We start from the raw sequence: 54426 nt of genomic DNA, 5'->3' as shown, positions 1-54426 counted from the left end.
AGGCTGTCTATCTCCTTGATGAATTCGCAGCTTTGGGACACCTAGCGCCGATCGAACGGGCCATGGGTTGATGGCGGGCTACGGCGTCCGGCTCTAGCCAATCCTGCAGGATGTCCATCATCTGCGAGCGACCTACGGTTCAACGGGCCGGCACCTTCCTGTCCAATGCCGGCGTCCTGCAGGTCTTCGGTGTCAACGACCACAACAGCGCCCGCCTCGTCTCTGATCTACTTGGCCAGGAGACCGTCGTCTTCCAGACGATGGCTCGGGCGTTAGATTCAGAAAAGTCTGGCATCTCCTATAGCCAGCAGGATACTGGCCGTCCTCTCTTCACACCGGACGAAGTCAGAAACATGCCGCAGCAGGCCGAACTGCTTTTCCTGGCGGGGCAACGGCCGATCGTTACGGGCAAGCTGGCTTATTTTGCCGATGCGGAGTTCAGAGACACATTCGATCCGGATGAGGACTTGATGGCGAAACCCCGATGCGCTGGACGCACGCACTTGGACAGTGCCCATTAGTCCGCCTGGGAAGAAACGGGCTTTACAAAGCGGACACCGACCCCTCCCCCATTTTCCCCGATGAACTCTATCCCCGCGGCTTCAAACGTCGCTTGAATCGCTTCTAGAGTTCCCGGATACGCCGGCCGCCCGGCCTCAATTCGGGTCACTGTCGCAGCTGTGATACCTGCTCGCTCAGCGAGGCCTCGAACTCCCCACTTTAGCGCAGCACGTGCCATTCTGATCTGTTCGGCGGTCAGCACATTATAACCTTGACATAATCTGAACACAGGAAGAGAGTCTTTCTGTCTGAAACTGAACGGCCATTGAAGTGCGACAACACTCCAACGGCCTAACCGCAACCAAGCTGGATTGGAGCTCGGATCATGGCTGATTCCGACAATAGCAGAACTTTGACCGCGATTACCCGAAGAAAACTTCTGAGCGCTGCAGGATTTACACTGCTTTCGCCCATCACACCGTCTGCAGAGACAACGTCGACGCCACGCATGCCCGGGATCAATCAGGATGATGCGGTCATCGCATGGCGGCGATGGGAAATAGCCCATGGACGCCGCGTTGAACTCGGCCGATATCAGCAGCGGCTTGAGGTCGAACTGATGCAGAGCCTGCGTCATCGTCCGGGAGCGCAACGCGATGCGATCGATCAGGAAGTCGGCTACAGCCGCGCTTATGAAGCCGAAAGCGAGGCCGCCGACATCGAGCAGGCGATGGCAAGAACGCTCTGGGAAACACCCGCCGTATCCATGGCCGGTACTATCGCCAAGCTTCATTCTCTGATCGAAATGGAGGACCCGGGCGGGTCGCTTCGGGAAACCCCTTGGCCGGAGCTAAGGATGGTTCTTGCCGATCTGCTCTCAATCAGCGACGCGGTGCCACGAGCACTTGACGTTTCATGATGCCTGGGTTTGTCGGCATCGCCGCATGGCTCTTAGTGCCGTCCGGCTCCCACAGTCGGTTGCGGTCTATAACCCTGCCCCTATCAACAGCCACTACTACTCGCCTGGGCAATCGAAACGGCAGATCTTCGAGGAGGACCACCAAGCCTTTAGGCACAAAGGCAACAAAACTTCGCCTTGAGCCGGCCGATCGACCTATGGACGGGCTGATCGAGGCTTCTGGATGGGTAAGCTGTGGAAAGGGCCGATTTCCGGGCTTCTGTGCTGTGTTGCCTCAATGGCAGGCGATGCGCGAAGTGCCACGGATTTGCCAGCGTAGATTGATGCGGAGCTGACAACATGACAACGACGAACGAAATCGCCAGGAAGATCGCTGGCGAACACGCCTGACGGAGGCGCAGAGCAAGACAATCGTAGAGGGTGTAATTGGTGCTGCCACCGCAGCAGCCGTCGCCGGAAATGAGACGAGCCTGCCCGGATTCGGAGAATTCAAGGTGAAAGAGACCCCAGAGCGAAAGGCGCGCAATCAAGCGACCGTTGCAACCATAAAGGTCGCTGCGGCCAAAAAGCTTGCCTTCACGCCGGCCAAGGCGCTGGAGGATCTACTGACCGTGTGACAGAGGCGCAGCAGAGCCCGGCCGACCTGCTCTGCTGTTCGGTGGATGTAGTTAGGACGCCGTTTGCTGAACCATCCCTCGATGGTTGCCTCGGCGGCGGGCCCGAGCGCCTTGCAACTGCGACGGTTGAACAGGTGGTGAAAGACACCTGATTTTCAAAGATACGGCATCATAGCCTCTGCTGATAGCAGCACGGCTCAGCGCTGGTAGCGTTGTCGGCTATTCCTCAAGTCACCGGCGCAGTGAACTGATCGCCCAAACCTCCCGATACGGAAAACAGCGTCTGGCAAGCTTTGGGAAGAGCGGCACGGGGTCTATACCGATATCGCAGTCATCTCAAGCCAATGGCGAATATCGGACAGTGAGCGTATGAGAACGGACTGGTTGTCCTTTGCTGGCGTAAAATCCCAGCTCTGCCAGTATCGTTCAGCCTCTTCGTCGACCGCTCTGACGACAACCGCCCGACCACCAACGAGATCTGCACCAGCAACGCAGCGATGGAACGCATCCTTGACCAGCGCCGTACCGATCCCTCGCCCGCCGTAGTTCATGTCGACCGCCAGCTGTCCGATCAGCAGGCATGGGATCGGATCCGGTGGCATTCCTGTTCGGATCTTTCGGGTCGTCTGGTTTGACGCGATTACTGTCGGTGCCAAGCCGTAATAGCCGATGACGGCATCATCGTCGCAGATCACGAACACCCGAGTAAAACCATGCCGCTGGTTGTTCCGCGAAAACTTGACCAGCCATGCATCGAGCGATGGCTTACCGCAGGTAAAGCTATCCAACCAATGATGGTCGGACAGCAGCTCTATCCTTGTCAGTGCCACGGATCAGTTGTCCCAGGGGGATTTGCGCTGCAAGCGCTCTATGACTTTCATCGAAGGAGATACAGGTTCTGCTTCAATCGCCGACACAAAGGCCTCGAATGCATCTGGCGACAGGCGAATGACGCTTTCGTTCAAAATCGCTGACTGTGCTTCCTGTACAGCCGCACGTCGCATGAATTCCGTCCGGGACAAACCCGTTAGGGCAGCACCCCGATCGATGATCGCGAGATCGTCGTCGCGAAAGCGCATAGAGACCGGCGTTTCTTTACGGATCGATAGGGCTGACATGTGAGAGACCTGTTCTGGTTTTGCCACCGCGGAAATGTAATGCGAATTGCAGTACAATGCAAGTCGCAGGCTATCGTTGTGGTGAGGGAGCTTGCGCTCCATTGGCCGCGCACCAGATCGGGATGCCAAGGCAGCGGGTCTTGTCGGTGAGATTACCGGTATGCAGAATTGGCCATAGCGCATGCCGAGCTCCTCTGCCGACCATCGGCAGAATATACACTGCCACAGATGACGGCTATCCGCGTGCAACCAGCTGACCGCGGCTGTGCCATTGATCAGCCGGCGGATGGAGCAGCTCGAGATCGTCGACAGGCAGCGTATCGAACCGACGAGGGACTGGTTGGCTCGACTGATCCGCCGACCCGATCTTATCCAAGCCTGGCTGAACACCGTTGCGATCCTCTTCATGAAGGCCTTATCGAAGAACTTCCGTTTCAGGCATGGCGGCCAGCTTCGACCATATAGGCTCTCGAGATCAACGGGGTAGCGAGCAGGCAGCGCGCGATTGTCATGAACGGACCGATCACTAGCGAACTCAACCGAGCCTGTACTGACAAAGCAGTCAACGATGGATGAGCTGTGAAACCCCTTCATTTCGTTATCGATTTTCAGCACAGAGGCCCAATGCTATGCACTATCGAAGTTCAACTCCACGGATGGCGCATATTGGACCCCTCTTATGGGTCATTATATGCGCCATCCCTGGAGCAATAACCTACTATAAGGGTCCATAATGGCTTGCGGAAGATCTACTTCTGCCCGAATAGCTGGTCGAGCTCAGCGCCGGAGTCGAAATGCTCCTTCTGGACCTTGTCCCAAGGGCCGAAAACGTCTTCCACCTTCAGCAGCTTGACCTCGGGGAACTGGTCCTTGAACTGCGAAACGACAGCCGGGTCATGCACGCGGTTGCCGTTTTCAGCCAGGATACGCTGGCCATCGGCTGAATAAAGGAAGTCGAGATAGGCCTTGGCAAGCGGACGCGAGCCGTGGGCATCGGCGACCTTGTCGACGACAGCGACCGGGAATTCGGCAAGCAGGCTGACCGGCGGGGTTACTGCCTGCACCTTGTCGGAGCCGAACTGCTTGGCAATGCCGCGCGTTTCGGATTCGAAGGTGATCAGCACGTCGCCGATATCCCGCTCGACGAAGGTCGTGGTCGAGCCGCGGCCTCCGGTATCAAAGACCGGAACATTGCTGAACAGCTTCTTGACGAAGGCCTGCGCCTTGGCATCATCGCCATAGGTCTGCTTGGCGAAGGCGTAAGCGGCCAGATAGGTGTAGCGCGCATTGCCTGAGGTCTTCGGGTTGGGGAAGACGACCTTCACGTCATCGCGAACCAGATCGTCCCAGTTCTTGATGTTCTTCGGGTTGCCCGCGCGCACCAGGAAGGACGGGAAGGAATAGAAAGGCGATGCATTGTTCGGAAACTGCTTCTGCCAGTCCTTCGCAACAAAGCCGTTTTCGGCCAGCTTGTCGACATCGGTCACCTGGTTGAAAGTGACGACATCGGCGCCGAGGCCCTCGATGATTGCGCGCGCCTGGGCGGAAGTGCCGGCATGCGACTGCTTGATGGCGATGTCCTTGCCGGTTTCGGCGTCATATTTCGGAATGAAGGCCTTGTTGATGGCCACGAACAGCTCCCGGCCTACGTCGTAGGAAGCGTTGAGCAGCTTGTCGGGCGCCTGCTGTGCAAATGCAGAACCGGACAGGAGCACGGCAAAGGCCGCACCGAGCGTCAGAAAACGAAACATGAGAACCCCGGAATGGAAATGGCAAGTGCCCCGAAGTTATTCGAGCCGTACGGCGTGTACGAGACATGGCCTGACCTGATTTCACATGGATCAGAACGTTCTTCTTTCAGCCGATAGGTTTAGGGGTAATTTATTCCCCGGATGGCGGCATCCGCATTCCAAGTCGTGCTGTGATTGTCGTTAGCGCCTGCGATCCTCATATTGATATCGATCGGTAATTTCCCCAACGGCAACGCGAGAGAGTTTTCATGTCCCTAGAATACAAGACAGCCCTGATCATCGGCGCGGGCAGCGGCATCAGCGCATCGCTTGCGCGCCAGCTTTCTTCGGCCGGATTGCGTGTTGGCCTTGCCGCACGCAATGCGGACAAGCTGGCGACGCTTGCCGGCGAAACGGGGGCCGTTGCCTTTCAGGTCGATGCAACGCAACCGGCCGCCGTGGAAGCGCTGTTTGCCGATGCGCAGGCAAGCATCGGCGAGCCCGATGTCGTCATCTACAATGCCAGCATGCGCGTCCCCGGCAGCGTTGCCGATATAGACCCGGCGCAGGTCCTGAAAGCCTTCGAGACTTCGGCCTTCGGCGCATTTCTCGCCGTGCAGCAAGCTTCCCGCCGCATGATCGCCAAAGGCAAAGGCGCGATCCTGCTGACAGGTGCGTCGGCAAGCATCAAGGGCTTTCCCATGTCTTCGGCTTTTGCCATGGGCAAATTCGCGCTGCGCGGGCTTGCCCAAAGCGCCGCCCGTGAGCTTGGGCCGAAAGGCATCCACGTCGCCCATTTCATCGTCGATGGCGGCGTGCGCAGCGCCGCGCGGCCAGACAATGGCGAAGACGTCACGCTTTCACCTGAAGGCATCGCCAAGGCCTATCTCGATGTGCTCGCCCAGCCCCGCGATGCCTGGTCGTTCGAGGTCGATCTACGGCCCTGGGCGGAGAAGTTCTGAAAAATCCGGCGCCCTCAGGCGCCGATCTCCTTCTGCAGCTGGTCGATAGACGTCTCGAAGATGTCGAACAGCGTGTTGACCTCCGCCTCGGTGATGATCATCGGCGGGCAAAGCGCCAGGGAATCGCCGATGGCGCGGGCAATCAGGCCGTTACCCTGCAGGATGCCGAACAGCTTGAGCCCAAGGGCGCCCGTGGCAAAACCCTCACGAGGCGCCAGTTCAAGAGCGCCGATGAGGCCAGCGCCACGGGCCTCGATGGCCAGCGGGTGTTCTGCCAGCTTGTCCAGCCGGCCAAGGAACAGGCCACTGAGATCACGGACATTGCCGACCAGGTCGCGTTCCTCGATGATTGCGAGGTTTTCCAGTGCGACGGCAGCAGCGACTGGGTGGCCCGCCGCCGTATAGCCATGGCCGAAGGTGCCTATCGCCTTCGATTCGTCGGCAATAGGCTGATAGACGCGATCATTGATCAGCAGCGCTGAGATCGGCAGATATGAGGATGACAATTGCTTGGAGAGCGTCATGAAATCCGGCCGCATCTCATAGGTTTGCGTGCCGAACATGTTGCCGGTGCGACCGAAACCGCAGATGACTTCGTCGGCGATCAGCAGGATGTCATATTTGTCGAGCACGGCCTGGATCCCTGCCCAGTAGCCTACCGGCGGAACGATGACGCCACCTGCTCCCATCAGCGGCTCGCCGATGAAAGCGGCCACCGTTTCCGGGCCTTCGCTGATGATCATCGCCTCCAGTTCTGCGGCCATCCGGGCCGAGAAAGCCGCCTCGCTTTCACCTTCCTGCTTGAAGACACGATAGTGCGGGCAACCGGTGTGCAGGATGCCCGGCATCGGCAGATCGAAGGAGCGATGGTTGTTCGGCAGGCCCGTCAGGCTGGCGGAAGCCAGCGTCACGCCGTGGTAGCCCTTGATGCGGGAGATGATCTTCTTCTTTTCCGGCTTGCCCAGCGCATTGGACCTGTAGCGGACCATCTTGATGATCGTATCGTTGGCTTCCGAACCCGAATTGGTAAAGAAAGCCTTCGACATGGGCACCGGCGCCATGCGAACCAGCTTTTCGGCCAGATCTATGGAAGGGTTATGCGCCTTCTGAGTGAAGGTATGGTAGTAGGGCAACGTTCCCATCTGCCGGGCAGCGGCTTCGACCAGCCGCTTTTCGCCAAAGCCGACACCGACACTCCACAGCCCCGCCATACCTTCGATGTATCGCTTGCCGGTATTGTCGTAAACGTAGACGCCTTCGCCCCGCTCGATGACCAACGAGCCCTCTTCCTCGTTTTTCCTGGCATTCGTATAGGAATGCAGGTGATAGGCGGCATCACGCGCTTCGACGGAATTCGGCTGATAGGTCAAGGGCGTCTCCTGTAAGTCTCGCAAATCGGGTAGACACCACAGTGCAGCCGACCCGCCGCTTGTCAACGGCAGAAGCGGTCAGGCCGTCGCGTCGCGCGGCTCGGAAAGCGCCAGGGACAGCTGACGGGAAAGCATATCCTGTGCAATCGGCTTCCGAACGACCGGGACGCCTGAAAAGCCATCTGGAATCGAGACGCTGTCGCGGTAGCCCGTGGCGAAGACAAACGGAATCCCGCGCTGAACCAGTTCTGCGGCAATCACTTCCGATGTTTCATGACCCAGGTTGAGATCGAGAACAGCGCAATCCGGCGTTTCGTCCGCGAGCGCACCGAGCGCCTGCGCGACATCAGGCAGCGACCAGACCTCGGCCGCTCCCAGCTCCCGCAGGATCTCTTCCACATCCATGGCAATCAGCGCCTGGTCCTCGACCAGCAGGATCCTTAGATCGGCCAGGGGCCGGCTTTCACCGTTGCTCGCATGGACTTCAATCCGCGCCGCGACAACCTCGTGCAAATGCCGGGCAGGCAATATGAAACGAGCACGCAGGCCGTCGGGTGCATAGACCAGCTCCGCCTCGCCACCGAGATCGAAAGCAACGGTCCTGTCGATCAGCGTACTGCCGAAACCCTTGCGCGAAGGAGTCATGACGGGTGGACCGCCGCTTTCGACCCACTCGATGCAACAGTTGCCGGCCTCGTCGAGAACCCAGCGAACCTCCAGCCGCCCGGTGGGAACCGAAAGGCTGCCATATTTGGCGGCATTGGTCATCATCTCGTGCAGCACCAGCGCGAAGACCCCAAAGGCTCTCTCGGAAAGACCGACTGCAGGTCCATCGATGGTAAAGCGATCCGGCAGTTGCTGGAAGCGATGCATTGCCGCTTCTGCCTCGATCAACGCATGCAGTTCCCCGCCGTCGCGCCCGTCGAAGGACTGGTCATGGGCATAGGATAGCGCCCGCAGACGCCCTTCGAAGGAGTTTGCAAACTCATCGACGCTGCGGGCATTCGACCCGGTCTGTACGGCGATCGATTTCACCAGCGCCAGAATATTCTTGACCCGGTGATTAAGCTCGGCATTCAGCAGACGACGCTGATCTTCGTTGCGGGCGCGCTGCTCCTCCGTGGCATCGTTATGGCGCAGAAGGATGTCCCGGACGTAGTTCCTGATCGCCTCGGCAACGGAAACATCATCCGTCGTCCAGGGCAGCGAACGGTTGCGGACATCCTCGCGCCAGGTCTCGAAGCTGCCGCGCGGGCTCAGCCGATCGCCGCGCAAAGTCGAGACGACCTTTTTCTTCGGCTCACCGGCCCATTCGATCTCGTGGGCTTCCTCACTGCGGAAAAGCAGCAGGTAATCGCCTGCGGAAGCGGAGATAGGGATCGCCAGCACGCCCGCGACTTCCTGACCGAAGCCGGTTTGCGGCAGATGGAGGGAAAGCTCCTGGGTATCCCAGATATTATTGTCGGCCTTTTCGGCAACCAAGGACATCAGCGCCGACACGTCCTCCTGTTGTGGCACGACGCCGGTCGCCGTCCACTCTTCCCCCGACCAGAGGGCCGCGCCGTCACAGGCGACAAGCGACGCGAATTCACGTAGCCGCTTGCGCAGCGTCACATCAACCGCATCGTTGGGATCGATTGTCGCAATGATCGCATCCAGCCGCCGCCGGGCATGGTTTGCGGCCAGATGCTGCCGGCGATTTTCGGCGGCGCCGATTTGCAGCGAGAAATATTGTGCGAAAAGCTCGGTCGCCACCCGCAGGGGAATAGACAACACCTTCGGCGTGTTGTGGTGGCAGGCGATCAGCCCCCAGAGGGCACCATCGACCACGATCGAGATCGACATGGACGAAGCGACGCCCATGTTCTGCAGATATTCGCAATGAATCGGCGAAACGCTGCGCAGATGCGCATGCGACATGTCGATCGGTACTTCGCCGGCGGCCAGCGGAGGTCGTAGAGGAATGGGTTCGAAGGCAACGTCGCCGATGACACGGATCCAGTTCTCGAGATAAAGCCGGCGCGCCTGGGCTGGAATATCGGAGAAAGGGAAATGCTGGCCGAGAAAGCTTTCCATGGAGGCTTGCTTCGATTCTGCTACCACCCGGCCGGCGCCGTTGTGCAGGAACCGATAGACCATCACCCTGTCATAGCCGAGCATGGCACGCACGAGGCGACTGACGGACCCGACGAGCTCGTCGGCATCGACCTCGCGATCGATGCGGCGGACGAGTGACTGTGTAAGGCCAAGGGCAATTTCCGTATCGCCAGCGGACGCAGCCACCTCGAACTCCAGAAAAAGCCGTCGGTCGAAACGATGGATGGTAATATCCGCCCGGCGGGCGCTCTTGGTGAATGTGACACCCAGGACAACGCCGGCGACATGGCCGGCGCCGGCACGAGCCGCCGCATTGTTGATCTGGTGGGTTACGTCCGGACCGAGGATGTCACTCAGTTCGCGATCGACGATTGCATCGATGTCGTCGATATAATCTCCGATATTCGCGGACGCATGAACGACGACGCTTGTAGACGGGTCTACTACGAGCATGGCGCCATGGGGCTGGATGCTGCCGGGGATATGAATAGGCTCTCGATCGCAATTGGTAAGGTCGATCTCAGCCCTGTCGTAACTCATCGAATATTCCCGTAAACTCATCCAATTGCCGAAACGGCCGATAGCACAGTTCAATCTGGCTCGTATGCGTTGGTAATCTAGCGCACCTGCATCAAACCGGAATAGCAAGGCAAGCAAATTATACCGTCTCTGTCCCAAGGTTTTACGCCGGCAAACACAATCCTGGCATGCGCCTTGGTCTCCATCCCTGCAAATCTGCAGCTTGGGATGGCAGCGAGCGCAGATCTCTCAAAAGGGAACCTTTTCTGCCGCCTTAAGTTACCAAATTGTAATGAACGCCGAAACTCGGCACAAGCGATGAAGATAAGGAGTTCACAAAATGTCCAAGATGCTCTCTTTTGCCGGCATCGGTCTGGTACTCGTCGGCGGTTTGTTCGCAACAACGGCGACAGCGCAGGGCCTCGATATACAGGTCGGCCCTCACGGCGTACGCCCGATGGTCCGCGACCTTGGTCCCGACAGGGGCGCTTGCAACCCGCGGGACGCAATGGATGCTGCCCGCGATGAAGGCTATCATCATCCGAGGATCGTCCGTGTCTCGGATCGACGCGTGGTCGTTGAAGGCATGACAGATGACGGGCTGGACCGCATCACCTTTGCCAACCGCCCGGGCTGCCCCGAAATCTGACGGAATGAGCCGCGATGACCGCCTGAACGGGGCCTCGCCAAGCGGCGGGGCTTTTTTTTGCTGTCCTTGACGTCAAATCAGTTATTCTGGAAATAATGCTTTCACATAGCCAACCTAACGACTATTGCCTGACCATCACAATTTCAGATCCGGAATCATGTCAGTCCCTCAGTCCACAATTCGCGGCGTCCTCGTGGCGTTCGCAGCCTATGCCGTCTATGCGTTCAGCGACGCATCGGTCAAGATATTGCATGGCAGCCTGCCGGCATATCAAGTCACGTTCATAGGCTCGCTCTTCGGCATTGGCGCCCTGCCTTTCCTGAAGACCAAGTCCGACCAGTGGACCGACCTGCTGCGCACCACCAATCGCCGCCTGTGGCTTCTGCGCTTCTTCTTCGGCGCCATCGCCTCGATCTGCTCTGTTGTCGCCTTTACCAAGCTGCCAATGGCAGAGGCCTTTGCGCTGCTGTTCCTCCTGCCGTCCTTCGTCACTATCCTTTCTGTGATCTTCCTGAAGGAGGATGTCCGGTGGCAGCGCTGGACCGCTGTCGTTATCGGCTTTGTCGGCGTGCTGGTCATCCTGCGCCCCGGCTTCCGCGAGCTGTCAATCGGTCATCTCTGCGCGGCAATCGGCGGCTTCACCAGCGCCGTCTCCATCGTGATATTCCGTGCGCTTGGGCCGAGCGAGAAGCGCCTGTCGCTCTACAGCGCTGCGCTGTTCGGTGTTCTGATCGTCAGCGGCCTTCTCATGCTGCCCGAGATGAGGGTGCCGACGGCACAGGAATGGATCTGGCTGGCCGGCTATGGCGTATTCGGCACGATAGGCAACGTCCTGCTGATGCTGGCTGCCAGGATGGCCCCGGCAAGCCTCGTTGCGCCACCGCAATACAGCCAGATGATCTGGGCCATCATCTTCGGCTATCTGATCTTCGAGGATTCCATCGACCTGCCCATGGCGCTCGGGATCGCGCTGATAGTCTTCTCGGGCCTGATGACGCTGATCCGCGAGCGCGTCCGCAAGACCTCTCTGCCGCCGTCCGTTGCTGGTGCCAGCAATCCCGCCGCCGTGGTCAACCACGACGAGGTGGGCAAAAACGCCTGATCAATCGGAAGCCTTGCCGAGAGTATCGGCCACATAGGCGCCGCGCTCGCCCATCGGCCGTGCGGGGCCGGTCGTGGAATCCTCGGCGGTCTGATGCTCGAGTTCGGCATTGAGCTCGGCGCCGACAATCACGATGATGACTGAGATCCAGATCCAGACCATGAAGCCGATCAGGGCTCCCAGCGTGCCATAGGTCGCGTTGTAATTGGCAAAATGGTCGAGATAGTAGGAGAAGCCGAATGAAGACAACAGCCAGAAGAAGGTGCTGAAAACGGCGCCCCAGCTTAGCCAGACAAGCTTGGCCTTCTCGCGGCTTGGGCCGTAATGATAAAGCAACACGATACCGGTCATGACCAGGGACAGGATCACCGGCCACCGCACGATGCGCGCCAACAGGTCGGTCCATCGGTCCAGCCAGAGATAGCTCAGTACCGCCGGCATCACGCCGATGGCGAAGATCAGCACCACCGCGATCAACAGCACCCCGAAAGTGAAAGCCAGCGAGAGCAGGTTGAACTCGATTATGCCTCGTTTCTCCTCCTCGCCATAGGCGACGTTCATGGCGTCGCAAAGGGCCTTCACGCCGTTATTGGCGCTCCACAATGCAATGATAAGACCGGTTACGAAACCGATGCTGAGCGTGCCGGCCTTCTGCTGCGTGAGGGCGGTCAGCTGTGACAGGATGAGATCGAAGGAGCCTTGCGGAAATATCTCGGAGACGAAGCTGATGTGACTTGCTATCGTCGTCGGATCTGCCACGAAACCATAGAGCGAGACCAGCGCACCAAGGGCCGGGAAAAGCGCCAGAAGCAGATAGTACGTCACGCCAGCGGCAATCAGCGTAACGCGATCCTCTATCACCTCGGAAACCACGCGCCAGGCGACATCCTTCAGGCCCCTCAGCGGAATCTGGTTCGGCGTCTCGGCATCGCGTCCGCGTCCGGGCTCCTTCGTCGCCGAAGGAGCCATATGCATCGTTACGCCATCCTGCTCACTCACGCCGCCAATCTCCCCATTTCTCAAGGAGAACTAGTGTGTTGGCGGCGTTCGTCCAGCTATGCCGGTGCTCAGCCTTTCAGCGCGCGCTCAAGAACGCGTGACAATCTCTCGGAGAAACCACGCGGATCCTCGGGCTTGTCGCCATCCAGAATCTTTGCCTGGTCGAGCAGCAACTCGACGGCATCCTTCTGGAACGCGCCGTCCTTGCCGGCCGTTGCCGCCAGCGCGGTGATCAACGCATGATCCGGATTGATCTCGAGCACAGGCTTGGCGGCGGAATCCAGCCGGCCTGCACCCTGGAGGATCTTTTCGAGCTGGCGGTCCGGGCCGTGCTCCGGCGCGACCAGGCAGACAGCGCTTTCCGTCAGGCGATCGGAGGCCCGAACGTCCGAGAGAGCGTCACCGAGCGTGGTCTTGGCAAATGCGATGAAATCGCTGACAAGTTGCGTCGTTTCCGCCTTCGGCTTGTCCTCCGCATCGACTTTCTTGATATCGGCGAGGTCGGCCGAACCTTGCGAGACGGACTTGAACGCCTTGCCCTCGAACTCAGGCGCATTGGTCACCCAGAAGCTGTCGACCGGATCTGTCAGCAGCAACACCTCGATGCCGCGGGCCTTGAAGCCTTCGATATGCGGCGAGGCGCTGAGCTGGGCGGCACTTCCGCCGGTGAGATAATAAATAGCTGTCTGGCCTTCCTTCATGTCCTTGACGTAGTCGGCCAGCGAGCGAAGGCCCTCGCCCGAAGACGTGGTCTTGAAGCGCGACAGGGCAAGCAGCTGCGTGCGACGCTCGTAATCCTCGTAGATGCCTTCCTTGATGACTGTGCCGAAGGACTCCCAGACCTTGTTGAAGGCTTCCGCATCGCTTTCGGCGAGCTTTTCCAGGCTGGTCAGCACGCGGCTGCTCAGGCCCTTGCGGATGGCCGCCAGGATCGGGCTCTGCTGGATCATCTCGCGCGAGACGTTCAATGGCAGGTCCGAGGTGTCGATCAGGCCGCGCACGAAGCGCAGGTAGCGCGGCAGGAGGTCCGCATCGTCGGTGATGAAGACGCGCTTCACGTAGAGCTTGATGCGGCCCTTGCGATCCGGATCGAAGAGGTCGAAGGGCGGCGAGCCCGGCACGAAAGCGAGCGCCGTATATTCGTGCCGCCCTTCAGCCTTGAAATGTACCGTCAGCGCCGGCTCATCGAACTGGCCGGAAATGCCGCGGTAGAAGTCGGCATATTCTTCCTTGGTAATATCGCTCTTCGACTTGGTCCACAGCGCCGACCCATCGGCAATCTGCTTCGGCTCCTCGCCCGGCTTTTCGATGATCTCGATCGGGACCGGCACGTGGCCGGACTGCTCCTTGACGATGCGCTCCACAGTCCAGCGCGATGTATAGCTCTTGGCATCTTCCATCATGTGGAGCGTAATGCGCGTGCCGCGGGCCGGCGCTTCCTCGACCGGCACTGAAGAAACCGAGTAGCTGCCCTTGCCGTCCGACGACCACATCCAGGCCTCGGTGGAACCGGCACGGCGCGAGACGACATCGACGCGGTCGGCAACCATGAAGGCGGAGTAGAAGCCGATGCCGAACTGGCCGATGAGCTGTGCGCCATCCTTGCCCTTGGCGGCTTCCACCATTTCCATGAAGGCCCGGGTGCCGGAACGGGCGATCGTGCCGAGCGCCTCGATCATGTCCTCGCGGCTCATGCCGATGCCGTTGTCCTCGAGGATGAAGCGCAGGTTCTCCTCGTCCAGGGTCAGCGTAATGCGCGAGGACGGATCGCCGGCCAGCAGTTCCGGCGCAGCAATCGCCTCGTAACGCAGCTTCTCGCAGGCATCGGCGGCATTCGAGATCAGCTCGCGCAGGAACACATCCTTGTCGGAATAGATTGAATGCACCATCAGGTGCAGCAGGCGCGAAACATCCGCTTCGAAGGCATGATTTTCCACTGGTGTTTCGGTCATGGTAATCTCTTCAATTGTGTCGATTGGGTTGGTGCCTCAATTGGCAAAGACGGGGAAGGAATTCAAGGGGGATACGACCTATCTCATCCTCGCGGGAGCGATGATCAGTAGCGAGTAACCCCAAACGGGCCCCTGCCGCGCTGCGAGTCTCGACGAGGCGGGGGTGTTCTCGAACCCGCGCTCGCACCCTCCTCCTGCTCTCCGAAGGGCTCTCGCCAAACTGCGCCCGGTAGCTTCTGGAAAATGCCGAAGCCGAGTTGAAACCGGTGGCCGCCGCTATGTCGGCAAAACTGGCCGGTGTCTCGATGACCTTGCGCCGCGCCGCGTTCAGCCGCAACGCCAGATAATGCACGTGCGGTGCGACCCCCATTCCCTGCTGGAAGAGCCCCTGCAGGTGGCGGGCGCTGAGCCCCACCCTGCGCGCCAGCCTTGCAAGTGACAGCGGCTGCTCCACCGTCTCCTCCATCAGGCGCACGGCATGAGCAACCCGCGGGTCGTTCATTTTCAGCGGCATCGTCGATGGCATGGCCAGCGCCTCGGCCCGGCCTCCGCCCTGCTCGTAGACGAAAAGGCGCGTAACTTCGAGCGCCAGCGAATAGCCCTGCCGTCGGCGTATTATCTCCAGCATCAGGTCGACCGTCGGCAGCGAGCTTGCCGCCGTAATCCGCTTGCCGTCGATGACGAAGCGATCGCGCACCATCTTCACCTGCGTGTGGGCTGCAGCGAAATCATCGAAATCTTCCCAGTGAACGGTTGCGGAGAAATCGTCCAGCAGGCTTGCCTCCGCCAGCAGCCACGTGCCGGACTCGATGCCTGCCATGACGCTGCGATAGCGCGCCGTTTGTGATAGCTGCATCTTCAGCCCCGATGTCGCGCTGCGCTTCCAGTTGTAGCTGCCAAGCACGAAGAGCGGCGCCGTTTCCTGACCCGGGCGAAAGGCCGCATCGACGGGCACCGGGATGTTGCTTGTCGTCTGGACCGGCGCGCCATCGGGCGTGAAGAGGCGCCAGCGATAGATTTCGGCTGCCGGCGATGCGGTTGGCGCCGCGCAACGGCTCGATGACGGAGGCGATCAGGATGAGGTTGGTTTCCGGCAGGACCAGCAGATCGATATCGAGCGGCGCATTGGATAGGGTCAGCATGAAGGAAAAATCTCTGTTTCCATTAATGTATCAAATAGATCCGAAAATGCAAAGCATTGTCAGCCGTCCTGTCGCGTAATCTGCCCAACGATACGGGAGAACGAAATGCCTCTTGCCATGAACCGCGATGTCTTCATTACCTGCGCCGTGACGGGCGCCGGCGACACGACTTCGAAGTCCGAGCATGTTCCGATCACGCCCAAGCAGATCGCCGATTCCGCGATCGATGCCGCCAAGGCCGGCGCTGCCGTCGTCCACTGCCATGTGCGCGATCCGGAAACGGGCGCCGCCAGCCGCCGCAACGATCTCTACCGTGAGGTGACCGACCGCATCCGCTCCGCCGATGTCGACGTCGTGCTGAACCTCACCGCCGGCATGGGCGGCGACCTGATTTTCGGCGATGTCGAAAGCCCGCTGCCGCTGAACCCAAGGGCACCGACATGGGCGGCGCCACCGACCGCGTCAGCCATGTCGCCGAATGCCTGCCGGAGATCTGCACGCTCGACTGCGGCACGATGAACTTCTCGCTCGGCGACTATGTCATGACCAACACGCCCAGCATGCTGCGCGCCATGGCCAAAGAAGATGACCGATCTCGGCGTCCGCCCGGAGATCGAGGCCTTCGACACCGGCCATCTCTGGTTTGCCAAGCAGCTGGTCGAGGAAGGCCTGATCGAGGATCCGGTGCTGATCCAGCTCTGCATGGGCATTCCGTGGGGCGCGCCGGACGATCTCAACACCTTCATGGCGATGGTCAACAACGTGCCGTCCAGCTGGACCTTCTCGGCTTTCTCGATCGGCCGCAATGCGCTGGCCTATCCGGCGGCCGCCGTGCTTGCCGGCGGCAATGTCCGCGTCGGGCTGGAGGACAACCTCTATGTCGGCAAGGGCAAGCTCGCCACCAACGCCCAGCTCGTTGAAAAGGCGGTCACCGTGGTCGAGGGCATGGGCGCACGCATCATCGGGCCGGAAGAGGTCCGCAAGAAACTGAAGCTGACGAAGCGGTAGGTGGCTGTGGCCGCAAGAATGGTTTGCCTGCGACACCAGCCCAGCAACCGGGTCATCCTCGGGCTTGACAGATGTTCCGCGGGATGTGACGCTAGTGCCTCCATTCAAAAGGCCGCAGCCAGAAGCTTTCCCGATGTAACGAGCGGCGTCTTTCGTCCCAACATGAATTCGACCGAGGCTAGACAAGCATGACCAAAATCCTAAAGGCCGCCTGCATCGGCGGCGGCGTTATCGGCGGGGGGTGGATTGCCCGCTTCCTGCTGGCCGGCATCGACGTCAAGGTCTTCGATCCGCATCCGGAATCGCAGCGCATCGTCGGCGAAGTGCTGGCCAATGCCGAGCGCGCCTACGGCATGCTGACCGGCGCACCGCTGCCGCCACGCGGCAAGCTCACCTTCTGCGCCAGCCTGGAAGAGGCGGTGGCAGATGCCGACTGGATCCAGGAAAGCGTGCCCGAGCGGCTCGACCTGAAGCGCGGCGTGCTCAACCAGATCGATGCGGCCGCAAAGCCGGATGCCCTGATCGGTTCCTCCACCTCGGGCCTGCTGCCATCGGACCTGCAGCGTGACATGAATCATCCCGAGCGGCTGTTCGTCGCCCACCCCTACAATCCCGTCTATCTCCTGCCGCTGGTGGAGATCGTCGGTGGCACCAAGACATCGCCGGAGACGATCAAGGCCGCCATGGACCGGCTGGTACCCATCGGCATGAAGGGTGTCCACATCGCCCGCGAGATCGAGGCCTTCGTCGGCGACCGCCTGCTGGAAGCCTTGTGGCGCGAGGCGCTCTGGCTGATCAAGGACGATATCTGCACCGTCGAGACGCTGGACGACGTCATCCGCTATTCCTTCGGCCTGCGCTGGGCGCAGATGGGCCTGTTCCAGACCTACCGGATCGCCGGCGGCGAAGCGGGCATGCGGCATTTCCTCGCCCAGTTCGGCCCCTGCCTCGCCTGGCCCTGGACGAAGCTCACCGATGTTGTCGATCTCGACGACGCGCTGGTCGAAAAGATCGGCCAGCAGTCCGACGAGCAGGCCGAGGGCCGCTCGATCCGCGAGCTGGAGCGCATCCGCGACGAAAACCTCGTCGGCATCCTGCAGACGCTGAAGGGCAGCGACGGCGGCAAGGGCTGGGGCGCCGGCAAGCTGCTGAAGGATTTCGAGGCCGGCCTCTGGGCGGAAGGCGGCAAGCGCGATGCCGCTGCACGATACCGCCCGGCCGCTGAAGCTGATCGAGACCAAGGTCAGCCCGGCCTGGGTCGACTACAACAATCACATGACCGAGCATCGCTATCTGCAGGTCTTCGGCGACACGACCGATGCGCTGCTGCGGCTGATCGGCGTCGATCTCGACTATGTCAAGAACGGCCACAGCTACTACACCGTCGAAACCCATATCCGCCATCTCGGCGAAGCCAAGCTCGGCCAGCAGCTGCATGCCACCTGCCAGGTGCTTTCGGCAGACGAGAAGCGACTGCAGGTCTTCCACACGATTTTCAACAGCGACACCGGCGAGACGGTTGCCACCGCCGAGCAGATGCTGCTGCATGTGGACTCGGCAGCCGGCAAGGCGGTCGCCGCCCCGGAAAAGGTGCTCGCCCGCGTCAGGGCGATCGCGGAAGCGCACGCATCACTGCCGCAGCCCGATGGGGTCGGTCGGCATGTCGGACAGAAACGATGAAGGCGCCAACGCGCGCTGTGTCATCCTCGGCCTTGAGCCGAGGATGACCCGAAACAGATGATATTCCACTTGGCTCCAATTCAGAGAAGGAGCCGTAGACATTGGAGAACTTGATGGATTTCGGGCTAAGCGAAGAACAGCAGATGATCGTCAAGACGGTGCGCGACTTCGTCGAGACCGAGATCTATCCGCATGAGAACGAGGTCGAGCGGACGGGTGTCGTACCGCGCGAACTCGGCGAGGAAATCAAGCGCAAATGCATCGAGCTCGGCTTTTATGCCTGCAACTTCCCCGAGGAAGTGGGCGGCGCCGGGCTTGATAATCTTACCTTCACGCTGGTCGAGCGGGAACTGGGCCGCGGCTCCCTCGGCCTGACAACCTATTTCGGCCGCCCTTCCGGCATCCTGATGGCCTGCGAAGGAGAGCAGCGGGAGCGTTACCTGCTGCCATCAGTGCGCGGCGAGAAATTCGACTCGCTTGCCATCACCGAGCCGGATGCGGGCTCCGACATGCGCGGCATGAAATGCTCGGCAAGGCCTGACGGCGATGACTGGGTGCTGAATGGCACCAAGCACTTCATCTCCCATGCCGACATAGCCGATTTCGTCATCGTCTTTGCCGCGACCGGCGAGGAGGAGACCTCGAAGGGAACGAAGAAGAAGATCACCGCCTTCCTCGTCGATCGCGACACGCCCGGCTTCGAGATCCGCAAGGGTTACGATTCGGTCTCCCACCGCGGCTATCACAACTGCATCCTGACTTTTACCGATTGCCGCCTGCCCAAGAGCCAGATTCTTGGCGGTCTTCACCAGGGCTTTGACATCGCCAACCAATGGCTAAGCGGCACGCGCCTTACGGTCGCTGCCACCAGCGTCGGCCGCGCCCGCCGCGCCTTCGATCTGGCACTGTCCTATGCCGCCGAGCGCAAGCAGTTCGGCAAGCCGATCGGCGCCAACCAGGGCGTTTCCTTCAAGCTCGCCGACATGATCACCGAGATCGACGCGGCGGAATGGCTGACACTTTCGGCCGCATGGCGCATCGACCAGGGCCTGCCGTCCAACCGCGAAATTTCCTCGGCCAAGCTCTATGCCTCCGAAATGCTTGCCCGCGTCACCGACGAGGCGATCCAGATCTTCGGCGGCATGGGGCTGATGGACGACCTGCCGCTGGCCCGCTTCTGGCGCGATGCCCGCGTCGAGCGCATCTGGGACGGCACCTCGGAAATCCACCGCCATATCATCAGCCGCGACCTGCTGCGGCCCTTCGGAGCCTGACTGGATGACAAACCCGCTCGACCGCCTGATCAGACCGAAATCCATCGCCGTCTTTGGCGGCAAGGAGGCGCGGCGGGTCATCGAGCAATGCGACCTCCTGGGGTTTTCGGGCGAGATCTGGCCCGTCCATCCGAAACTCGATGAAGTCCACGGCCGCCGCTGCTATCGCTCGGTGGCCGATCTGCCTTCGGCGCCCGACGCTTCCTTCGTCGGCGTCAATCGCACCCTGACGCTCGATATCATCCGGCAGCTCGCCGCCCGCGGTGCCGGCGGCGCAGTATGCTATGCCTCGGGCTTCCTGGAAGCCGTCAGCGAGTTGGCCGATGGCGGCGAACTGCAGGAGAAGCTGCTGGAAGCCGCCGGCGACATGCCGATCATCGGGCCGAACTGCTACGGCTTCGTCAATGCGCTGGATGGCGCCCTGCTCTGGCCGGACCAGCACGGCATGACCCGCATCGCAGGCGGCGTCGCTATTCTCACCCAGTCCTCCAACATTGCCCTCAACCTGACCATGCAGACGCGTGGCCTGCCGATCGCCTATCTGATGACGGCGGGCAACCAGGCGCAGATCGGTCTCTGCGACCTGGCAATCGCAGCCCTCGAAGATCCGCGCGTCACGGCAGTTGCCCTCCATGTCGAGGGCTTCGACAGCCTCGATGCCCTGCAGCGGCTGGCGGCACGAAGCCGCGCGCTGAAGAAGCCGGTCATCGCGCTGAAGGTCGGCCGCTCCGAGGCAGCCCAGCGCGCCGCCGTTTCTCACACCGCTTCGCTGTCGGGCAACGACGCCGTCTCGGGTGCCCTGCTCGACCGGCTGGGGATCGGCCGTGTCTCCACCCTGCCGGAAATGGTCGAGACGCTGAAGCTGCTGCATGCAGGCGGGCCGCTTGCAAGCAACGCCATCTCCTCCATGAGCTGCTCCGGCGGCGAGGCGTCGCTGATGGCCGATAGTGCCGTTGGCCGTGCCATCGACTTCCGCGCGCTTCTTCCCGAGCAGCTTCCGCCTCTGCGTCACGCCCTTGGCGAGATGGTGACGCTCGCCAATCCGCTCGACTATCACACCTTCGTCTGGGGCGATCTTGCCCGCCTGACAGAAGCCTTCAAGGCGATGTTTGCGGGCAACTATGCACTGAACCTGCTGGTGCTCGATTTTCCCCGCGCCGATCGCTGCGATCCGGCGGACTGGATGATAACGGTGGTGGCCTGGAACACGGCCGCGAAGGCGACAGGTGCCCGATCCGGCATTGTCGCGACACTCGGCGAGAACATGCCCGAGGTGATGGCGCAGCGCCTGATGGCCGATGGTATTGTCTCCTTTTGCGGCATCAGCGAAACACTCGCCGCCGCTGAAACGGCAGCCGCCATCGGTGCTGCCTGGCGACGGCCGGCCGCAGCGGCCCTGCTCGGGACAACCGCGGAAACAGGCGGCGACATCATTCTGTTGAGCGAAGCAGATGCCAAGGCGGAGTTGGCGGCCTTCGGCCTCAAGGTCCCCGGCGGCCGGAAAGCCGATACCCCTGAAGAAGCTGCAGCGGCGGCGGCCGAACTCGGTTTCCCCGTCGTCTTGAAGGGCCTCGGCATCGCCCACAAGACGGAAGCGGGCGCCGTGGTGCTGAACCTTTCGACACCGGATGCCGTACGCTTAGCTGCTGAAGGCATGGCGTCGAAAGTATCGGGCTATCTGATCGAATCCATGATCGAGAAGCCCGTTGCAGAGCTGATCGTCGGCGCTTCGAAAGATCCGGTCGCCGGCCCTTTCCTGACGATCGGCGCCGGCGGCATCCTCGTGGAACTGCTGGAAGATTCCGCCATTCTGCTGCTGCCGACAACACCGGAAGAGATCGAGGCGGCGCTTTCCCGGCTAAAGATTTCGAAGCTGCTCGACGGCTATCGCGGCGGCCCGAAGGCCGATCGGATGGCGCTTGTTGCGGCCGTCGCATCAGTGGCAGATTATGTCGCAAAGGAGGCGGCGCGGCTGGAGGAACTAGACCTTAATCCATTGATGGTTTTGAGCGAAGGCAAGGGCGCATTTGTTGCGGATGCCTTGATCCGGCGGAGGAGTTGAGCGTGTCTGACGGCCCCATTCGCTTCCACCGTGTCGGCGGCATTCTTGAAGTTACAATCGACCGTCCAAAGGCCAACGCCATCGATCTCGCGACCAGCCGGCAGATGGGCAAGCTCTTCGCCAGCTTTCGCGATGATCCGGCACTGCGCGTCGCCATCATTACCGGTGCCGGCGAGAAATTCTTCTCGGCAGGATGGGACCTGAAGGCGGCGGCAGCCGGCGATGCGGTGGATGGCGATTATGGCGTTGGCGGCTTCGGCGGCCTGCAGGAGCTTCGCGATCTCAACAAGCCGGTCATAGCCGCGATCAACGGTCTCTGTTGTGGCGGCGGTCTGGAGATCGCCCTTTCCGCCGACATGATCCTGGCTGCCGACCATGCAACTTTCGCGCTGCCGGAAATCCGCTCCGGCACGGTAGCCGACGCAGCCTCGATCAAGCTGCCGAAGCGCATACCCTACCATATCGCCATGGACATGCTTCTGACCGGGCGCTGGCTCGATGCCGCCGAGGCGCATCGCTGGGGCTTCGTCAACGAGATACTGCCGCCGGAAAAGCTGATGGAGCGCGCCTGGGAACTCGCCCGTCTGCTCGAAAGCGGTCCCCCGCTGGTCTACGCCGCCATCAAGGAAATCGTCCGCGCGGCGGAAGGCCAGGACTTCACGACCACGATGAACAAGGTCACCAAGCGGCAATTCAAGTCCGTCGACGTGCTCTATTCAAGCGAGGATCAGCTCGAGGGTGCCAAGGCTTTTGCCGAAAAACGGTCGCCCGTGTGGAAAGGAATATAAGACATCAGAAAAATTGATCCGCGGAAGGCACGGAACAACCACTCGCTGCTATGCAGCGGCTGATATGTCCCTATAGTCCGACGATCATCCGATTGACGCCCCGGCAATAAAATCAACAACAGACCGGCGGCGAAGAAAATACCTAACCAGAGAAGAGGAACGGAACATGAGTGATTACACGAAATTTCTAGCCGGTCGCGTGACATCAGGGGGGATGAACCGCCGCGAATTCATGGGTCGCGCCCTGGCTGCAGGCGTGACGCTGGCCGCCGCCGACGCACTGTTTACCACGAGCGCCATGGCGCAGACGCCCAAGAAGGGCGGACACCTGAAGCTCGGCCTCGAAGGCGGTGCTTCCACCGATTCGATCGACCCGGCCTCTGCAACCTCGCAGGTCATGTTCGTCGCCGTGCGCACCTGGGGCGACACGCTGGTCGAAACCCATCCGCAGACCCGCAAGCCGCTGCCTTCGCTGGCTGAATCCTGGACCTCCTCGCCGGATGCGAAGGTCTGGACCTTCAAGATCCGCAAGGGCGTGCAGTTCCACGATGGCAAGGAAATGACCATCGACGACGTCGTGGCCACCCTGCACCGCCATTCCGACGAAAAGTCGAAGTCCGGCGCGCTCGGCATGATGAAGGCGCTGACCAAGATCGAGAACCAGAACGGCGACCTCGTCATCACCCTCGACCAGGGCAATGCCGACATGCCGGCCCTGCTTACCGACTACCACCTCGTCATCCAGCCGAAGGGCGGCGTGGACAACCCGACAGCCGGCATCGGCACGGGCGCCTACAAGGTGACCAACTTCCAGGCCGGCGTTCGGATGACGTTCGAAAAGAACCCGAACGACTGGCGCACGGACCGCGGCTATGTGGACAGCGTCGAGCTGATTACCATGAACGACGCAACGGCCCGTATCGCTGCACTGACCTCCGGCCAGGTCGACTATGTGAACCGTGTCGATCCAAAGACGGTCAGCCTGCTGAAGCGCGCGCCGAACGTCCAGCTGCTGACGACGGCAGGCGGCGGTCACTACGTTTTCATCATGCATTGCGACACGGCGCCGTTCGACAACAACGACCTGCGTATGGCCCTGAAATACGCAATCGACCGCGAAGAAATGGTCAAGCGCATCCTCGGCGGCTACGGCTCCGTCGGCAACGACTTCCCGATCAACAGCACCTATGCCTACTTCCCCGAAGGCATCGAACAGCGCAAGTACGATCCAGACAAGGCGAAGTTCCACTACAAGAAGTCCGGCCACGACGGCTCCGTGCTGTTGCGCACCTCGGAAGTCGCCTTCCCGGGCGCCGTCGATGCCTCCGTTCTCTTCCAGCAGAGTGCCAAGAAGGCCGGCATCAACCTCGAGATCAAGCGCGAGCCGGGCGACGGCTACTGGACCAACGTCTGGAACAAGCAGCCCTTCTGCGCTTCCTATTGGGGCAGCCGCGCAACGCAGGATCAGTTCTACTCCGGCGCCTATCTTTCCACGGCCGACTGGAACGACACCCGCTTCAAGCGTCCTGAGTTCGACAAGCTGCTGGTGAGCGCCCGCGCCGAGCTGGACGAGACCAAGCGCAAGGACATGTATCGCCAGATGGCGATGATGGTCCGCGACGAAGGCGGCACCATCCTGCCGATGTTCAACGACTTCGTGAACGCCGGTTCGAAGAAGCTGCAGAACTATGTCCAGGATATCGGCAACGACATGTCGAACGGCTACGTTGCCACCCGCGTCTGGATCGATGCCTGATGCCTGAAACAGGGACCGCAGGCAATCCGCCTGCGGTCTGAAACTGGTCGGCCAGGATTATGCTTCCGCGGGGGTCATCCTCGGGCTTGACCCGAGGCTCCATTGCATGCCGCACCATGGATGCTCGGCTCAAGGCCGAGCATGACACGGAGAGCGGGACGCGCGAACCAGCAAGATCCTTGTCGGCATTCAGGGAACGGCGGATAGTTTATCCGCCGTTCCAATTCCGTTTGTTTCAGACCGAGGCGATTTCAGATGGCCAATTCCATAGAAACCGGCGGCCTGCCCGGCCGTCGCCTGCGCGAGCGGTTTCCGCTTGCCGCGCTTATCATCGAGCGGCTGCTGCTCAGCATCGTGTTGCTGATAGCTGTGTCGATCCTGATCTTCGGCGGCCTGCAGGCACTTCCGGGCGACTTCGCTTCGACCTATCTCGGCCAGTCGGCAACGCCCGAGGCCGTCGCCAACATCCGCGATCAGCTCGGCCTTAACCAGCCGGTCGTGACGCGATATTTCGAATGGCTCGGCGGCGCGGTCCGCGGTGATTTCGGCACCTCCTGGGCGAGCCAGAATTCGGTAAGCGAGCAGATCGCCAACCGCCTCGGTAATTCGCTCTTCCTCGCCGGCTTTGCCGCCATCATCGCCGTGCCGCTCGCTGTCGGCCTCGGCATGCTTTCGGTGCATTTCCGCAACCGCCTGCCTGATAAAATCATCAACGTCATCTCGCTGGCCGCGATCTCGCTGCCCGAGTTCTTCATCGGCTATCTGCTGATCATGTTCTTCGCCGTGAAATGGGGGGTCGCCACCTTTCCGGCGACTGTTTTCGACGGCATGGACTTTCTCGACCGGCTGAAGGCGATCGCCCTGCCGACGGCGACGCTGGTTCTCGTGGTGCTGGCCCACATGATGCGCATGACGCGCGCCGCCATCCTATCCGTCATGTCGTCGGCCTATATGGAGACGGCTGAGCTGAAGGGGCTTTCCGCCTTCCGCGCCATCGTCAAGCATGCCGCCCCCAATGCGCTGGCGCCGATCATCAATGTCGTGGCGCTGAACCTTGCCTACCTCGTCGTCGGGGTGGTCGTGGTGGAGGTCGTCTTTGTCTATCCCGGCATGGGTCAGTACATGGTCGATGCCGTCACTGTGCGCGACATGCCTGTCGTGCAGGCCTGCGGCCTGATCTTTGCGGCGGTCTACATCCTGCTCAACATGGTGGCCGATATCCTCGCCATTGTCGCCAACCCCCGTCTGAGGCATCCGCGATGAGATTGCGAGACATCCCCATCACCGCCTGGATCGGCATGTTCGGCATCGCGCTGGCCCTGATCTGCGCGCTCTTTGCGCCCTGGATCGCCCCCTATGGCGAGACGGACGTCCTGGGGGACGTGTGGGCGCCGGCCGACGGCCAATATATATTTGGCCTGGACAATCTGGGCCGCGACATTCTCTCGCGGTTGATTTACGGCGCGCGCACCACGCTTTTCGTCGCCCTGGGCGCGACCGTCATCTCGTTTTCCCTCGGCATTATCCTGTCTTTCACCGCGGCCGTGTCCCGCGGGCTGATCGACACCGTGTTGTCGCGCTTCAATGACCTGATGATGTCGATCCCGACGCTGATCTTCGCTCTCGTGGTGCTGGCAGTGCTGCCGCAGAACATCATCGTGCTGATCCTCGTCATGGCTGTTCTCGACAGTACGCGCGTTTACCGCCTTGGCCGCGCAGTGGCGCTGGACATCGCGGTGATGGAGTTTGTCGAAGCAGCCAAACTGCGCGGTGAAGGCACGGTATGGATCATCTTTCGCGAGATCCTGCCCAATGCCCTGTCACCGTTGCTCGCCGAATTCGGCCTGCGCTTCGCCTTCGCCATCCTGTTCCTTTCCACTCTCTCCTTCCTCGGCCTCGGCATCCAGCCGCCGGCCGCCGACTGGGGTGGCATGGTCAAGGACAACAAGGACGGCATCATCTTCGGCGTGACGGCCGCCCTCGTGCCGGGCGGCGCCATCGCCGCGCTGGCGGTTTGTATCAATCTGGTGGTGGATTGGCTCCTGAAGCGAACCTCCAGCCTCAAGGGAGGACGCGGCGATGCCTGAGCTGCTTTCGGTACGCGGCCTGAAGATCGAGGCCACCAGCTATCCGCCCGGCGAAGCGCCGAAGCGTGTCACCATCGTCGATGGCGTCTCCTTCGATCTTGCAAAAGGCAAGGTACTCGGCCTGATCGGCGAATCCGGCGCTGGCAAGTCAACCATCGGCCTCTCCGCCCTGGCCTATGGTCGCGGCGGCGCCGAGATCACCGGCGGCGAAGTGCTGCTCGACGGCGACAATATCCTGGCGCTTGGCAAGTCCGGCATCCGCAAGGTGCGCGGCGCCCGCGTCTGTTATGTCGCGCAGTCGGCAGCGGCGGCCTTCAACCCGGCCCACCGTCTCGGCGGACAGGTTATCGAAGCCTCCGTCAAGCACGGACTGATGACAAAGGATGAAGCCCGCAAGCGCGCCCTCTATCTCTTCCGCGTCCTGGGCCTGCCTAGCCCGGAAACCTTCGGCGAGCGCTATCCGCACCAGGTTTCTGGTGGCCAGCTGCAGCGCGCCATGACCGCGATGGCGCTCTGCTCGAACCCCGAGCTGATCGTCTTTGACGAGCCGACCACGGCGCTTGACGTGACAACCCAGATCGACGTTCTTGCCGCAATCAAGCATGCGATCGAGGAAACGAATACTGCCGCGCTCTACATCACCCACGACCTCGCAGTCGTCGCCCAGATTTCCGACGACATCATGGTGCTTCGCCACGGCAAGACGGTGGAATACGGCACGGCGCAGCAGATCATCGAGGCGCCGCGGGAGGATTATACGCGGGCTCTGGTGAACGTGCGCCAGGCGCTGAGGCCGGAAGCCACTGTGCAGACGGACACGCTGCTGAAGGTCGACAATATCACCGCCGGCTATTCCAACGGCTTCAAGGTGCTGTTCGATGTATCGCTGCACCTCCCGAAGGGGCAGACGCTGGCCGTCGTCGGCGAATCCGGATCGGGCAAATCGACGCTCGCCCGCGTTATCACCGGCCTGCTGCCGCCCCAGGAAGGCGCAATTTCCTTTGCTGGAAAACAGCTGTCGAAGGCCCTGAAAGGCCGCTCAAACGACGATCTGCGGCGCATCCAGCTGATTTACCAGATGGCCGATACGGCGATGAACCCGCGCCAGACTGTCCGCGACATCATCGGCCGGCCGCTGACCTTCTACTATGGTCTGCGAGGAGCAGCCAAGACCGCGCGCGTGAAGGAACTGCTCGAGCAGATCGAGATGAGCAACGGCTTCATCGACCGCTATCCGGCCGAGCTCTCCGGCGGCCAGAAGCAGCGCGTCGCCATCGCTCGGGCGCTCGCCGCCAACCCCGAGCTGATCCTTTGCGACGAGCCTACTTCCGCTCTCGACCCGCTGGTGGCCGAAGGCATTCTCAGCTTGCTCATGAAATTGCAGGAGGAGAAGCAGCTTTCCTACGTCTTCATCACCCACGACATCGCCATCGTCCGCGCCATTGCCGACAGCGTCGCCGTCATGCATAGAGGCAAGCTGGTGAGATTCGGGCCGAAATCGAAAGTCCTTTCACCACCATTTGATGACTACACGGACCTGCTGCTGAAGTCGGTGCCGGAGATGGAGATTGGCTGGCTGGAGAAGGTGCTGACAACAAGGCGAATGGAAAGCGCGGGGAACTGACCAGGGGCGAGGACCGTCGATGCACGGAACTCCTCCTCAGCCGTGGTGCGTTTTAAAGGCGCTGCCCAGGATGGCCCAGAAATTCCTATCCGGATTTTGGCCGGCGGAAACGATTTCCGTAGGGTTGGCTCTGGGCCGCGATTTCGCAAAGATACGCCCTTTCGGGCGATAAGAAGAGAACCTTCGAAATTACATTTCCTTACTAAATCGTCAGGTAACGTTGACACATGGCATCTCACAATACAGATTACTCCGGGCTTCCACGTTATTATCGATTGCCATGACTTGACACTAATATCCCTGGAAAAGTAACGGCACAATCGTCACATGCCTTCACCATAACTATCCTGCGTTAAACAAGAGCATTACAGTGTGACTAAAGTCTCAATAATAATAAATAACTATAACTATGGGAACTTTATTGAAGACGCTATCATTAGTGCTCTTAACCAGAACCTATCGCAAACGCAACTTATAGTTGTCGATGATGGAAGCAGCGACAATTCGCGTTCGATAATTGACAATTATAAGGATAGGGTGGACTTTCTTTATCAGGAGAATGGCGGTCAGGCGTCCGCGCTGAATGCCGGATTTCTGCTGGCGGATGGCGATATCATAATATTCCTGGATTCTGACGATAGACTCCACGCAAACTGTGCATCTGAAGTTGTTGCGGCTTGGCGTCCCGGTGTTTCAAAGATCAATTACAATCTGGAAATAATCGACGGCCTTGGAAACAATGAAGGCATCAGATATTTCAAAGAGGATCTTCCACGCGGGAACCTGAAAGAGCAGACTCTTTTTACAGGCATGGTCGCAAGCCCACCAATGACCGCGAATGCATTCAGCCGGTCATTTTTGGAACGCGTTATGCCTATCCCCGAGACGCTCTGGCGTAGCGCTGCCGATGTCTACCTTTTCAGCCTCGCAACGCTTTGCGGGGAAATCGTTGCCATCGACAAGAACCTCGGTGAATACCGCGTGCACAACTCGAACGACTCCAAACCGATAAAGAATGGCAAGATATCACGCGGCTGGATCGATAATATCGTCAAAAGAGAGTTTGAAACCGACAAGGCAATAGCAGATTTTGCAAGGTCAAGTGGCTTGCCCTATACTCCAGGCACGATAACATCCGGGCTTGCTCACATACAGCTCAAAATGATCTTCATCATCACGCATTCTTTGAGCAGGAAGGGATTGTTATTGACAGCATTGACCGCGCTCAAGCGACAGAAGATTTCCGCATTCAAATCCGCTGCCATCGCTGTCTGGACTGTTATGGTCTGCATCCTTCCCCGTCCAATCGCCGAAGAAGTTGCCAAACACGGAATGAAACACGGTTTCGTCCTAGCTATAAACCGCAAGCTTCTAAAGCAAGACAAGCGTGATGCGATGGCGCATGCAGATCCCTGAAGCTGGCAGAAAAGCTCTGAAGCAGATGACCGTTGTGAACGAGAATCGTTAGAAAACCGAATTTCCCAAAGACTGCTCAATCGACAGATGGCGCGCAAAAGCGCCCGTCCGCTTCACCTGTCTGTAAGCTTGAAGGACCCGGGATCCCTCAGATGATCCCAAAGGAGTACGCGGCGCACCGAAATCGCCAAAAGCAACACGGCGCCGACAAATGGTAGAGAAACAATCAAGCGTGCAAAAAGACCGTTTACCCAATCACTACTGCCATGCCAGAAAGCAACCGGTTGGGCGATCATTCCGGCTGCCGCCAATATAAGCCAGGTTTCGGGATTTTTTTTGTTCAGCGGGAATACGGAAGGCAGCAGGAGGCTGAGAGGCAAAAAGGCCCAGACATAATAATGATTCCACGAAATATTTGGCAGGAGTAAAATTAAAAACAAGATAAAGCTAACCTCCATGGCCAAGGTTTGTTGCGGCCGGGCCTTGCGCGCGAGCAATACTACTGATCCCGCGACAATAGCGATTGTGATCGTCTGACCAATTTTGATTATTGTCGCGACAACAGGGGCAACCGGATGCATATCCCAGTTGCCGAGATAAAGATCGCCGACAAACAAACGACCAACAACACCGCCTATCGACTGAACATTATGAGCCATGATCAGACCTTGCAGAGCGGGGAAAATTGTCTGTTCCAGCCAAATTCGGTGCAGCGACCAACCGAATACCGTAATCGACAGAAACGCAGCAACCACGCAAACCGCCATGCCGGCAAGCGAGACGCGCCAACGTCCGCGTAACAACGCGTAGACGCCTAGCAGAAGAAGAGCTGGCTTGATGAGAGCGGCCGCCGCGAAAAGAACACCCGCCCCCCAGTCCTTTCCGCGCATCATGAATATGACGCCCCAAAGAACAGCGATCATCACCATTTGCGAGGTGTTTCCAACAATTACGCCATAGGCCACGGGACCCGATCCTATCATCAAAAATGCCATCAACGCCGATTGCGGTCCGTTCAACTCGGCCCAGCGAACCAATATCCGCCACACGTAAACACTTGCGAACAAACCGAGCCCGAAAAATAGCACCAAGGCGACAGGTTTGGGCAAAAAGGAAAATGGCGTAAAAACGAAAGCGACAATAGGCAAATTTACGAACCCCGTGGCCCCTTTGGCCAGAAGCTCGGCAAATGCGACTTTATCAACAACCGCAACCTTACCCGCAGCGTAGTAGGCATTGGTGAAATCAGCCATGCGCCCTTCTTGCGGAACGGCGAAGTATTGCGCAACAAAGGTAAGAATGCCGAGCACCGCACTCACGACTGTAATATTGAGTTCCGACACGCCGCGTTTGTACAAACGATCGCTCAGCCAAGCGCATAAGCAGAACATCGCCGCGCAGAAGGGGTATATCAGAATGAAGCGCACAAAATTGCCTTCCAATTCTCGGACGGAAAAACAGATTTAAGGATATTTCCCGACATCCGCTCAACAGCATGGTATTTTGAAATTCTCACCGAAAATATGCGACCATTTTCTGGCGCCGTCAGAGGTTGTCAATATTGTACAGTTCTTTCTGCATCGAAGTCTATGGATGAGCCTGCCGAGATGGCTTACAGCACATATGAAGGCAACCTTGATGCCGGGATTTGAACTTCGTCGTTCTTTGGCGAAATTCGCTGGCATTGCCACACTCTACTATTACCCACAGCGACAAAGAGGATTCCGGAAATTATAAGGGCGATACCGACGCAGGATGTGAAGGTAATTGCCTCGCGAAGGACAACGACCCCAGCTAGCGTCGTCAACACAATGCCAAGTGAAACAAACGGATAAGCATACGATACGGGTATCTTGGAGAGTACGAGAAGCCACAATATCGCACCCAATCCGTAGCAGGAAAGTCCGCCGATGACGAAAGGGGATTTTGCTATGGTCAAAATGGTGGCCGGTGCCGAGTTTGCTCCGGACAGAGCGTCAGCGATTGCCGGGCGGGTCATCCCATAACGTAGCACAACCTGCGAAAATGCGCTCAAGCAAACACTGATGAATATCAGGATATAATTCATGCTGGGACTTTCAAAAGCGTTGTGGTTTCGAGGTGAGAATTATTTTGTCTTGTACACGCAAATATCATCTTCCTTATATTCCGGCACTTTGTCGATCTGCCCGCTACATTCCGTCGCCACGTAGTCGATCTGACCATCGCTTTCGTGGATTGATTGCCTGAAATCAGACAAGTCTGCACCTGCAGCGTGGCGCGTTTGCCAAATCTGATGGTATGAAGGAGACCACATCACAGCGGCACCATATTTGGAGTCGAACCAAAGCCTCCGGTTTGAAGCATAACTGAAAGCTGGCGCGGCATCGTGGGGAACCTGAAATATTGAATTCGCTGGCGTAGAATGGCTTGCCCAGGTGCCTACCCGTTCCCAGGTGCTTTCGAAGGCAATTCCGTTCGCGGAGTCGTCTACGGCGTTGGCGGAACGGATGAGTACGGAAACAAAAGATCCGAACAGACAGATCCAGATCACAGGCCTGACCGCTTTTTGCCGAAGCAAAGCTGCAGACACAGCGCTATAGCGCGCCGTGAGTTCAACCAACAGTACAGCAACGGCAATGGTAATTCCGTATTTGTGTATCGTCAGAGCAGCAGCCATGACGAGGCCCAGAGATGTCAGGTAGTAGTTCCCGCGCTCAGTTATCCAGCGCGATGCCACGATCGCAAGGCTCAATGCTGCCAGGATCGCAATCATAACGAATCCGCGGACAAGATGTAGATTGAGCGCCATTCTTGAATCGGTAATCATTGGCACGACCGCTGCCATGAAAAGCAACACGACACACCCAAGCGCCAGCATCAGCATCTCACCTGCGTAGCGGCCGTATAGCCGCGCGGTCAAAAATAAGCCGGCGATAGAAATCGCTACAAGGCACAACTCTTTGTAGGCCAGGGAAGAAAAAAAGAAGTGGTTGGGGAAAAAACTCCAGAGAAACTCCTGGTAGGAGAAGTCACCGACATCGCCTGCATCCGGGTTGTGCAAAACGTTCAATATGGGAACTATGAGAAACAAGCTGCCAACTACCGAACCGGAAGCCGCATTCATCAGGTAACGCCGTAGTGAAATTTTTCCACTTAGAAGATGGTAGGCGGTGAGCAAAACAATTGGCGGGAGCATCCATACCGCCATGAAGGCGTTCAAGAAGAACGTAGCGCAAACCGCCACGGCACAGTATCCGTAACGACCCCTGATTGCATAGGAAATTCCCAGCAATAGGCCGGCGTTGGCAAGCTCTGAATGGGTGAAGTAATTTAGCATCAGGCCGCCGCCGCCGACGGCTATGCCATAAAGCAAGGGAGAACAGCATATCAAAAGCGAAAATATGTTGAGTTGTACTCGGTCCCTGAGGCCTGTGCTTTGCGCAAAATGCAAGCTTGCCGCAAGGAAGCCGAAATGGGTGACGACCAGCCATATTGCAAAAAATACTTTTACGTTCACATAGAAGCCTGCGCCCGCGAAAACTATCCAGAAGCCGGACGAAAAATACCGAAGGGACTGAACGAAGGCATCATTGGCAAATTGCGGTAGGTCATAGGTCTTCAGCAAGATGGGCGTGTGGTAAATGTTATTATTGTATAAGGGAAGGTATCCCGACAACAGAAACGAAACAAGCGTCATGGGTATTAGCAGAACCCAGGGATTCATCCTTCCCAGCGCCCGCAATCTATACAAAATCGGAGTAACATGTGCGCTTAACATAGATATTTTTGCTTCATAGCGCAGCAAAGACAAGCGCGATGGAAGTAATGCCGACTGCCCAGCTTCGATTGTCTTTCAATGCAAAAGCAATGGGATCCTCGTCCATAAGCCTCCTGTGTGCTAGCATGATCGACCGCGCAATCCAGTAGAGAAACAGTGGGCACAATCCCCACAGAACATGCGGATGTCTGTACAATGCCGATACGTTATCGGAAGAGACGTAGAGAGCGATGACCATGACCGAATTCATACCTGCGGCGGCGGCCAACGCTATAATGACGGGAAGATCAGTAATTTTATAATTGCGGTTATGTGGATCGTTTAGCTGGTTGTCCAGCCTCATCGACAGTTCGATATATCGCTTAAGAAGAGCGAGAGCGGTGAAAATCAGCAAAGAAAAAGTAAATAACCAGTCCGAAATCTCTACGTCGATTGCTGCGGCACCTGCAAATACACGAAGGGTATAAAGGGATGCGAGAGTAACAACGTCTATCACCATTCTTTTCTTGATCGAAAAAGAGTACGCATTGGTCAAAAGATAATAGACGAGCAGCGTAAGAAAGAAGTTGAGTGAGACAAACCACGCGATCACAAATGCGGAAATTGTCAGGATTGGGATAAACGCCATACCTGTCATGATGGGCAGCTGCCCGGATGCGAAGGGGCGTTTCCTTTTTGAGGGATGTGCCCGGTCTGCCTGTATGTCGAGCAAATCGTTGAGCAGATAGACCCCGGATGCGCAGATGGAAAATGCGATGAATGCAAGAAGCGCATCGACAAAGGCACCAAGGGTAAACTGATGCGCTGTCAGCAACGGCACAAATATCAGACCGTTCTTGGCATATTGATGAGGCCTCATGGCCTTGATAAGCGCGGGTACAACGCGCTTTCTCTGATCGACAACGATGTGTTCCCGATGCGTTGCAGACAGACGCCGTGAAGGTCGCGCGCTTAAGCCTATGCTGTAAGCCCTGCGTGCATGTTTCCAAATTTTCTCATCGCTTTCGTCGTTGCCGACGTAGTCAAATGCTCCATCGCCAAATGCATCGAGAAGCACTTCTGCCTTCTTTGTGCCTTTAAGATTGACCGAGTCGTCCGAAGCAAAAACACCGTCGAAGACACCCAAACTCTCCGCAATTTTTTCTGCATGCGAACGGTGGCTCGCCGTTGCGAGATACACTTTGCGGCCTTCGCTTTTCGCATCGGCAATAAGCTGCAATATCTTTTCATTATAAGGTAATTCAGGATACGATATGTCGGAATAGTAAGACAAATGAGCCTTAATTCCGCTCTTTGAAATTCTTTTCAGAATATCCCTGTTCGCAACTCTCCAACCATGTCGGGATATTGCATCAAAAAGCGATTCATATAGTAAATCGCCTTTTATAAGCGTACCATCCAGATCTACAACCAAAGGATAACTGAACTCATCAACTGTCGATGAATTTGGTTGGTTCTCCATATGGCGCCCCTTATCAATGCAGATATACTATATTAGAAACATGGACATTTATGCAAATCCGTTTTCATAATATTAAAAACGGAAGCTGCATGCCCATAGTAACTATACTTATTATCGTGCTAACGGGCCTGACAACAGCAACCTCCGATGATCACGACGATTTTATACGGTAGCCTAACAAGCTTTCGCAGGTCGGTTCTTCCGCTGGCTGCGGCATCCACCTTAAGGCCGCACATGACCTATGCCAGTCAATGGATAAGATCCATTTAACCATATTGTCGAAGGAATTTCCGACCGCACCTGCCTGGGTGAAAAATCAAGCGATTTTATCGAGGACGGTAGTACCGCTCGGCTGCCAGGCAGATTATGAATGCATTCGGCCCATACGATCGCTGCAGTACCTCACGTCATGCATTCCGATCTCCTGAACATTTCTTACTCCAACCATCGGCGACCGGAAAATGACCAATCGCACCTTTACCGTCATTGAAAACCAATGGATCACGCTTGCAGACGGCACGCGGCTTGCCGCACGCATCTGGATGCCTGGCAACGCCGAGGCGGATCCCGTGCCAGCGGTTTTCGAATTCCTGCCTTACCGCAAGCGCGACGGGACAAGCCCGCGCGATGAATCCACCTATCCGGTCTTTGCCGCCGCCGGCATTGCGGGCGTACGCGTGGATATCCGCGGTTCAGGCGAATCCGATGGCGTTATAGACGGTGAATATACCGAACTTGAGCTTGCCAATGCCTGCGAATTGATCGCCTGGATCGCAGCGCAGCCCTGGTCCAATGGCTCGGTCGGGATGATGGGCATCTCCTGGGGCGGCTTCAATTGCCTGCAGGTGGCGGCAATGAACCCGCCGGCGCTCAAGGCGGTGATCTCGATCGCCTCGACAGTGGACCGCTACAATGACGACATCCATTACAAGGATGGTTGCCACCTCTCCGCCCAGCTTTCATGGGCGGCGACCATGCTTGCCTACCAGTCTCGTTCGCCGGACCCTGAAATCGTCGGTGATCGCTGGCGGGACATGTGGTTGGAACGGCTGGAAAATGAGCCTTTCTTCATGGAGGAGTGGCTGCAGCACCAACGGCGCGATGCCTTCTGGGAGCACGGTTCGATCGGCGACCATTTCGACGCCTTCAAGCTCCCGGCGCTGGTGATTGCCGGCTGGGCCGACGGCTACCGCAGCACGCCATTGAAGGCCGTGGAAGGGCTTGGTGACAAGGCCAAGGCGCTTGTCGGCCCGTGGGTACACAAATATCCCCATTTTGCCTGGCCGAAACCGCGTGCCGATTTCCATGGCGAAGCAATTGCCTGGTGGAACCGCTGGCTGCGCGGCGAGCAAAATGGCATCGAGGCAATGCCCCAGGTGCGCGCCTACATCCTCGACGGCCCGAAGCCGGCCCCCCGCCGGGATTTCGACCCCGGCTTCTGGGTCTCCAAGAAGACCTGGCGGAAGCCGGACATGCAATGCTTCTATGTCGAGCAGTTCGGGACGCTGATGGAGGGCATGCCGATCCCGCACGCACCCGAACATCCGGTTTTCCTGAAGTCGCCGCTGGATACCGGCACTGCGTCGGGCGAATGGTTCACGTTGAAGCCCGATGCCGAAATGGCAATCGACCAACGCGGCGACGACGCAGGTTCCCTGGTCTTCCAGACGCCGCCACTGACGGTCCCGCACGATTTTCTCGGCCAGCCGGAATTGACCCTGACCGTGCGTTCGCAGGCGGAACTCGCCAATCTCTGCGCGCGTATCGTCGATATCCACCCGGATGGCACGGCGACGCGTGTCACCTTCGGCGTTCTCAACCTCGCCCATCGCGACGGCAATGCGGAACCCCGCCCGATGGCGCCGGGCGAGCCGACAATGATCCGCATGGTGCTCGATGCCTGCGGCTATCGCTTCGAGGCAGGCCACCGTATCCGCTTGTCGCTCTCGACTGCCTACTGGCCGATGATCCTGCCGCCACCCGTGGACGAAGGCCTGACAATCGACATCGCATCGCTCGGCATTGCCATGCCTATGCTTGGCGAACATGAAACGTTCGAGATGATACAGCCGGGCAATCCGGACCCGCTGCCGAAATATATTCAGCACGAGCCGGGCGAAACACGGCGCAATGTGTTGCGCGACCTCTCCGGCAATCGCACGGACTACTGCATTTACGAGGACACCGGCCTGTCGGAACATCCCGGCACCGGCCTTTCCACACGGCAGATCCGCGACGAGGTATGGTCCATCACCCCTGGCGACCCGCTGTCGATGTCCGGCAAATCTGTCTGGACCTGCGATATGCGGCGGCCAGGCTGGTTCGTGCGCACGGTTTCCACGGCGACGATTGCCTGCACGGCAACCGACTGGCTGATCGGCGGTTCCGTCATCGGTTACGAGGGCGAGACGAAGATCTTTGAAAAGATCTTCGAAAAGGCCGTCCCACGCGACCTGATGTGATCAAAGAGTACCGGCGAAACGGCTGACGGCGATGCAAAGCGCCCGGAAGCCGTTCGCCGCCCCCTCGCTCATATGGCGGGCCCGCAGCCAGGCATGAACCATCTGCGGCTCCTCGCGAAACCAGACTTCCACACCCTCGGCAGCCAGACGACCGGCATAGATCCGGCCGTCATCGCGCAAGGGATCGAAACGCGCGACACTTATATAGGCAGGCGGCAGTCCGGCGCAGGATTTCACCAGCAAGGGATGAGCGACGGGCTCGTCAGCCGGCGCCTTCAGGACGGCGCGATAATAGGCGGTATCGGCCGTCGTCAGGCCCGGCGCCTCGGCCATCTCGCGATAGGAGCCCGAGACGAGATCGCCGCCGAGACCCGGATAGACCAGAACCTGGCCAAGAACACCTGAAAGACCTTCGTCCCGCGCCCGCAACGCCAGGCCGGCCGCCAGATTTCCGCCGGCACTGTCGCCAATGACGACAATTTTCTCCCCCTCGCCCAATAGCAGCTTCAGCACCGCAAAACAGTCGTTGGACTGGGTCGGCCAGACATGTTCCGGCGCCAGTCGATAGTCTACCGAGATCAGTTCTGCGCCCGATGCCTCCGATATCTCGGCGCAGATCGCGTTATGGCTTGAAAGCGAGCCCACGACATTGCCGCCACCATGCAGATAGAGCAGTTTCGTCTCGGTCTGCACATCGGAAGGGCGATATCGGCGGGTGGGGACCGTGGCAATGAGCGTGTCTTCCGTTACCATGCCATCGGGCAATGGCCTGTCGAATTGAGCGCAAAGCGCATCGTACCACGCGCGCTGCTGCTCGATGGAGGCATCGACGGCGTCGGCCGGATAAAATGAATCGCACAGTCGGAGAAATTCGAGAATGCCACCTTCTTCGGGCATGGGGCGGCTGGTATCCGGCATGTCGTCTCTCCCTAGTCAGGACTTTTCGTTAAGGGTTTAGCGGCTTGGATGCCGTTGTTCCAACCTCACGCATCGATAAAAACCGCTTTTTAACATTTACCGCTTAGTAATCTCTTGGAAGAGAGTGAGTGTGCGATGCGTAAATTGTTTGTCGCTGCGCTCGTCGTGCTGTCCACATTGTCCGGCTGCGCGACGGCGCCCCATGAAATCCGCAACAGCTGCGCGATTTTCGAGCAGCGCGACGGCCTGTTCAGCAACTGGCGCCGTGCGGCCGACAATGCTGCCCGCGAATACGGCGTACCCGTTCCGGTGCTGATGGCAACAATCTACGTGGAATCCAGCTTCAGGCCCTATGCGCGGCCCCCGCGGACCTATCTGCTTGGCTTTATCCCCTGGAAGCGCGTATCCACGGCCTACGGCTATGCGCAGGCGCTCGACGGGACCTGGGCTCGCTACCAGAACGAGACGGGGCGCTGGGGCGCAAGACGCACCAATTTTCCCGACGCCATCAAGTTCATTGCCTGGTACCATGCCCAGAGCCATGATCAGAACGGCATTGCGACCAACGACACTTATAACCTCTACATGGCCTACTATGTCGGTCACGATGGCTATAGCCGGGGTAGCTGGCGGGGCAACGGCGATCTCCAGCGCACGGCGCGTCGCGCAGCAGGCATAGCCGCCCTCTACAACAGCCAGCTGCGCAATTGCGGTACCTAGCAATCTATTTAACGGCTGTGGCATTTCGGTAGCTTGCGCTTTATAAGGCTAGCTTGGTATATTGGCGGCAACGCTGCTTACCTTTATGCCCGACCAGGATGACCCCCATGACATCGCCTGCAATGAGCCCCACCCTTTCCCAAGGCGATAGCTACAAGTGGGTGGTGCTCAGCAATACCACGCTCGGAATGCTGGCGGCGGCCATCAATAGCTCGATCCTGCTTATCAGCCTGCCGGCCGTCTTTCGCGGCATTGGGCTGAAAGCGCTGGATCCCGGCAATATCAACTATCTTCTCTGGGCAATCATTGGCTACATGATCTCGGTCGCCGTGCTTGTTGTGGCATTTGGCAGGCTGGGCGATCAGTTTGGCCGCGTCAGAATGTACAATCTAGGCTTTTCGATCTTCACGATTGCCTCGCTGGCGCTGAGCCTGCTGCCCGGCCACGGGGACTTCGCCGCCGTGTACCTCATTGCGGTGCGCATTTTCCAGGGTGTCGGCGGGGCGCTGATCATGGCCAATTCGACGGCGATACTCACCGATGTATTCCCGCCGCACCAGCGTGGCCTGGCCCTCGGGATCAACGTAGTGGCAGCCATCGGCGGACAGTTCGTTGGTTTGCTTATCGGCGGCCTGCTGGCTGACAGCAATTGGCGGCTGGTTTTCTGGATCAATGTTCCCTTCGGTCTGGTGGGTACGATCTGGGCCTATTGGAAGCTGCGCGAGATCCCGAACCGGGTATCCCACAAGATAGACTGGGCCGGCAACATCAGCTTCGGCCTGGGCCTCATCCTCGTACTCTCGGCAATCACCTACGGCATCCAGCCCTACGGCGACGACGTCATGGCCTGGACGAGCCCGAAGGTGCTGGCGCTTTTTGCCCTCGGCATCCTCTGTCTGATCGTCTTCACCGTCGTCGAAAAGCGGATCGCCAAGCCGATGCTCGACTTTCATCTTTTCGAGATTCCCGGTTTTGCCTACGGTAATATCGCCAATCTTGCCTCGGCTATCGCGCGTGGCGGACTGCAGTTCATGCTGATAATCTGGCTGCAGGGCATCTGGCTGCCGCTCCATGGCTATACCTTTGAAGAAACCCCTCTCTGGTCGGCCGTTGCGATGCTGCCGCTGACAGTTGGCTTTCTGCTGGGCGGCCCGATTGCCGGATACTTTTCCGATCGGATCGGCGGCATTGCCTTCTCGGTCGGCGGGATGGTCCTGGGTGCCGCAAGCTTCATCGCGTTGATGCTGCTGCCGTCTGACTTCTCCTATATCACTTTTTCGCTGCTGCTGTTCGGCAATGGCCTCGGTTCCGGCCTCTTTGTCGCGCCAAACGCAACACAGATCATGAACTCCGTGCCGAAGAAGGAACGCGGCCAGGCATCCGGCATGCGCGCAACAACGACCAATGCGGGCCAGGTGCTTTCGATCGGGCTGTTCTTCAGTCTCATGCTACTGGGCCTGGCACAAATGCTGCCGCAGTCCATGGAAGCCGGCCTGCTGGCCGAACGCGTGCCGGCGTCCATTGCCCATCAGGTTGCAATGACCCCACCTGTCGCCAGCCTGTTCGCCGCCTTTCTTGGCTACAATCCCATGGGCGAACTTATCCCCGCCGATATCCTTCATTCACTGCCGGCAGACAGTGTCGCAGCCCTGACGGGAAGCGCCTTCTTCCCATCGCTGATGGCTGCCCCCTTCCAGCATGGGCTGCTCTACGCGTTCACCTTCTCTGCACTGCTTTATCTGGTAGCAGCATATTGCTCTTGGCGCGGCGGCTCGGAAGTCGCTCCTGAAATCGAAGTGACTGCTGCAGCGGAATAATCACCTAAAAGGTGGGTCACTCGACGGTTCGCAACCTCACATAGTGTAACAAGCCGTTGGCAAGCGTGACACGCTCCGCTCAACGCACATTGGAACAACAAAACGGATGTGCCGTTCTCCTCCCGCAACTTAGAGCAACAGGAGAAACGCTATGTACAAGACCCTACTTGTTTCGAGCGCCATCGCGCTTGCCTCTCTGTCCACGGGCGCATTTGCCCAGAGCAGCACCGTGACCGGCGCTGCGGGCGGTGCAGTTACAGGTGCCGTAGTCGGTGGTCCGATCGGTGCAGCAGTCGGCGGCGTCGCTGGCGCAATCGCCGGCACGGCAATCGATCCGCCGCCCCACGAGGTGGTAACCTATGTCCAGGAACAGCCTGTGCCGCCGGCGACAGTCGTAGTGTCCGATCCGGTCGTCGTGGGGGAACCGATCCCGTCCGATGTCCAGGTCATAACCGTTCCGGATCATCCCAGATACGCCTATGCTATCATCAACAACCAGCGCGTCATCATAGAGCCGCACACTCACAAGGTTGTTGAAGTCGTGCAGTAAAAGGCAATTTGCATGGCAGATTTCCTTTCAAGGAGATCTGCCATGCAAAGAAGATGACACTAATTAAGCGTTTCATTATAATACCTTAAGCCAGGCAGACATGCGGTTTTGTTGTCGTTGCATTAACGATGGCAACGACATCTGGCGCTGATATGCTGGATAAGAGTTCCGTTGTCAGGTTTTCTTAGCTTTCGCTCCCCCATGATAACACTGTGTTTTGCTATGGTGTTTTCATGTTTCGCGTATTGACCTGTCTTTCGACCCAGCACGATCCGCGCCTTGTGGTATTGGCAGGCCTTCTCTGTTTCCTGTCCAGTTACGCAGCCATGATACTGCTGCAACGTGCGCAGAAGTCTGAAAAGCTGGCCTGCGCCATATGGCTGGCCATCGCGGCGCTTGCCGGAGGCTTTGGCATCTGGTCAACGCACTTCATTGCCATGCTGGCCTACGATCCAGGCGTCGTGGTTGGCTATCAGGCAGTCCGAACATTCATATCTCTGCTGATCGCCATCGGCGCCACCGGCGCAAGCGTAGCTTTCGCGACCTACCTGCAAAGCCGGGCGGGCTGTGTCGCTGGCGGCATCACCTTTGGCCTTGGCATCGGAGCGATGCACTTCCTCGGCATGTCCGCCCTGGATTTTCAGGGGGAAATCGTCTGGGACCAGGCATATATCGTCGCTTCCCTTGCCCTTGGCGCATCGTTTTCGACTTTTGGCTTCCTGAGGGGGCTGAACCCCGGCAAACGCCCTGTCGCCAGCCGCCTCCTTGCAACCGTCCTGCTGACACTGGGTGTTGTCTCTCTTCATTTCACCGCCATGGGCGGCGTGGAACTGAAACCCAGCCTGATGCAGACGGACCAGTCGCACCTGCTGTCGCCCATTGTGATGATTGTGACGATCGTCAGCGTCTCGTTTTCCCTTCTGGCTTCGGGCATGGCGGCCGCCGTTTTCGCAATGCGCGCTGAAAACATGGCTGCCCTCAGCGAAGCCAATTTTCGCATGCTGGTTCAGGGCGTAACCGATTATGCCATCTACATGCTTGACCCGCAGGGCCGCGTCAGCAACTGGAACGCCGGCGCCGAACGCGCCAAGGGCTATACAGCGGCCGAGATTGTCGGCCAGGATTTCGGTCGCTTCTACTCCGAGACCGACCGCAGAAACGGCCTGCCCCGGCGGGCGCTCGACATAGCGCGGACGGAAGGAAAATTCGATGCCGAGGGCTGGCGATACCGCAAGGACGGGACGTCTTTCTGGGCTCACGTCGTTATCGATCCGATATATGACCCAGCGGGCGAGTTGGTCGGCTATGCCAAGATAACCAAGGACAATACCAAGCAGAAGGCCGACGCCGATCGCATTGCAAGGATCACGCAGAACCTCGATCTTGCCTTGGAAAACATGTCGCAGGGCATCTGCATGTTCGATGCGGAGGAGCGCCTGGTTCTGGCCAATGGTCGCTACAGCGAGATCTTCGGCTTTCCCATCGGGTTCATTCAATCGGGACTGACCTATCGCAGCATTGTCGAGAGAGGCTACGCGCTTGCCAATTTTTCCCAGGAGGAGGCTGCGAGAAAGGCGACCGAGCACTATCAGCGCACGATGGCGGTTATCAGTGGCGGCGCCGATGGAACTCTGCAGCACAGGTTGGGCAATGGCACGTCGGTACAGGCCAATTACAATTCCATGTCCGATGGCTCCTGGGTGGTGACGTTTGAAGACATAACGGAGCGGCTTCGATCGGAAGAAAAGATAGCCTTCATGGCACGACACGACGTGCTGACCGGCCTGCCCAACCGCGCCGAGTTTGCCGATTACCTGACGCAGGAGCTGGTTCTTGCCAGGAGAACAAGCTCGCAGGTTGCCGTCATCGGCATCGATCTGGACAAATTCAAGGAAATCAACGACCAGCGCGGGCATGCGGTCGGTGACCAGGTGCTGATCAGGCTCGGCGACCGTGTCCAGAAGATCCTCCAGGCTACGGAGCCAAGCAGCAAAGAGGGCCGCGCAATCACCAGGGTGGTGAACGGCATAGCTCTGAGCGCCTGTTCCAGTTCACCTTTCACGCGGGTGTAAAACATGGATGATCGCGCATTGGCGCCACCCGCACTGACCAGCCCTACCCGGCTTACGCCTGCCGAAAGCGCCGCCCGGGCAACCGCCATATTGGCATCGAAATCCACCGCCCGGAACGCTTCCCGGCTTCCCGCAACTTTAATCGTTGTTCCCAGAGCAAGGTAGGCTTCATCGGCACGGGGCAGTTGCGGCAAAGAAGCAAAATCGACCAGGTGAACGGTTAACTTTGGGTGGCTGATTGCAGGCGGTTTCCGGCTCAGCGCATGAACGCATGCAATATCCGGATCGTTCAGCAAAATTTGTAGCAGTTTGCCCCCCACCAGGCCGGTAGCACCCGCAAGTAGCACAACGCGTTTTGTTTCTGACATCATCATCGTGTTCTCTTTTAATTGAGACGCAGGGATCCCCTGACAGTTTCCGGAGTCTGGCCAGTCCAGGCCATAAATGCCCGATAGAATGAATTAGGGTCTTCAAAGCCAAGCAGGAACGCAATCTCGTAGCCAGATAGACTGGTATTGCACAGATAATGGCGGGCCAGGTTTTCCCGACAGCCGTTGATCAGGGTGCGGAAATTGTCCCCTTCCTCCTCAAGCCTGCGCTGAAGGGTGCGTTTGCTCATACCCAGACGTTCTGCTGTTTTCTCGATAGTCGCTTCGTTAGCCGGCAGCAGTTCCAGAAGTACCGCACGCACCCGTTCGGCGGTTGAAGCCGTTTCATCCAGCTGACTCAGACGACGTCGCAGCTCAGGCTCAAATATCTGCCACATGCCTTCATTCACCGTCAAAAATGGTCGAAGTGCATCCGTGGCGGAAAAACTGATGGCTGGCTTTTCACCATACTGCACAGCGATACCGAAGAAACGTGCAAAGTGGCGGGCCGCAATTTCGGAGGGAAGCTGAGGGAGCATCACTTTCAACGCCTGAATCGGTTCACGGGTTGCCAGCCGCAGCAGTCGCAGGAAGAAGGCAAGCTCTGCCACTTGCAGAGACAGGGGTATACCTGTCACGACCGACAACCAGCGCGGTGACACGGTCAGGACACCGGTTTGATCCACCGCTGTCTCCAGCACCATCGGCGCAATCAGCTGCTTATATCGGGCCAGTCGTTGCATCGCCTGCATCATATTGCTGCTGCAAAGCGCGGCGAAAAGCGGAGGATCGAACACTTCGGTGGTGACCATTTCTACCAGCCGTAAGGGAAAAGCAACATCATTCGCTTCCGTCTCCAGTGCGCGCCAAAAACGAAAATATTCGTCAGTATCGAGTCCGCGCTTTGTTCCTGAAAAAAGATCGTCGGGCAAACCAGCCTTACGCAATACATGTTCAGGCTGCATGCCTGCGTCTTTCAGCAGCGTTCTCCAGCCAATATCGAGAGAGAAAGTGCGGTTACGTGCCATGGTCAGATTTCCAGGAATGAATGATCTTCGAATATGAAGTGGGTTTCAGGTAACAGCATAACGTTTCAATCCGGGCAGTAACATTCATAACACGCCACTGGTGTGGTAAAGCGCGCCAGGCACTGAAATCTTTTGATTGCATGTGAGTGTCATTTGATTTAGATTTTTCTAAATTTATATAATTCTAAAGTAAAAAATGAAAGAGACTCAGCTGTTCCAATTACAGGAAAGTGCCCAGCTTGCAACCACGCTGCTTAAGTCGATGAGTAACAGCAATCGGCTATTGATCCTCTGCATTCTCATTGATAAACCTGGCACTTCGTCAGGGGATTTGGGGCAATTGACCGGCTTAACGCCTTCTGCAACCTCTCAGCACCTGGCGAAAATGAAAGAAGATGGTTTGATTGAGTCTGAGCGGGTGGCGCAAAGAGTGAACTATTTCATCAAAAACGACGCGGTGAAAAAAGTCATCTCCACGTTAAAAGAGATTTACTGTCCGGAGGATTTCAAATGACGCCAGAATCGGTATCACCGCTCGAAGCCAAAAAACTGATTGATCAAGGGGCTGTGCTGATTGATATTCGGGACCGCGCTGAATACCTGCGTGAACACATACCGCACGCGCACTCGCTTCCGCTTACCGAGATGACGGCAGGTAAAACGGTGGAAGGTGCAGAGCAACAGCCCGTCATTTTTCATTGTCAGGCAGGAATGCGCACGGCCCAAAATGCCAGCGCGCTCATGAAAGCGGCAAGCCCTGCGCAGGCTTTACTGATGACAGGCGGCATTAACGCGTGGAAGAGCGCCCACCTCCCGACTATCGAAGACAAAAAACAACCGTTGCCTGTCATGAGGCAAGTTCAGATTGTTGCAGGCACACTGATTCTTATCGGCGTGGTATTGGGATATACCGCTGATAGCAGACTGTTTTTACTGTCCGGCTTTGTCGGTGCAGGTTTACTGTTTGCTGGAGTGAGTGGCTTCTGTGGCATGGCGAGTTTACTGTTAAAAATGCCCTGGAACAGAACGGAGAAATAGCCATGAATTTTATTCCCTTTGATAAATCTAAGGGGGGAGGATCCATCATGTCCGTATCTGATACGGAGCTGCCCCTGATGCCCAAGGGCTGCTGAGAGCGAATATCGGACGTACACCACACACGTAAGAGCGATACGCCTTACTTGCTGATAAACTTAGATTGCACATTGCAGTGTTTACCGACACCACCTTTGTGGGTGCTGTTTATCTGACTCCAATGCTATCTGTTCACATCAGATATCGTCCAGGTCAGGCGTTTAAGCATGTGGATAGCGACTCCGCCGTTTCGTTCTTCACTGCGTTCAAATTCATAGCCTAATGAGGTGTAAAGGCGAATATTCACTTCAAATAGCGAGTTCGTATAGAGCCGGACGACATCTAAACCGGCTTGAACTGCCAATTGCTCTGCATGGGCCACCATTTTTCTTCCATAACCGCGTTTCTGAAAACGTGGATCAACTGCGACGTTTTCAATGAGAATATCTTCCTTGCGCTGAATTGTTTCGACGAGCGCGGCCAGATCTACGCCATAGAACAACAGATCGACTCTATTCTCTTTGATGAACGCGGCGTGATCTGCCCTCATCGGAAGAGGTTCTCGGCCAATCACAGGTATCCATTTAGCGTAAGCCATTCTTGTTAGTGCCGTAACGGCCTCTGCATCACTAATCGCTGCGATTCGCATCGTCTCGATCATGGTTATATCTCTCTCTTTGGGACGGCGTATAGCACTCAAATCTAACATAACAGCTCGTGTGCAACGTCTGCTTCACGCCCTGAGACATTCGACAAGCTTTTTATGCCTTCAGGAATGGCTACCGGAAAAGCGTGGAATCAGTTATTGCGGGAACAGGAAGGTGACGTTAAAACGCACCCCCCAGCCCTCAGGGCCGCTGTCATCGGGAGTATGTGCCCAGTAACGCAGGCCGCCCCCAAACTGGACCACCTGATCACCTATCTTAGTGACTTTACTGATGCTCAGGTTAATCGGCACACTCCATTCGCTTTGCGTCCAGTCGTAGGTTGATTCGGTGTTCAGAGAGTAGGAAATGGCATCGGGCGTCGTGTAGGAGAGAAAGGGTTGCAGAAAAGTGGCATTGACATGCTTACGGTCGCCTCTGCCGGCATAATCCCAGATATGGTTCGCCAGAGCCCCATAGGTCCACGGCCCGGTCTGTTTCAGTACGACACCAGTGGGACCAGCGCCCCATTTTCGTCCAGAGAGTGCACTATCCGTGCCAGTAGGCAGAAGCAGTACGGGACCGAATCCCCAAATGATACCACTGTCTGTGGGGGCTTTTGGGGAATAGAAAAAGCTTTGCACCACATCGCCCAGACCGGTTTGATTTTCCCCAGGACCGGTAACGTGGCTCTGCGTACTGAACGGCAAAATGGTACGGCTGATAATATTGGTATCGGCATTCAGTGAAAAAGGAATAACCGGCTGCACATTGAGCAGCGTTCGCGTGCCATTACCCGGCCCCACATTATCATCGACATTCAACTGAAACGGCACGCTGATCAAATTGGCGACCGGGTTACTCAGCTGTTTTGCAAGCCCGGCACTGTCATCGGCAGCATAGCCTGACAACGTGTGTGCGGTTAAGAACAGTGACAGGGCAGGCGTTAAGATTCTTTTCATGCATCCACCTGTTCAGGAAAGTGTCTGAAGCGGAATGGCAGAGGTGTTTTTATTCCATGAATTAAAACACCTCTGCAGGGATATAAAAAAAACAAGCCGAAATCCCCCCTACATCAGCATGGGAGGATGATTGATGACGATACGTGTGTTTTCTACTTCACCACTTCCAGCGTGGGTGCCGGGTATTTCCCGTCGATTGCCGCCTGATCCGGGCCATAGAGACGCATGATGATATAAGCATCTTTCTCCGGGATAGGCAGCCAGTTGGGATTATTAGGATCACCTTTAGCGCTGAGATCGATGGTATACATGCCGTCGGCATCAGGCTTAAGCGTGCGGTCGCCCCGGCTGTGGCGGTTTATGTCATTGTGGGCCATAAACATGTTGTCGAGACCATAAACCGTAAAAGACCAGAACTGGCTGACATCCGGGGCTTTAAAGTGCAGACGGTATTGTTTGCCGTTTGAGCCGTTGATGCTCTTGCCATCGGAGCCTTTGATTATCTGCAGATAAACCGATTCTACTGGCGGCAGGCCCCACTGGCCGATCAACGTGCCTTCAGCAAACAAGTCGCGCTTCTGATTTTGCAGTTCTTCACGTGTTCCCAGAAGTCCTTTGGATGTTGTCATGGTGGGCTGAAGTTTTTTCAGGTGCGCCATACCCAACTCTTCACCTTTTTTCGCGGCGGCGAGCTGCTCTGCAGTAAAGTGGGTTTTGCATGGCTCGATGCCTACTGCTTTATATTGATCAATCCATTTTTTGTCTGCGGTGCCCATATCACCCTCGCACAGAATGAAGTTCACGCGCTGCAGCCAGTTGGTTTTCGCCGGATCGGGCCAATGGTGCACGGTCGCTTTCGGGCCGAGCTCACCCAGATAGGCAGACAGCGTGCGGATATTCCAGTCATCCATGTAACCCAGCGCCACCTTGGTGTCTTCAGGGCTGGTCGCCATGATACGGCCCATCATCTTCAAAAGATCGGAATCGACACGGATCACCTCCGTCACGCTCGGCGGGACTTCTCCTTTCCAGGTGCGGGAGGCAAACATAAAGTGACCACCTTTGGTGCCGCGTGTGCGCGATCCAATCATTGAAGTGGTGTAATGCCCCATATCCATGGTGTGCAGTATCCAGTAACGCCCTTTATCCATATCCGGCACGCTGACAATCACCGGCTCTGCGCTGACATCCAGCCAGCCCTGCAGGTGAAGCGTGTCATTATTTATCGTTGGATGGTCAGTGTAGGTGTCATCAGCCAGATGACGAATGTTCTGGAAGCGGTTTAGCGGCACGTCTTTTTTTACCGCCGTTTCATAAAAGAACTTATACGCTTCATCCATGGAATAACCATAAATAAAGGCATCTTCTGCCATTTTATCGCTTATCTGGGCCATGGCTGGCAACGTGACGGCAGAGAGCAGCATGGCAATCAGGGTTTTATTCATTTTCATTTTCGACTCCGGTTCGGAACAGATTCATTACGCACGCTCAACGTCAGCGAGTTTGAAGGACTTGTTGTTGATTGCATCGGTGGGGCCATACAGGCGCATGGCCGGCAGAGGACGTTTACCGCTGGTGGGGATCCAGTTATTATCAAGCCCCGCTGGCGCATGCGGGCCGATGTAAATCGTCACGCTGCCGTCAGCATTCTTTTGCATCCTGTCGAGATCGTAGGAGGAGAGCGTAGTGCGTTCGAGCGTATTGTAGATAAAGGACATGGTGTCGCGGTTGTATACGGTTAACGCCCAGAACTGCTTCACCGGCATCTGTGCGGGCACGGTTAACTTATACATCACACCGGCCTGCAGTAAGTGCCCCTGGCTGTCCGCCATCGCCATCAGGTACTGTGTAGCAGGGGATGGACTGAGCTGCTTCGGCATGTAGGTGCACCAGAAATACTCAGCAGCACGATTAATCAGGTCGATCCGGTCTTCATACACGAACGTAAACCGCTGATTATCATCTGCCTGGAGCAACGAGGCGTAGTGTCTGTCCGGCCAGAACAGTTTTTCGCGGGGAAAATTATCAAACCAGTGTTGCAGATAAAACCATGCGTCAATCGCGGCCTGACGCATGGCTTTACGCGTCGTGTCGTCAGGATTAAAGGGCTTGCCACGCTCAATGCCCAGCGACATAAGCATTCCCATCATCACCTTATCCTGCTCGTTGGTCGGTTCAACGCTGGCAACGGCGTGCATGTCCTCAAAGTGGCGTTCGTCATAAAACGGCAGTGTAGGATAGACGTCGTTACTGGGGTCAACAAAGCGCTGCGTGGGGGGATTGGCGGCCTCACTGAGGTAGTACATACGCATTTTCTTCGCATAGAGATAGGCATCCTGCAACGATTTCCCCTCAGCGGGGACTGAACGGAATGCGAAGGCAACGCGATAGTTGGGCGATGCGACGTGCAGGTAGCTTTGCGGTATCTCCCCCTGATACCCCGGCGGCGTGAGGAGATACTTCCCGCCCTGGCCTTTATCCATACCGGCAGGCCCCACGTCCGCGATGGTAAACTGCCACGCATCAACAATTTGCCCGTAAAGGCTCCCCTCTGCGCTTGCAGCAGGCACTTCCAGCACAACCGGCCCGCGCTGCAAATCCGTGAATGCGGAAATGTAGGGTGTGGTGCTGTTGGCCGTAATGGCCTCCAGCTTAGGCGTTGCCGTATGGGAGTAAGCAATGATGTCGTTATCTTTCATACCAAGATTCTTAAAGGCGGCGCGTCGGAAACTGTAAATTGCCACGGCAGGCATGTTCCAGAGCACCGCTTCAAACGCCCGCTGATACTTTATTTGATAGTCAAAATCGACGATGGAGCAAGCCGCCCCCGCAGGAGGGAAACCGCCCTGAGTTTCGCCTTTGTCGCCTGCACCGTGATGAAGAGGGATTTTTTCCAATACTTTTGCCTGTCTGGCACCAGCATGCTTCATGACGGCAAAGCCCGCCGCGCTGCCAAGAACCAGCTTATAAAAACTTCGTCTTGATATGGCCATAATAGTTTCCTTGAACGTATTTGAAGGTATAACGCTTACTGCCTGTTATTTTGTGTCTGTCTTGTCAGGCCCTGCAGATGTAACTTGAACAGGTGTTACAGCAGAGTTCCTTTGTATGGAGAAAATCGCTGTGATGGATCTCGAGACTAACGAGGTCAGGAACCTCTTGAGAATGCAGTGTTTTTAGGGGGTGCGATTTTAGTGTAGTTTGCGTTAGCAAAATGATGTCAAAAAAATCAGTTAACGAAGAAATTTCCTTTAAGTGGGTTTGGATGCACCTGGTCTGGCATGAAAGAATCGGCAAGGGTGGAGCTAATATTTTACGGGATCTCAAAGAACGAAGTGGACCGGTAGTGAAAATCTGACAGGTTATCTAATGGCGATAATTTTTATTATAACCACTTGAATTAATTAATGTTATCCAATCTTTCAATTAAATAATTTTTAGAATCATCATACGTTCTTTATCTATCTGTTTTTTATAAAAAAACATCACAGGCATTATCTGCCTCAGTTTAAGGGTTACAATATCAGGAGTGACTCAAGGGCGAGGCAATAAGGCATGCAGCAAAACAAGCGAGAGAGGCGCGAAAACGCCGTCAGCTTAAAAGCGTGGCGAAGCCGCAGAGATATGGTCAACCATGCGATGGGGAACAGTATTAGCTGGTTCATTTTTGTGAATATCAGTTTTGCCCTGATGATTTATTTTCGAAATGTACTTTTTGATAATTTTGACCTTTCAATTCATGCTACAACCGAAATCGCCGCAATTATAGATGGGGTCATGCTCGGCATTGTCCTTGGCTCTCTTTCACTCGTCTTTGTGACACTGAAGCTTCCTGCTGGCTATATTCCATTAAAACTGACAGTGCTTTTTTTCATTAGCCTGATGTGGAGCTATAGCGGCTATCACTTAATTGTCTGGTGGTCTCTTTCCTTCGCCTGGCCATTGACTGTTATTCTGATGCTCACAGCACTGTCTGCGCTTTATTATCATTTGCCATCCTTGCTGACTTTTTTGATCCCCCTTTGGACCATGGCGCTAATTTCCAGCATCACACTGAATCAGGGGCTCAGCATTCGGTTCCTGGTGATCTGGCTTATTCTGACGGCTATTCTCATCTATGGACGCCAGATTCTGCTGCGCTGGTTCAATGAGGCCTGGTTTCGGTACCAGCAAAACCAGACGCTGGTCGCTCATCTTGACGTCATCGCTCATCAGGATCCCCTGACGGGGACAGCAAACAGACGCGCGATGGAAAATTATCTTGAAAAAGCGTCTCTTCATGAACAGCCCTATGCGCTGATAATGCTCGATGTCGATTATTTCAAACGCTACAACGATCATTACGGCCATCAGTCCGGAGATACCTGCTTATCTACGGTTGCTGAAATCATAAGGGCGTCAGTACGAACGCCAGAGGATTTCGTTGCCCGTTATGGCGGAGAAGAGTTTCTGATTGTGCTGCCGGCTGCCGCCATAGATGAGGCTATTCAGGTGGCTGATCGTATCCGCAGCAATATTGCAGAATCATCATTACCGCACGTGGCTTCTGAGATCAGTAACAGGATCACCGTCAGTATGGGGATCGCGCAAAACTCAGGCAGCCGACAGCCCGCAGAGATCATCGCCCGTGCTGATGAGGCGCTTTATCAGGCTAAACAGCAGGGACGCAATCGCTGGGTCATTGTTAACAGACTGAACTGAATCTGAATAAGTTATTAAAAAATCGGCGGCTATGACTGTTTCAGTCAGGGCAGCGGATTTGGCGCTGGGACGTGTTGTGACTGTAGATGCTTCAGTTTGTTGGGTGCACTAATCCAGTTTCTCAGTACCGTCGACTACCAGGCTATAAAAGGGAGGCCACCCTATTTACATGTTTCCCAAAACTCTGCGCTGTTGTTATGAGGTCCTGTCGGTGTGTTTATATTGAGGTCATCAATGTCCGGTAATGGCACTTAGCAGCGCTTCTTCCATGAGTTGCCCCAGCATCACCTGCGCTCCATGAATGGCTTCATTTCCCAGCCCCTGCTCCAGCGTAATACCAAGATTCCCCGGTGAGGGCAAAATACTCCCGGCAACGAGCAAGTTACCGGGCATTCCGATACATGTTCGCACGGTGATACCCAGCCCTGCCTGCAACGCCGCCCAAATGCCGCTCAGGCTTTGGCTGACAAATACCACTTGCCAGGCGATGTTCGCCCGGTCCAGACATTCGATGGCACGGGAACGCATCAGGCACGGGCTTTCAAGCATCACCAGCGGTAATGGCATACCCTGCGCCAGCAGCGTACTGATATCCAGTTTTGGGTGCGTTATCCACTCCAGCGGGCACTGACCGATCAATTTGCCTCCACGCTGCGCATTCTCCGGTTGCCATAACAGCGCCATATCCAGCGCGTTATCATTGATCGCATTCAGCAATCCCCGGTTGCGATCGACGCGGGCAATAATACGCATCCCCGGATGGTGGCGTTTGAACTCACCAAGGATGTCCGGCATAAGCGACTCGCCAAAATCTTCCTGCATACCAATACGTATTTCACCCTGCATCAGCTTGCCATTCAGGGCTAGCAGCGCTTCATCATTTAGCGCTAACAACCGACGGGCATACCCCATAATGATCTCGCCATTATGGGTCAACGCCAGATGGCGGCCATTTCTGGCTACCAGATCGGCACCGCACTGCTGTTCCAGTTTTTTTAGCTGTGCGCTTACAGCCGATGTTGAACGGCAGAGGCGATGTGCCGCCTGCGCAAAGCTGCCGCACTCGATGCCGGTCACGAAACTGCGCAGTGCATCCAGGTCGAGCGTCAAAGGAAGTTTAGTCATCATCATCCTGAAATTCGGGATAGTAAGTCTTAATTAATTCAATTTTCAGGATCAAAATATCACGCCAGAATGACTTCACTGTCAATACGGAGTAACAACTATGACGAAGTCCCTTGATCGCGAAACCCTGGCCCGTGTTGCGCCGAAGTTGGCCGAACTGAGTCAGGATTTACTTTTCAATGATATCTGGCAACGTGAAATCCTTTCCCCGCGCGAACGTAGCTTAATTACGCTTGCAGCCCTGACGGCTCTTGGCCGTATCCAGCAGTTGCCATGGCATATCCGCTTCGCGCAACAAAATGGCCTGAACCGTGAAGAGCTTGTTGAAACTTTCACGCACCTGGCATTTTACGCGGGCTGGCCTGCGGCAGTTTCCGCCCTCGAATGCCTGGAAGAGGATAAACACTGATGCCTTTCACCCGTATCACTCTGCGTCCGGGTTTTAGCGACGAGCAAATTGTGCAAATTTCCGACATTCTGCAACAAAGCCTTGAGAAGGAATTTGCCGTCCCTCCCCACGATCGCTTTCAGGTTTTCGAAACGCCAGCTGCCGGTCTGCGTGTGTTTGACCATCACTATAAAAGCACCGGTCGCAGCGACAATTTTATTCAGTTCCATATCACCGCAGGCAGGCCCCGCTCTTTCGAGCAGAAGAAGAATCTCTGTCGCACATTATGCGATCAACTCAACACGGCGCTGGATATTAGCCCGGATGACGTGATGGTGATTATTCAATTTAATACCGCCGATGAATGGAGTTTCAGTAATGGGCGATTACTCTCTGAGGAGGGATTATGATTGTGATGCAATATCGTTTTACCTTGCCCGCTAATTACGACATGACCATCATTGAGAAGCGCATTGAGGAGAATGGGGCAAAGTTAAACGGCTTGTCAGGTTTGTTGTTTAAAGCCTGGCTGGTTGCCAAATGCGGTGAAGGATATAGTAATGAAAACCGCTATGCCCCGCTCTATGTCTGGAAGAATGCCAACGCGATGACAATGTTTTTACAGAGTCCTGCCTTTAAAAAGCTGACGCAGGATTTTGGCTGGCCACAGATTGAGACCTGGCTGGCGCTACATCTCCCCTGTATTGATGAGATAAGAAGCGCCAGCTGGCTATCAATAACCAAACAGAACATTCCCGCACACAGCGACCTTTCTTTATTGCCTCTCGACGGACATCTTAGCGCCTGGGATATCAGCCGCTGGCAGCTATTGCAGGCCGATTTTGGCGATGCACCGCACATGGCCAGGGAAAATTACCGCATTGGTTACATGGCAAGCGAGGCGTGGTGATGGTCGCCGGATGAAACAACCCAATGAGGGGCAAACGATGACGATAATAATGATATAGCGACATATTAAGGCCGAAATCACGCGGATTAATAA

At 57.1% G+C, this 54426-nt stretch carries 46 protein-coding genes and 4 pseudogenes; 30 read left to right on the top strand and 20 right to left on the bottom strand.

Features of this window, described 5'->3' with window-relative positions; translation table 11 throughout:
* Positions 1-110: 110 nt before the first annotated feature.
* Complete coding sequence (locus tag PW844_RS15520; RefSeq protein ID WP_299453471.1) at positions 111-521, top strand: type IV secretory system conjugative DNA transfer family protein; 411 nt, start codon at positions 111-113, stop codon at positions 519-521.
* Here PW844_RS15520 and PW844_RS29460 read toward each other — a convergent pair.
* Entirely contained in the window at positions 518-763 is a 246-nt protein-coding gene (locus PW844_RS29460; protein ID WP_367187758.1) for a helix-turn-helix domain-containing protein, read from the bottom strand. The two genes, PW844_RS15520 and PW844_RS29460, sit on opposite strands and share 4 nt — an antisense overlap.
* A gap of 123 nt (positions 764-886) precedes the next feature.
* Between PW844_RS29460 and PW844_RS15515 the strand changes: the two genes are divergently transcribed.
* A complete protein-coding gene (locus PW844_RS15515) occupies positions 887-1420 on the top strand; it encodes a hypothetical protein (protein ID WP_299453469.1) in 534 nt (177 codons plus the stop codon).
* Positions 1421-1806: 386 nt separating this feature from the next.
* Positions 1807-2037 carry an HU family DNA-binding protein gene (locus tag PW844_RS15510; RefSeq protein WP_299453474.1) on the top strand — a complete coding sequence of 77 codons (231 nt, stop codon included), beginning with the start codon at positions 1807-1809 and terminating at the stop codon, positions 2035-2037.
* A 314-nt stretch (positions 2038-2351) separates the two neighbouring features.
* Here PW844_RS15510 and PW844_RS15505 read toward each other — a convergent pair whose 3' ends face one another.
* The 3 genes from PW844_RS15505 to PW844_RS15495 form a co-directional block, all read right to left on the bottom strand.
* Positions 2352-2867 (bottom strand): GNAT family N-acetyltransferase, encoded by a 516-nt coding sequence (locus PW844_RS15505; RefSeq protein WP_299453467.1) that lies wholly within the window; start codon positions 2865-2867, stop codon positions 2352-2354.
* A gap of 3 nt (positions 2868-2870) precedes the next feature.
* Positions 2871-3257 carry a DUF1778 domain-containing protein gene (locus tag PW844_RS15500; protein ID WP_299453464.1) on the bottom strand — a complete coding sequence of 129 codons (387 nt, stop codon included), beginning with the start codon at positions 3255-3257 and terminating at the stop codon, positions 2871-2873.
* 647 nt (positions 3258-3904) lie between these two features.
* A complete protein-coding gene (locus PW844_RS15495) occupies positions 3905-4906 on the bottom strand; it encodes a sulfate ABC transporter substrate-binding protein (protein ID WP_299453461.1) in 1002 nt (333 codons plus the stop codon).
* Between the two features lie 248 nt (positions 4907-5154).
* Between PW844_RS15495 and PW844_RS15490 the strand changes: the two genes are divergently transcribed.
* A complete protein-coding gene (locus PW844_RS15490; protein WP_299453458.1) occupies positions 5155-5847 on the top strand; it encodes an SDR family NAD(P)-dependent oxidoreductase in 693 nt (230 codons plus the stop codon).
* A gap of 14 nt (positions 5848-5861) precedes the next feature.
* On the opposite strand, the gene PW844_RS15485 is transcribed toward PW844_RS15490, so the two are convergent.
* Entirely contained in the window at positions 5862-7217 is a 1356-nt protein-coding gene (locus PW844_RS15485) for an aspartate aminotransferase family protein (protein ID WP_299453456.1), read from the bottom strand.
* A gap of 78 nt (positions 7218-7295) precedes the next feature.
* Complete coding sequence (locus tag PW844_RS15480; RefSeq protein ID WP_299453453.1) at positions 7296-9854, bottom strand: HWE histidine kinase domain-containing protein; 2559 nt, start codon at positions 9852-9854, stop codon at positions 7296-7298.
* Positions 9855-10173: 319 nt separating this feature from the next.
* Here PW844_RS15480 and PW844_RS15475 point away from each other — a divergent pair, with 319 nt between their 5' ends.
* Positions 10174-10482: a hypothetical protein gene (locus PW844_RS15475; RefSeq protein WP_299453450.1), complete on the top strand. Its 309-nt coding sequence runs from the start codon at positions 10174-10176 to the stop codon at positions 10480-10482.
* A gap of 193 nt (positions 10483-10675) precedes the next feature.
* The gene (locus PW844_RS15470; protein WP_299453447.1) at positions 10676-11584 is read left to right on the top strand and encodes a DMT family transporter; all 909 of its coding nucleotides are present in this window, start codon (positions 10676-10678) and stop codon (positions 11582-11584) included.
* On the opposite strand, the gene PW844_RS15465 is transcribed toward PW844_RS15470, so the two are convergent.
* The 3 genes from PW844_RS15465 to PW844_RS15455 all read right to left on the bottom strand — a co-directional run bounded on the left by PW844_RS15465 (position 11585) and on the right by PW844_RS15455 (position 15490).
* Positions 11585-12583 carry a YihY/virulence factor BrkB family protein gene (locus tag PW844_RS15465; protein WP_299453444.1) on the bottom strand — a complete coding sequence of 333 codons (999 nt, stop codon included), beginning with the start codon at positions 12581-12583 and terminating at the stop codon, positions 11585-11587.
* A gap of 68 nt (positions 12584-12651) precedes the next feature.
* Complete coding sequence (gene htpG / locus PW844_RS15460; protein WP_299453440.1) at positions 12652-14535, bottom strand: molecular chaperone HtpG; 1884 nt, start codon at positions 14533-14535, stop codon at positions 12652-12654.
* Positions 14536-14545: 10 nt separating this feature from the next.
* Positions 14546-15490: a GlxA family transcriptional regulator gene (locus tag PW844_RS15455; RefSeq protein WP_299453437.1), complete on the bottom strand. Its 945-nt coding sequence runs from the start codon at positions 15488-15490 to the stop codon at positions 14546-14548.
* A gap of 292 nt (positions 15491-15782) precedes the next feature.
* On the opposite strand from PW844_RS15455, the pseudogene PW844_RS29455 reads away from it, so the two are divergent.
* From PW844_RS29455 to PW844_RS15395, 13 genes and pseudogenes are all read left to right on the top strand, one after another.
* Positions 15783-16046, top strand: a pseudogene (locus PW844_RS29455) (3-keto-5-aminohexanoate cleavage protein); the annotation flags it as partial.
* A 71-nt stretch (positions 16047-16117) separates the two neighbouring features.
* Positions 16118-16201: pseudogene (locus PW844_RS29450) on the top strand (hypothetical protein); the annotation flags it as partial.
* A gap of 61 nt (positions 16202-16262) precedes the next feature.
* Positions 16263-16685 (top strand): 3-keto-5-aminohexanoate cleavage protein, encoded by a 423-nt coding sequence (locus PW844_RS15445; protein WP_299453434.1) that lies wholly within the window; start codon positions 16263-16265, stop codon positions 16683-16685.
* Between the two features lie 188 nt (positions 16686-16873).
* Positions 16874-17830: pseudogene (locus PW844_RS29445) on the top strand (carnitine 3-dehydrogenase); the annotation flags it as partial.
* A 49-nt stretch (positions 17831-17879) separates the two neighbouring features.
* Positions 17880-18365, top strand: a complete 486-nt coding sequence (locus PW844_RS15435) for a thioesterase family protein (protein ID WP_299453432.1) — start codon at positions 17880-17882, stop codon at positions 18363-18365.
* Positions 18366-18478: 113 nt separating this feature from the next.
* The gene (locus PW844_RS15430; protein ID WP_299453430.1) at positions 18479-19639 is read left to right on the top strand and encodes an acyl-CoA dehydrogenase family protein; all 1161 of its coding nucleotides are present in this window, start codon (positions 18479-18481) and stop codon (positions 19637-19639) included.
* Positions 19640-19643: 4 nt separating this feature from the next.
* A complete protein-coding gene (locus tag PW844_RS15425) occupies positions 19644-21701 on the top strand; it encodes an acetate--CoA ligase family protein (protein ID WP_299453427.1) in 2058 nt (685 codons plus the stop codon).
* Positions 21702-21703: 2 nt separating this feature from the next.
* On the top strand, positions 21704-22489 hold the full coding sequence (locus PW844_RS15420; protein ID WP_299453424.1) for a carnitinyl-CoA dehydratase: 786 nt from the start codon (positions 21704-21706) through the stop codon (positions 22487-22489).
* A gap of 166 nt (positions 22490-22655) precedes the next feature.
* Positions 22656-24245 (top strand): ABC transporter substrate-binding protein, encoded by a 1590-nt coding sequence (locus PW844_RS15415; protein WP_299453421.1) that lies wholly within the window; start codon positions 22656-22658, stop codon positions 24243-24245.
* A gap of 255 nt (positions 24246-24500) precedes the next feature.
* A complete protein-coding gene (locus PW844_RS15410; protein ID WP_299453419.1) occupies positions 24501-25508 on the top strand; it encodes an ABC transporter permease in 1008 nt (335 codons plus the stop codon).
* Positions 25505-26332: an ABC transporter permease gene (locus PW844_RS15405; RefSeq protein ID WP_299453417.1), complete on the top strand. Its 828-nt coding sequence runs from the start codon at positions 25505-25507 to the stop codon at positions 26330-26332. Before PW844_RS15410 ends, PW844_RS15405 begins: the two co-directional genes overlap by 4 nt.
* Entirely contained in the window at positions 26325-27956 is a 1632-nt protein-coding gene (locus tag PW844_RS15400) for an ABC transporter ATP-binding protein (RefSeq protein ID WP_299453416.1), read from the top strand. Before PW844_RS15405 ends, PW844_RS15400 begins: the two co-directional genes overlap by 8 nt.
* A gap of 372 nt (positions 27957-28328) precedes the next feature.
* Complete coding sequence (locus PW844_RS15395; RefSeq protein WP_299453414.1) at positions 28329-29372, top strand: glycosyltransferase; 1044 nt, start codon at positions 28329-28331, stop codon at positions 29370-29372.
* A 113-nt stretch (positions 29373-29485) separates the two neighbouring features.
* Here PW844_RS15395 and PW844_RS15390 read toward each other — a convergent pair whose 3' ends face one another.
* The 3 genes from PW844_RS15390 to PW844_RS15380 all read right to left on the bottom strand — a co-directional run bounded on the left by PW844_RS15390 (position 29486) and on the right by PW844_RS15380 (position 34594).
* A complete protein-coding gene (locus PW844_RS15390) occupies positions 29486-30799 on the bottom strand; it encodes a glycosyltransferase family 87 protein (protein ID WP_299453412.1) in 1314 nt (437 codons plus the stop codon).
* Positions 30800-31479: 680 nt separating this feature from the next.
* Positions 31480-33051, bottom strand: a complete 1572-nt coding sequence (locus tag PW844_RS15385; protein ID WP_299453410.1) for a hypothetical protein — start codon at positions 33049-33051, stop codon at positions 31480-31482.
* Positions 33052-33145: 94 nt separating this feature from the next.
* A complete protein-coding gene (locus PW844_RS15380; protein WP_299453408.1) occupies positions 33146-34594 on the bottom strand; it encodes a UbiA family prenyltransferase in 1449 nt (482 codons plus the stop codon).
* A gap of 461 nt (positions 34595-35055) precedes the next feature.
* On the opposite strand from PW844_RS15380, the gene PW844_RS15375 reads away from it, so the two are divergent.
* Positions 35056-37056: a CocE/NonD family hydrolase gene (locus PW844_RS15375; RefSeq protein WP_299453407.1), complete on the top strand. Its 2001-nt coding sequence runs from the start codon at positions 35056-35058 to the stop codon at positions 37054-37056.
* Here the strand turns inward: PW844_RS15375 and PW844_RS15370 are convergent, their stop codons facing one another.
* Entirely contained in the window at positions 37057-37974 is a 918-nt protein-coding gene (locus PW844_RS15370) for an alpha/beta hydrolase (protein WP_299453406.1), read from the bottom strand. It abuts the gene before it with no gap.
* Between the two features lie 135 nt (positions 37975-38109).
* Here PW844_RS15370 and PW844_RS15365 point away from each other — a divergent pair, with 135 nt between their 5' ends.
* The 4 genes from PW844_RS15365 to PW844_RS15350 all read left to right on the top strand — a co-directional run bounded on the left by PW844_RS15365 (position 38110) and on the right by PW844_RS15350 (position 43133).
* Complete coding sequence (locus tag PW844_RS15365) at positions 38110-38694, top strand: transglycosylase SLT domain-containing protein (RefSeq protein ID WP_299453404.1); 585 nt, start codon at positions 38110-38112, stop codon at positions 38692-38694.
* A 107-nt stretch (positions 38695-38801) separates the two neighbouring features.
* Positions 38802-40511, top strand: a complete 1710-nt coding sequence (locus tag PW844_RS15360) for an MFS transporter (protein WP_299453402.1) — start codon at positions 38802-38804, stop codon at positions 40509-40511.
* Positions 40512-40662: 151 nt separating this feature from the next.
* Positions 40663-41061 carry a DUF1236 domain-containing protein gene (locus PW844_RS15355; RefSeq protein ID WP_299453400.1) on the top strand — a complete coding sequence of 133 codons (399 nt, stop codon included), beginning with the start codon at positions 40663-40665 and terminating at the stop codon, positions 41059-41061.
* A gap of 233 nt (positions 41062-41294) precedes the next feature.
* Positions 41295-43133, top strand: coding sequence for a bifunctional diguanylate cyclase/phosphodiesterase (locus PW844_RS15350; RefSeq protein WP_299453399.1), 1839 nt, complete (start codon positions 41295-41297; stop codon positions 43131-43133).
* A 20-nt stretch (positions 43134-43153) separates the two neighbouring features.
* On the opposite strand, the pseudogene PW844_RS15345 reads toward PW844_RS15350, so the two are convergent.
* Positions 43154-43501: pseudogene (locus tag PW844_RS15345) on the bottom strand (NAD(P)H-binding protein); the annotation flags it as partial.
* A gap of 17 nt (positions 43502-43518) precedes the next feature.
* Entirely contained in the window at positions 43519-44529 is a 1011-nt protein-coding gene (locus PW844_RS15340; RefSeq protein ID WP_299453398.1) for an AraC family transcriptional regulator, read from the bottom strand.
* Positions 44530-44725: 196 nt separating this feature from the next.
* Here PW844_RS15340 and PW844_RS15335 point away from each other — a divergent pair, with 196 nt between their 5' ends.
* Together PW844_RS15335 and PW844_RS15330 are read left to right on the top strand one after the other, a co-directional pair.
* Positions 44726-45043, top strand: a complete 318-nt coding sequence (locus tag PW844_RS15335; RefSeq protein WP_299453397.1) for a helix-turn-helix transcriptional regulator — start codon at positions 44726-44728, stop codon at positions 45041-45043.
* Positions 45040-45567: a rhodanese family protein gene (locus PW844_RS15330; RefSeq protein ID WP_299453395.1), complete on the top strand. Its 528-nt coding sequence runs from the start codon at positions 45040-45042 to the stop codon at positions 45565-45567. The genes PW844_RS15335 and PW844_RS15330 overlap by 4 nt, the downstream gene beginning before the upstream one ends.
* Positions 45568-45787: 220 nt before the next feature.
* Here the strand turns inward: PW844_RS15330 and PW844_RS15325 are convergent, their stop codons facing one another.
* The 4 genes from PW844_RS15325 to PW844_RS15310 form a co-directional block, all read right to left on the bottom strand.
* On the bottom strand, positions 45788-46312 hold the full coding sequence (locus PW844_RS15325; RefSeq protein WP_299453393.1) for an N-acetyltransferase: 525 nt from the start codon (positions 46310-46312) through the stop codon (positions 45788-45790).
* Positions 46313-46405: 93 nt separating this feature from the next.
* On the bottom strand, positions 46406-47209 hold the full coding sequence (locus PW844_RS15320; RefSeq protein ID WP_299453391.1) for a hypothetical protein: 804 nt from the start codon (positions 47207-47209) through the stop codon (positions 46406-46408).
* 152 nt (positions 47210-47361) lie between these two features.
* Positions 47362-48660: a DUF1254 domain-containing protein gene (locus tag PW844_RS15315; protein ID WP_299453389.1), complete on the bottom strand. Its 1299-nt coding sequence runs from the start codon at positions 48658-48660 to the stop codon at positions 47362-47364.
* Positions 48661-48687: 27 nt separating this feature from the next.
* The gene (locus PW844_RS15310) at positions 48688-50202 is read right to left on the bottom strand and encodes a DUF1254 domain-containing protein (protein WP_299453387.1); all 1515 of its coding nucleotides are present in this window, start codon (positions 50200-50202) and stop codon (positions 48688-48690) included.
* A gap of 562 nt (positions 50203-50764) precedes the next feature.
* On the opposite strand from PW844_RS15310, the gene PW844_RS15305 reads away from it, so the two are divergent.
* The gene (locus PW844_RS15305) at positions 50765-51910 is read left to right on the top strand and encodes a GGDEF domain-containing protein (protein ID WP_299453385.1); all 1146 of its coding nucleotides are present in this window, start codon (positions 50765-50767) and stop codon (positions 51908-51910) included.
* A gap of 231 nt (positions 51911-52141) precedes the next feature.
* On the opposite strand, the gene PW844_RS15300 is transcribed toward PW844_RS15305, so the two are convergent.
* Positions 52142-53035 carry a LysR substrate-binding domain-containing protein gene (locus PW844_RS15300; RefSeq protein ID WP_299453383.1) on the bottom strand — a complete coding sequence of 298 codons (894 nt, stop codon included), beginning with the start codon at positions 53033-53035 and terminating at the stop codon, positions 52142-52144.
* Between the two features lie 100 nt (positions 53036-53135).
* Here PW844_RS15300 and PW844_RS15295 point away from each other — a divergent pair, with 100 nt between their 5' ends.
* The 3 genes from PW844_RS15295 to PW844_RS15285 are packed head-to-tail and all read left to right on the top strand — an operon-like array spanning position 53136 to position 54333.
* Positions 53136-53444 (top strand): carboxymuconolactone decarboxylase family protein, encoded by a 309-nt coding sequence (locus tag PW844_RS15295; protein WP_299453381.1) that lies wholly within the window; start codon positions 53136-53138, stop codon positions 53442-53444.
* The gene (locus PW844_RS15290) at positions 53444-53833 is read left to right on the top strand and encodes a tautomerase family protein (RefSeq protein ID WP_299453379.1); all 390 of its coding nucleotides are present in this window, start codon (positions 53444-53446) and stop codon (positions 53831-53833) included. Before PW844_RS15295 ends, PW844_RS15290 begins: the two co-directional genes overlap by 1 nt.
* Positions 53830-54333, top strand: coding sequence for a DUF4865 family protein (locus PW844_RS15285; RefSeq protein WP_299453377.1), 504 nt, complete (start codon positions 53830-53832; stop codon positions 54331-54333). The genes PW844_RS15290 and PW844_RS15285 overlap by 4 nt, the downstream gene beginning before the upstream one ends.
* Positions 54334-54426 lie beyond the last annotated feature (93 nt).

The organism is Pantoea sp., from assembly GCF_028283705.1.
Taxonomy (GTDB): domain Bacteria; phylum Pseudomonadota; class Gammaproteobacteria; order Enterobacterales; family Enterobacteriaceae; genus Pantoea.
The sequence above is the reverse complement of the archived record's forward strand: the minus strand, read 5'-3'. Positions and strand labels throughout refer to the sequence as shown.

Excerpts from the sequence above, each read along its gene's own strand:
- PW844_RS15520 (WP_299453471.1), top strand. The coding sequence starts at position 111 with ATGTCCATCATCTGCGAGCGACCTACGGTTCAACGGGCCGGCACCTTC.
- PW844_RS15515 (WP_299453469.1), top strand. The coding sequence starts at position 887 with ATGGCTGATTCCGACAATAGCAGAACTTTGACCGCGATTACCCGAAGA.
- PW844_RS15500 (WP_299453464.1), bottom strand. The coding sequence starts at position 3,257 with ATGGAGCGCAAGCTCCCTCACCACAACGATAGCCTGCGACTTGCATTG.
- PW844_RS15495 (WP_299453461.1), bottom strand. The coding sequence starts at position 4,906 with ATGTTTCGTTTTCTGACGCTCGGTGCGGCCTTTGCCGTGCTCCTGTCC.
- PW844_RS15490 (WP_299453458.1), top strand. The coding sequence starts at position 5,155 with ATGTCCCTAGAATACAAGACAGCCCTGATCATCGGCGCGGGCAGCGGC.
- PW844_RS15480 (WP_299453453.1), bottom strand. The coding sequence starts at position 9,854 with ATGAGTTACGACAGGGCTGAGATCGACCTTACCAATTGCGATCGAGAG.
- PW844_RS15475 (WP_299453450.1), top strand. The coding sequence starts at position 10,174 with ATGTCCAAGATGCTCTCTTTTGCCGGCATCGGTCTGGTACTCGTCGGC.
- htpG (WP_299453440.1), bottom strand. The coding sequence starts at position 14,535 with ATGACCGAAACACCAGTGGAAAATCATGCCTTCGAAGCGGATGTTTCG.
- PW844_RS15445 (WP_299453434.1), top strand. The coding sequence starts at position 16,263 with ATGACCGATCTCGGCGTCCGCCCGGAGATCGAGGCCTTCGACACCGGC.
- PW844_RS15435 (WP_299453432.1), top strand. The coding sequence starts at position 17,880 with ATGCCGCTGCACGATACCGCCCGGCCGCTGAAGCTGATCGAGACCAAG.
- PW844_RS15430 (WP_299453430.1), top strand. The coding sequence starts at position 18,479 with ATGGATTTCGGGCTAAGCGAAGAACAGCAGATGATCGTCAAGACGGTG.
- PW844_RS15425 (WP_299453427.1), top strand. The coding sequence starts at position 19,644 with ATGACAAACCCGCTCGACCGCCTGATCAGACCGAAATCCATCGCCGTC.
- PW844_RS15415 (WP_299453421.1), top strand. The coding sequence starts at position 22,656 with ATGAGTGATTACACGAAATTTCTAGCCGGTCGCGTGACATCAGGGGGG.
- PW844_RS15410 (WP_299453419.1), top strand. The coding sequence starts at position 24,501 with ATGGCCAATTCCATAGAAACCGGCGGCCTGCCCGGCCGTCGCCTGCGC.
- PW844_RS15405 (WP_299453417.1), top strand. The coding sequence starts at position 25,505 with ATGAGATTGCGAGACATCCCCATCACCGCCTGGATCGGCATGTTCGGC.
- PW844_RS15400 (WP_299453416.1), top strand. The coding sequence starts at position 26,325 with ATGCCTGAGCTGCTTTCGGTACGCGGCCTGAAGATCGAGGCCACCAGC.
- PW844_RS15385 (WP_299453410.1), bottom strand. The coding sequence starts at position 33,051 with ATGACGCTTGTTTCGTTTCTGTTGTCGGGATACCTTCCCTTATACAAT.
- PW844_RS15380 (WP_299453408.1), bottom strand. The coding sequence starts at position 34,594 with ATGGAGAACCAACCAAATTCATCGACAGTTGATGAGTTCAGTTATCCT.
- PW844_RS15375 (WP_299453407.1), top strand. The coding sequence starts at position 35,056 with ATGACCAATCGCACCTTTACCGTCATTGAAAACCAATGGATCACGCTT.
- PW844_RS15370 (WP_299453406.1), bottom strand. The coding sequence starts at position 37,974 with ATGCCGGATACCAGCCGCCCCATGCCCGAAGAAGGTGGCATTCTCGAA.
- PW844_RS15365 (WP_299453404.1), top strand. The coding sequence starts at position 38,110 with ATGCGTAAATTGTTTGTCGCTGCGCTCGTCGTGCTGTCCACATTGTCC.
- PW844_RS15360 (WP_299453402.1), top strand. The coding sequence starts at position 38,802 with ATGACATCGCCTGCAATGAGCCCCACCCTTTCCCAAGGCGATAGCTAC.
- PW844_RS15355 (WP_299453400.1), top strand. The coding sequence starts at position 40,663 with ATGTACAAGACCCTACTTGTTTCGAGCGCCATCGCGCTTGCCTCTCTG.
- PW844_RS15350 (WP_299453399.1), top strand. The coding sequence starts at position 41,295 with ATGTTTCGCGTATTGACCTGTCTTTCGACCCAGCACGATCCGCGCCTT.
- PW844_RS15340 (WP_299453398.1), bottom strand. The coding sequence starts at position 44,529 with ATGGCACGTAACCGCACTTTCTCTCTCGATATTGGCTGGAGAACGCTG.
- PW844_RS15335 (WP_299453397.1), top strand. The coding sequence starts at position 44,726 with ATGAAAGAGACTCAGCTGTTCCAATTACAGGAAAGTGCCCAGCTTGCA.
- PW844_RS15330 (WP_299453395.1), top strand. The coding sequence starts at position 45,040 with ATGACGCCAGAATCGGTATCACCGCTCGAAGCCAAAAAACTGATTGAT.
- PW844_RS15325 (WP_299453393.1), bottom strand. The coding sequence starts at position 46,312 with ATGTTAGATTTGAGTGCTATACGCCGTCCCAAAGAGAGAGATATAACC.
- PW844_RS15320 (WP_299453391.1), bottom strand. The coding sequence starts at position 47,209 with ATGAAAAGAATCTTAACGCCTGCCCTGTCACTGTTCTTAACCGCACAC.
- PW844_RS15315 (WP_299453389.1), bottom strand. The coding sequence starts at position 48,660 with ATGAAAATGAATAAAACCCTGATTGCCATGCTGCTCTCTGCCGTCACG.
- PW844_RS15310 (WP_299453387.1), bottom strand. The coding sequence starts at position 50,202 with ATGGCCATATCAAGACGAAGTTTTTATAAGCTGGTTCTTGGCAGCGCG.
- PW844_RS15305 (WP_299453385.1), top strand. The coding sequence starts at position 50,765 with ATGCAGCAAAACAAGCGAGAGAGGCGCGAAAACGCCGTCAGCTTAAAA.
- PW844_RS15300 (WP_299453383.1), bottom strand. The coding sequence starts at position 53,035 with ATGACTAAACTTCCTTTGACGCTCGACCTGGATGCACTGCGCAGTTTC.
- PW844_RS15295 (WP_299453381.1), top strand. The coding sequence starts at position 53,136 with ATGACGAAGTCCCTTGATCGCGAAACCCTGGCCCGTGTTGCGCCGAAG.
- PW844_RS15290 (WP_299453379.1), top strand. The coding sequence starts at position 53,444 with ATGCCTTTCACCCGTATCACTCTGCGTCCGGGTTTTAGCGACGAGCAA.
- PW844_RS15285 (WP_299453377.1), top strand. The coding sequence starts at position 53,830 with ATGATTGTGATGCAATATCGTTTTACCTTGCCCGCTAATTACGACATG.